The organism is Ruegeria haliotis (genome assembly GCF_013377785.1).
GTDB classification, from domain to species: domain Bacteria; phylum Pseudomonadota; class Alphaproteobacteria; order Rhodobacterales; family Rhodobacteraceae; genus Ruegeria; species Ruegeria haliotis.
On sequence record NZ_JABXWT010000007.1, the window covers coordinates 1 to 57,671 of the forward strand.

A 57,671-nucleotide genomic window follows, 5' to 3' on the forward strand; every position below is an offset into this window, starting at 1 on the left:
CTGGATCAATTGCTTAACGTCTTCACCTCGTCAGGCTCATAACCTGAAGGTCACAGGTTCAAAGCCTACTCCCACAACCAGCTTTTACCGTCAGATATCACGCACTTAGCGCCCAATAGGGCGCTTCTTGCGTTCGCCTCCTATCAGTCCGGTGCTACAGCGGTGCTATAGGCCCGGGCAGCTGCCTCAAACCAGTCATCTGACGGTTTCGGTTGGACATCGTGCCGGTTCGGACGGCATCAAGGTCGGTTGAGCGGACAAAGGGTGAATTCGCTGCACGCGCGCCAATGGCTGCAATCGGAATCTGAGTGCAATACTTCGATGGCTATTGGTGAAGCACAGCAGAAGCAAATGGGGCGAAAAAACACCATGTGGTGTTTGAGCAATAGACACGAAACCACCAATTGCCTGCAACAGATCGAAATGAGCCCTTACCTAGTGCAACGATCAAGCCCTTCCATAGGTTTTTAAAGATGGAGGCTTTCAAGCAAGAAGTGGCGCTTAAAGTTCAGCAATATCGAGAAAACCGGAAACCTGAGGCACTGATCTTTTTCTTAATTACGCAATCGCCAGTACTATGTGCTACTGTCGCCATCAAAGCCTGAGCCAGATAATAATTTGGAGGCACTTTATCCGTTGTCAGATTACCCAGTAAATCAATTTACTCTACGCCCTACGGAGAAGGCTGATCTGGAGATCATATCAAGATGGTTTCTGGATGTAGCGGATCTGGCTTGTTTTGATCGAACCTCTCGTATTCCATTGAACCAAGTACAGACTGAACGGTTATGGAATGATGCTGTTTGTGCGCGCAGCGATAATAGGAACTGCTGGTTTACGATCGAAACCGAGAACAAGGACGCCGTTGGACTGACCGGGTTGGATGCAATTTCGCATGTCAATCGCGATGCGGTCATACCACTGTTTGTCGACAGGTCAGTGCGTCGATGCGGCGTTGGTATTAGGGCAACTGCTCTTCTTTTGGATTTTGCCTTCCGACAGCTGGGGCTGAACCGCGTTACGTCATACTACCGGGCCGACAACCGGGCCAGTCAGGATCTATTTGGTCAGCTGAGTTTTCAGACCGAGGGCACCCTGCGACAAGCTTGGTTTGCAGACGGGTGCTTTTACGACATGATTGTCGTTGGCATCCTTCGGAAGGACTGGATGGATCGACGGCAAGCATTGGCCAAGGAACTAAAACCGAACACAGTGGTTGGGTTTTGTTCCAGTGAGGCATCCGGATGGTCATGGCCGCCTCGACGCCTCTCTGAGGGCTGAGGCGATCTTTTGACAGCGCATATCTAAACGTGAAATGAAATCTCGACCGAGTACCGCAAGTGAATAGCACCAGATCAGAGTCATCAATCACACAAAAGCTCGGCGCGGTGCTGTTTGCGGATGTTGTCGGTTATTCGCGGCTGATGAATGAGAACGAGCTGGATACGTACAGCGCGTTGAAATCCTTGCTTTCACAGCTCGAAGCCACCTGCACCCAATACCAAGGAGACATTGTCGAAGTCAGGGGTGACGGTATTCTGGCTTTATTCGAAACTGCCACCAGTGCGGTCGAATTCAGTATCGAATTGCATCGGATCGCAGCGCAGCACAACCAGGATCGTCCAAAAGATCAGCGGATCAAGTTTCGCGCAGGTGTACACCTTGGTGAGGTCCTGCTCGACGAGCGCGGCGTTCATGGTGACAACGTGAATATCGCCGCCCGGCTACAGGAAATAGCCGAGCCTGAAAGAGTCTACATCAGTGCATCTGTATATGACCAAATCCGCAATCGCCTGCGGTATGGTTATGAATTTCTGGGTCCCAAGCAGCTTAAGAACATCATGGCGCCAATCCCGACGTATTGTGTCCGCAGCGAGGTCGAGGGAGCGACCATGGCAGCAACATTGCGCCCTGATATGCCTTTGGACATCTTGGATCGGCCCGACACGCCGTCCGTTGCCGTCTTGCCCTTTGTGAGCACTGGAAATGACGAGGATGACAGCTGGATCGCTGATGGGCTTACCGATGACATCATCATGAACCTGTCCAAATTCCGGAACTTGTTCGTTATCGCCCGAAACTCATCGTTCTTTTTCAAAACGGAATCGATGCCTCCGAAGGAGGCCGCACGCAGATTGAATGTTCGCTACATAGCTCGTGGCAGTGTTCGTCGATCACAAAGCCGCGTCAGGATCACTGCGGAATTGATTGATGCGAACACCGAGCGAACAATCTGGGCCGAACGTTTTGATCGCAAGATCGATGACATATTCGACATTCTGGATGAGGTCACAGAATGCATCGTTGCAGCCACTGCCGTAATGATCGAATCCCAGGAACAACAACGAATGGTCCAGGCGATTCCCAAAGATCTGGAAGCTTACGGCGCGGTCTTGCAGGGCCAGCACCACATCTTCAAATACACGCGCAAAGACAACAAAAAGGCGAAGACCTGCTATGAATTTGCGCTTGAGCGGGATGACCGCTACGCCCGTGCATCCGCAGCCCTTTCGCGCACATTGAACATAAACTGGCGATATTCCTGGAGCGTAGATACGGACACCGCTCTGGATCATGCCTTGTCTTACGCACGGCGGGCAATAGATCTGGATCCGACAGACGCCCGCGGGTTCGGTGAATTGGGTTTTGTGCAGCTTTACCGCAAAGAACATGATGCGGCCATCGAATCCTACAAGCGGGCGTTGGCGTTAAACCCCAACGATGCTGATCTGCATTCGGACTACGCTGACGCGTTGGCCCATTCAGGCGACAACGAAACTGCGATCACACATCTGCAACAGGCGATGCGTCTTAACCCTTACTTCCCCGACCAATACCTGTGGCATCTGGGTGGCGCGTATTTCAATCTCAAGCGTTATGGGGATGTCATTGAAACCGTGAATAAAATGAACAACCCCACGGAAGGCCAACGCATGCTCGCCGCAAGCTATGTGCAGTTGGGAGACACGGATATGGCCCGGGTTATTGCTGACAAACACCGCGTTGCACACCCAAACTTTTCGCTTGTCCGATGGGCTGATGTTCAACCGGATCGTTGGGAAGCAGACACCCAACATTTTGTCGAAAGCTTAAAAATGGCTGGGTTTTAGGGATCGCAGCGGTCCTTGACGCGTGTGTCAAAGACCGCTGATACCGAACCACAACAGTCGCTGCGCAGTTCAACAGTATCGAGGCGACCAGATTGATCAGACCCGAATGCTCGGTGTCGACGATGGGCGGCTCGTCTTACGCCTGATTGGCGTTGGCCAAAATGCCTTCGATCTTTGCCAAAGTCGCCGAATTTACAGCGACGCCCTCCTGATGGGCCTTCAGGCGCTTTGACAAACGTCCGTCGCCCGGCAAGTGGGCCCCTTCCTGAACACGAATGGCCTCAACAAGGTCAGCCATTCCCGTCGAAAACAGTCCATTTGAAGTTGAGGCGGGATCAATCGCGATGAAAAACTGACCCGTTTTTGGCGGCCCACCGACCGTTCCTGAAAACGGCGATGCATGCAGGCCCAGGGTTGCTCCGGTCAGTGCCGCCGCCATGATTTCCGTCAACAACGCGACGCCGACACCTTTGTAGCCACCTGAGGGTGCCATGCTGCCCTTCAGTCCGACATTGGGATCGGTGGTTGGGTTGCCATCCGAATCCAGTGCCCATCCAACCGGGATTGCTTTGCCTTCCCGGGCGTGTTTCATCACTTCGCTTTTGGCAATTGTGCTGGCGCTCTGGTCGATCAGAAGGGCAGGTTGTCCATCCGCCCCGGGCGCTGCGATCGAGAACGGGTTGGTTCCGATGACAGGCTTTGAGCCTCCGGACGGTGCGATTGACGCTGGTGCATTGGTGAACCCCAAACCAACCAGACCTGCCTGAGCCAGACGATATGTATGATAGCCCAGTACGCCGCAATTGTAGCTGTTGGTGATGGCCAGCGCGGCAATACCCTGTTCGCGTGCGGCGGGGATTAGGGTATCGAACCCCAGATCAATTGCCGAATGCGCAAAACCGGTGGCCGCGTCCACCCTGACAACGCCGGGGCGTGGGGTTTCCAGCGCGGGTTTGGCCTGACCATCCACTTTGCCGCACTGCACGTGTTCACAGTAGATCGGGATGTACGCCAGACCATGGCTGGCAACACCGTCGGCCTCGGTCGCGGCTGTCGCCACAGCCAGCGGGCGCGCGTTTTCCTCGCTCGTGCCCGCAGCCACAAGGGCTCTGAAGGACAGATCTTCGATTTCAGCAAGCGAGAGCGTTCGGGTTTCCGTCATCGGATTATCCTTTAATCATTATCGGACAGCCCAGCACCGGCCCCCAATAGCCGCGATTCTTCGGTTGCGGGGGCATAGGTGCGGTGGGCGAAGCTGGTGAGAACCTGCCACGCGGCCGGATCTGGATGCGCGCGGGTATGGCAAGGTCGTGTGTTCTCCAACACGCCGCCCACGGCTATCACAACGTGATCCGCGTGGGCGTTATCGCAATCTGGACATGATAGGCGCGTGCCGTCGGTTACGGCGGTACAACCATCCATCGTCATTGTGATGCTGTTGTTCCGGGCAAAGGCCATGTTGGCCACAAACGGAAGCAGCAATAGGGGCACGGCAACATGTTGCAACTCTAGCGGGCCGGGGTGTCGAATGTCCGCATGATCGGACAATGTTGCACCAGTCATCAAAGGGCACAGTGCTTCTTCGCCGGCCCACTTGTCGTTTAACTCACTTGGGACGTGCTGCTCCAGAGTGACAGGGAATTCCCGTTGCAACAGCCGGGCTAGTTCAGTTGCACCATCCAGCCCCTGTGCGCACAGCCAACGCGTTGCCTTGCCAGCTTCCTCTGCCACGCCCCATTCGTACCCAGCACCTCGGGCCGCGCGTTTTGCTATTGCCTCGATCTCATTCAGGGACAAATTCATGGCAGGACCTCCGGATATACCCACAAATCGGCGTTTTCGCCGGTCAACTCATCGGGGTAGGGCGCGCCGGAATACATGCAGATGCGCACCCAGCGGTCCGACCGCGGATCAAAATGGGTCGCGCCAAAAAATGCCAGCTTTGCCCGCAGCATGTCGATGGGCAGCACACTTGCACTGATGGTGTTGTCGCGGATTTCACCATAGGGTGCGATGTCCGCCATTTGTGCACGGCGCACTGTGTGACGATGTTCCGGGTGGCGCATCAGGAATTCTGCGATCGGGGCTTCGTCGACCCAATCGGCAAGTGCTTTGTACGCCAGAACTGCGTCTCGGGCCGGGGCCAGAGGTTGCTCGTAGTCGGCAATCGGTTCGTCGAACCGTTCGCCCAGTCGCGGTTCCAGCTTTTCCTCCGAGACATACCAGGCGCGGGCGCAATTCTCTGGCGCGTTCCAGTCCAGATCCAGCGCCCAATCAAAACCCTGCTGGATCAGTGACCGCACGTCAGAGATCGGCATCGCGCCCTTGATCACCTGCGCCCGGGCATTGGTGTCTGCCATGCAGCTGGCCAGACCATCCACCAGATCCCCGTAAGGTTCGAGAACCAGCGAGGCGACCAGTTCCTGTCCTTCCTCGCTAAGTGCGGTTTCGGACCAGCGGATCAATCGGTCCCAGGGGTGATCTCGCATCAGGTCATCCTGCCCCAGATATCCCGAGATCAAGGCCAGATCATTGTTCAATTCCGCAAGCTTCTTGATTTGTGCCGGATGCTCTGAACGCCACCAGGACATCGAAAGCTTGCTGCGGTCGAAAATGTTCCGAAACGCATTGGCATCCTCGGCTGACGCTGTTTCGATGGACCGGACGCGCGCGATTGCCTCTTCACGCACCATGATCCAATTGTTGAACAGGATCGGGTGATTGACGATGAAGGGCGCCATGCCCAGGCCGGTGGAATTGCCGATCCCCAGACGAGTCGCCATCTCGGGGCTCAGTTCGACGGCCTCATCACCGCCGCGCACGCGTGCCATGTGATTGACGAGGTCGCGCACGAACCAGCGGGTCAGAAAGACCGACAGCATTTCGGCCTGAAACGGCACCAACATTTCCGGGCGGTCCGCGATTTTTTCCCGATCTGCCGCGCCCAGCTTGCCCGAACCGTAAACAGCGGTGGTGCGCATCAGATAGCCCACCGCATCAGCCTTTTCCGCGTCAGGTTGGTGCCCAGCGGCCAGTGATTCGACGAAGTGTTCCCACAGGCGCACCGACCGGTTGGCGCGGCTGACTGAGATCTCGCTGTCGGTGACGCGGCCTACCTCTTGAAGCGGAACGTTTTGGGACAGGCGCTCAATGTCGGCCTCGGTTGGTACCCCGTCGAACAGGGTAAATGTTGCGTCCCACGCCGTGGCAATCACCCGGTCCGAGCGCATCTCGGGCGGCAGGTCATGGGCAAATGCCACCAAAGAATAGGTCCGCTCAGGCCCTTGTGCCGTGTAAACCGCGTGCCCCACCCCTTTGTCATCAACGTCGAAAACCGGGCGTGCAAAGCTCCAGTTTTCTTCAGCCAGGCGGCGCGTCAGCACCCGCATGAAACTGAGACGGCATTGATGCAGCGAACCCAGACGTGACAGGCGCATCACTGTCGCTGGGTCCCGCCGAGGGATGGTTGTTTGCGCGGTTTTATCCATATGGTTTATCCTTGAGGGCCAAAATTCTTGGCGAAGAACCGATACCAGTTCCCGCCCATGATCCCGGCGACGTCGTTATCGCTCAGGCCGGTTGCGCGTAACCCGTTTTCTATATTGCCAAAGTGGCGGTTGTCCTGAAACCAGCCCGGCATCGGCGGAAAGCCCGGCGCCGATGCCGATCCTTCGCCATAGTCAATTTCTTTGGTCCAGCGCCCGACACGCATCCATTCGACAATGCTGTCTGGCTGGTCCTGGCACAGGTCAGTGCCGATCCCCATATGCTGCGCGCCATATTTGTCGGCAGTACGGGCGATCATCTCGCAAAAACTCTCCAACGTGCAGTCAGATTTATCTTTCAGGTGATGAGGGTAGACCGAAAAGCCCAGCATCCCACCCTTTTCCGTGACCGCGCGGATGACGTCGTCACGCTTGTTGCGCAGCGCGGGTGACCATTCATGCGGGTTTGCGTGGGTGATGGCGATAGGACGTTCAGAGATTTCGGCGGCCTCAATGGTGGACCGATCTGCCGAATGGCTCATGTCCACCACAAGACCCACGCGGTTCATTTCCTTGATGACCTGTTTTCCCATGCGGGTGATGCCGGTGTCTTCGGCCTCATAACAGCCCGTCGCCAGCAGCGACTGGTTGTTATAGGTCAGCTGCATGAACCGTGCACCCAGATCGTGCAGGATTTCGACCAGACCGATATCATCCTCGATAGGGCTGGGGTTCTGAAAGCCAAAGAATACAGCAGTCCGGCCGGTTTCGCGCGCCGTATCGATATCGCTGGCCCACCGGCCTTTCATGATCAGGTCCGGGTATTGTTCGAACCAGCGGTTCCACCTTTCAAAGTTCAGAACCGTTTCGCGAAAGTTCTCGTGATACGAGATGGTGACGTGGATCGCGTCCACGCCCCCTTCACGCAGCTGGCGGAAGATCTTCTCCGACCAGTTGGCATATTGCAGCCCATCAATCCGCATCAGACAGGGCCAGCACTGATATAGGCGGTTTTGACGGTGGTATAGAACTCAGCCGCCGCCTTACCTTGTTCACGTGGCCCATACGAGCTGTCGCCACGACCACCAAACGGCACGTGATAGTCGGTGCCAGCGGTCGGAAGGTTCACGGTCACAACACCGGTGCGGGCATTGCGACGGAAGTGAGTAGCGCGCGCCAGCGACTTGGTGACGATACCCGAGGTCAGGCCGAAATTGGTGTCGTTGACGACGCTCAGCGCTTCATCATAGCTGCCAACCTTGATGACGCTGGTCAGCGGCGCGAACATTTCTTCGCGGTTGATGCGCATGTCGTTGTTGGTGTTTAGGAACACGCCTGGGGACATGTAGAAGCCATCATGAGGCATCTCAAGCCGCTGACCGCCGCAAGCCAGTTCCGCGCCCTCAGACTTGCCCAGATCGACATAGGCGAGGTTTTCGCCCAACTGCTGCTGGCTGACAACGGGACCCAACTGGGTGCCTTCTTCCAGCGCGTGGCCGACTTTCATCGCTTGTGCACCGGCAACCAGTTTCTCGACGAAAGCGTCGTGGATGCCCGCGTGCACCACGAGGCGCGAGGACGCGGTGCATTTCTGACCGGTGCCGCCAAAGGCACCACCAAGGGCCAGTGTCACGGCCAAGTCCAGATCTGCGTCATCCATGACCGCCAGCGCGTTTTTCGACCCCATTTCCATTTGAACTTTGGTCAGGTTCTGAATGGCCGCTGCGGCGATGCCTTTGCCAACCGGAACCGACCCGGTGAAGGAAATCGCATTGACCTTGGGGCTTTCCACCAGGCGTTGACCGATCGAGCGGCCCGAGCCCATCACAAGGCTGAACAGACCCTTGGGGATGTCCTGCCGTTCGATGATCTCGGTCAGGGCCACGGCGGATGCCGGAGTGATGTTCGCGGGTTTCCAGACAACCGCGTTGCCATAGCACAGCGCTGGCGCAATCTTCCACGACGCGGTCGCGGTGGGGAAGTTCCAAGGGCTGATGATCGCCACTGTGCCAACAGCTTCGCGGCGCACGTCGATTTCGACGCCGGGGCGCACGCTATCGGCGTTCTCACCGATCTGACGCAGGCATTCGGCGGCGTAGTAGGTAAAGAACTGACCGGCGCGATAAACCTCACCCTTGCCTTCGGCCTTGGGCTTACCTTCTTCGCGGGCCAGCAACGTTCCCAACTCTTCGGCGCGTGACATCAGTTCGTTGCCGATATTCATCAGGACGGCCTGCTTGCGCTCGGGGCCATAGGCCTCCCACTCGGCCTGCGCGACGCGCGCCTGGTCCAGTGTGGCGTCCAGTTGGTCCGCGCTGGCCTGGGCAAACATGCCCACTAAATCGGTCAGGTCCGACGGGTTACGGTTTTCAATTTCGCTTTCACCAGCCAGCCATTCGCCAGCGATCAGGTTCAGTTTGGTCACGTCAGGCCCCAAATTTTTGATTTCGATTTCGGACAGGATGGATTTCAGAGGCCATATCAGTCAAACTCAAATTACTTTAACCAACTTCAGGAATTCTGAAGCATGACAATCAAAGTCGAGATGCTGCGTTGCTTTTGCACGGTTGCCCAGACAGGAAATCTGGGCGAGGCCGCTGATCGCCTGGGACGCACGCAATCCGCAGTATCGATGACATTGAAGCAGCTTGAAGATCATCTGGGCAAAAGGCTGTTCGAAGGAGAAAGGAAGAATCACCTGTCTCCGTTGGGCAAACAAGTGTTTGATCTGGCGCTCAAACAAGTGCGCGAATTCGATCAAACCGTTCAGAATATTGAGGCGGCGGCAGAGGCAGAGCATGGGTTGATCCGTATTGTGTCGGTCCCATCGGTAGGGGCGTTGGTGTTTCCACCATTGCTTGACCACATGACATCGCGATTCCCCGGGCTGAAGATCGAACTGCGCGACGCGGATACACAGCAGGTGTTGGATGCGATTGCTGGTGACAAGGCGGATATCGGGATTGCGTCCGGCCATCACCCGTTGAACGGCGTCAGAATTGTCCCATTGTTCGAAGATCGCTTTGGCCTTGTCGCTGCGTCGGACCACCCGCTGATCACCAGGGCCGAACCGCCGGAGGTTTCCGATCTGACGGCCACTCGTTTTGTGCGGAACGCTCTGTGTGACTTCATCCAGTCGCCGCAATTCACCCATGTATTGGAACACTCTGAAATCTCGATCCACAATACGCATTCGTTGATCACGATGGTCAGAACGGGCCAATGGGCCACGGTTCTGCCGCAGACAGTGGCCCGGTTTATTCCTGACTCTGCCGCCTTTCGGCTCATTTCGGATCTGCCAGACAAACGACAGGTGTACCTCTATGTCCGGGAACGATCACGTTTCAAAACTCTCACTGACGCGTGCAGCTCATTCATTTTGTCGCGCAAGTTTGACTAATGCGAGTTGTCGGATTCACCCGGGTTTTGACTTGTTTTTGACCGACCAAATTTAATCGGAACACAAAATGATCTGGATCAAAATTATTGCGTAGAAAACCTGCTACGCCCACAAAAAACCAGTTATAAAGACTTATGGGGTTTAGGTCGCAAGCGAATGAGCCAGTTGACCACCAGACGCGCGTTTCTCAGCGCCCGGATTCTCCGGGAGGATACCCATGTGGTTCGGCCTCCGGGTGCGGTGGAGTCTGGATTCCACGATCTGTGCACGGCATGCGGCGATTGTGTAAGCGCCTGTCCCGAAGGCATCCTTGCCATCGATAATGATGGCATTCCCATCGCCCGGCTAGATGCGGGTGCCTGTACCTTTTGCGGCGATTGCGCTCGGTCGTGTGAGGCCGATGCTTTGGATATCGAGCGTTTGCCTGACTGGCCGTGGCGCGCAATGATCGAAGGTGCCTCATGCCTGTCGATGACCGGCGTCAGTTGCCGTTTGTGTCAAGACACCTGTGATCAGGGCGCGATCCGGTTCAAGCTGCAGCTTGGTGGTCGCGCAAAACCCGAACTGGATATCGACAGCTGTACCGGTTGTGGCGCTTGTGCGTCTGCATGTCCGGTCGGTGCTGTCTCGTTTGAACGTCCTTTTAACCCCCAACCGGAAGTGATCCAATGAACATCTGCGGTTGCCTTGTACACGTTGCCCCGGACCGCGCTGAAGCCGCGCGGGTGGCAATAACTGAAACCCAAGGCGTCGAAGTGCATGCCGAGGCCGAGGATGGCCGTTTTGTCGTGGTTGTCGAAGACACGCCCGCACGACTGGCGTCCGAGACCATCATGGATCTGCATCAGATCCCCGGCGTAATCTCTTTGTCCCTTACCTATCACCATTTCGAAGAACTGGCGGAGACCTCTCCGCAAACCGATGCCCCAAGCCAACCGACCAGCAGGAGGCCTGTCCAATGACTGTTTCTGAATCCCGCCGCACCTTCCTCAAAGCATCAGCGGCTGCCGCAACCGCCTCGGCCGCAGGTATCCCGATGACCGCAGGTCAGGCCAACGCGCAGGTCGCTGCGCCTGATATTCGCTGGGACAAGGCGGCTTGCCGCTTTTGTGGCACCGGCTGTTCAGTTCTGGTCGGCACCAAGGATGGCCGTGTCGTCGCCACCCAGGGTGACCCAGATGCGCCCGTCAATCGCGGCCTGAACTGCATCAAGGGCTATTTCCTGTCCAAGATCATGTACGGCAAGGACCGCCTGACCACGCCGCTGCTGCGCAAAACCAATGGCGAATACGACAAGAATGGCGAGTTCGAACCGGTCAGCTGGGACGAAGCCTTTGATGTGATGGCCGCCAAGTGGAAAGAGGCCCTGGCCAAGAAGGGGCCAACCAGTGTTGGCATGTTCGGCTCGGGTCAGTGGACCGTCTGGGAAGGCTACGCCGCATCCAAGCTGATGAAGGCCGGGTTCCGGTCCAACAATATCGACCCTAACGCGCGGCACTGCATGGCCTCGGCGGTCGTCGGGTTCATGCGCACCTTCGGTATTGATGAGCCGATGGGCTGCTACGATGATCTGGAGCACGCGGATACCTTTGTGCTCTGGGGCTCGAACATGGCCGAGATGCACCCGATCCTGTGGTCGCGTCTGACCGATACGCGCCTGACCAAACCCGGGTCAGAGGTGCATGTGCTGTCGACGTTCGAACATCGCTCGTTCGAGCTGGCGGACAATGGCATCGTTTTTGCGCCGCAGACTGATCTGGCGATCCTGAATTATATCGCCAACTACATTATCCAAACTGGCGCTGTGAACGAAGAGTTCGTCAAAAAACACGTCAACATCACCAAGACCGCAACTGACATCGGCTATGGGTTGCGGGACACTAACCCGTTGCAGCAAGAGGCTGAAAACCCGAATTCCGGCAAGCTGGAAACCATCAGTTTTGAGGACTATGCCGCTTCGGTCGCGGAATACACGCTGGCGTATACAGCCGAACTGTCAGGCGTACCTGCCGACAAGCTCGAGAAGCTGGCCAAGCAATATGCCGATCCGAATCGCAAGGTGATGAGCCTATGGACCATGGGTTTCAACCAGCATACGCGTGGGTCGTGGGCGAACTCGTTGATGTACAATGTTCACCTGCTGGTCGGGAAGATTTCGGAACCGGGTAACTCACCCTTCTCGCTGACCGGTCAACCATCGGCCTGTGGTACGGCGCGTGAGGTCGGCACCTTTGCCCACCGTCTGCCTGCCGACATGGTGGTGATGAACGACGAGCACCGCGAGATCTGTGAGACCGCGTGGAATATCCCCGAAGGCACAATTCCGCCCAAGCCCGGCTTCCACGCTGTTTTGCAGCACCGCAAGCTGAAAGACGGTGAGCTGAACGCCTATTGGGTGCAGTGTAACAACAACATGCAAGCCGCGCCCAACATGAACGAAGAGGGGTATCCAGGCTATCGTAATCCGGAAAACTTCATTGCAGTTTCGGATCCTTATCCGACGGTTACTGCCGTCTCGGCTGACCTGATCCTGCCTACCGCCATGTGGGTCGAAAAAGAAGGCGCCTATGGTAACGCAGAGCGGCGCACCCAATTCTGGCGTCAGCAGGTGCAAGCGCCGGGTGACGCGAAATCGGACCTCTGGCAGTTGATGGAGTTTTCCAAGCGGTTCACCGTCGAAGAAGTCTGGGACGAAGAATTGCTGGCCAAGATGCCGGAACATCGCGGCAAGACCATGTACGACGTGCTCTACGCGAACGGTTCAGTGGATAAGTACCCACTGTCTGAAACTGCAGAAGGTTTCGGCAACGACGAATCTGAGCATTTCGGGTTCTACGTACAGAAGGGTCTGTTCGAGGAATATGCCAATTTCGGGCGTGGCCACGCGCACGACCTCGCACCATTTGAAACCTACCATCAGGCGCGCGGCCTGCGCTGGCCGGTCGTGGACGGGCAGGAAACGCTCTATCGGTTCCGCGAAGGCTATGATCCCTATGTACCCGAAGGCGCAGACGTCAAATTCTACGGTCACAAGGACGGCAAGGCCAAAATCATCTTTGCCCCCTACGAACCCGCTGCGGAAGAGCCGGATGAGGAATTCGATCTGTGGCTGTCCACCGGGCGCGTGCTTGAGCATTGGCATTCCGGTTCGATGACTCGCCGGGTGCCGGAACTGCACCGCGCGTTCCCATCGGCCGTCGTCTACATGCACCCGCAGGATGCCAAGGATCGGGGTCTGCGGCGCGGACAGGAGATCGTTCTGTCGACCCGTCGGGGCGAGGTCACCAGCCGTATCGAAACCCGCGGACGCAACAAGGTACCGCGTGGTCTGGTCTTCATGCCTTGGTTCGACGAACATCAGCTGACCAACAAGCTGACGCTGGATGCAACCTGCCCGCTGTCTAAAGAGACCGACTATAAGAAATGCGCCTGTAAGGTCGAGCGCGCGTAACTGGCAAGGTTAGGCAGAGGTAGTCCCCATGTCCCTTGTCGGTAAACCCCTTTCGCCGCAACGGCGTCGGTTCCTGCAGGACTCGGCGCGTGCGGCAGGCGGCTGCGTAGTGGCCGGGTCTCTGCTGGCCTATTTGGCCCGCGATGCCCGCGCCCTACCGGCCGAGGCATTGCGCCCGCCCGGCGCGCTGCCGGAAAAGGAGTTTCTGTCGGCCTGCATTCGCTGCGGGCTCTGCGTGCGGGACTGCCCCTACGATACCCTGAAACTGGCCGAATTAGGGTCTGATTCTGCGGCGACGGGTACGCCCTATTTCACGGCGCGTGATATCCCGTGTGAGATGTGCGACGATATTCCGTGTGTCGCCGCCTGTCCAACCGGCGCGCTGGACCCCAGGTTAGACAATATCGATGACGCGAAAATGGGCGTCGCGGTACTGGTGGATCAGGAGAACTGCCTGAACTTCCTAGGTCTGCGTTGCGACGTCTGCTATCGCGTCTGCCCCGTTATTGACGAGGCGATCACGCTGGAACTGTCCCACAACGCGCGCTCGGGCAGCCATGCACTCTTTGCCCCAACCGTGCACGCGGATCACTGTACCGGGTGCGGCATGTGCGAGAAAAGCTGCGTTCTGCCCGAAGCGGCGATCAAGGTGCTGCCCGTCCGTCTGGCGCGCGGCAGCTCGGCAGACCACTACCGCAAAGGCTGGGAAGAAAAAACTGCCAAGGGCGGGCCGCTGGTCGAGGGCTTGATTGATCTGCCCGACCGCCTGCCCGGGCCTGGCACCGACAATCTGATTGCACCCGGCGGCTTTGCTCCGGGATACGATTTGCCGGGGGTGGGACAATGAGCGCCCGCACACATCTGCCTGTGGGGCAAGAGGCTGTCGACGCCAAGGGCTGGTTCGGCGCACATCGCTATTTGCTGCTGCGCCGGTTTAGCCAGCTGTTCTTCCTGGCCCTGTTCTTGCTGGGGCCCTGGTTCGGAATCTGGATCGTCCAAGGCACGCTGGCTGGATCGTTGACGCTGGGCATACTGCCTCTGACCGATCCTCTTATCCTGTCTCAGAGTGTCATTGCCGGGCACTGGCCGGAACTGACTGCGCTGATTGGCGGGGTCATTGTTCTGGTGTCTTATGCGCTGATCGGTGGCCGCGTTTATTGTTCCTGGATGTGTCCGATCAATCCGGTGACGGATGCCGCCAAATGGCTGCATCGCCGTCTGGACCTGCCCAAGGGCTGGCAGCCTAAACGCGGCACGCGCCTGTGGATACTGGCGACAGTTCTGATTGTCTCGGGACTGACCGGCGTGATTGCCTGGGAGCTGATCAATCCGATCACCATGCTGCATCGGGGCCTGATCTTTGGCATGGGCTTTGTTTGGGCGTTGGTGGCCGCGATCTTTGTCTTTGACCTTTTTGTCGCGCGCCATGGCTGGTGTGGCCACCTTTGCCCGGTCGGAGCCTTCTATGGCCTCATCGGCGCAAAAAGCCTGTTGCGGGTCAGCGCCTCCAATCGCACAGCGTGTGACGACTGCATGGATTGCTATGCGGTCTGCCCGGAAAATCAGGTCATCTCGCCTGCGCTGAAGGGCAAGCCGGGTACTGCGCCGGTGATCCTGTCGCCCGACTGCACCAATTGCGGCCGTTGCATCGATGTGTGTGCGGTCGATGTCTTTACCTTTACTCACCGGTTCGATGACCATGTCGTCGTGCCTTCCGATCCAGTTGCCGCGCCTCAGCCGCGCGCCGCCAGACCTATTTAAGGGAGTGCCAAGATGAAAAAATCAATCGTGACAGGCGGAATTGCCCTGATCCCTGTGTTGCTCCTGAGTGGGTTTGCCCTTGCGCAATCAGCCCAGGTGGAAACACTGCGTGGTGCCGAGGTGGATGAACCCATCCCCCTTGATCAGATCCACAAAAATGTCGAAGGACGAATCCAGCGCAATTACCGCCAGCAACCGCCACTGATCCCGCATTCGGTCGAGCAGTATCAGATCGATCTACGCACCAATCAGTGTCTGTCCTGTCATGACTGGAGCAAAGCCGGGGAACGCAACGCGCCAACCCTGTCGATGACCCACTATCTGGACCGGGACGGCAACGAGTTGGACCAGATCGCCGGCACCCGGTATTTCTGCAATCAGTGTCACGTTCCACAAGCTGATGCGCCGCCGCTGGTCGACAATGTCTTTCAGCCATCCGCCAACAAATAATCCAACGCAAGACTGAAAGGAGCACCGACATGGCAGACTCCCCCGAAAAACGCGGTTGGATTCGCCGCATCTGGAACTGGTTCTGGACACCGGCTGTTGCATTCAGTTCCGGCTTCCTGATCATTGCGGGCTTTCTGGCCGGTATCCTGTTCTGGGGCGGATTTCACTGGACGCTGGAACTGACCAATACCGAGGAATTCTGCGTTTCCTGCCACACGATGGAAACCAACCTTGGTGAGTATCGCGAGACGATCCACTACAACAACCACTCTGGCGTGCGCGCGATTTGTTCCGACTGTCACGTGCCCCACGAATGGAACCACAAGATCAAAGCCAAGATCATGGCGGTCAAGGATGTCTACCACGAGCTTGCAGGCACCATCAGTACACCTGAAAAATACGAAGAACACCGCCTGAGCATGGCGTCGTCCGTGTGGAAGAAAATGAAAGCTTCGGACAGTCGCGAATGCCGCAACTGTCATAATTTCGACTATATGGACTTTACGACCCAGGAAACCCGTGCCGCGTCTGAACACCAGCGCGCGATCGACAACGATATGACCTGCATTGACTGCCATCAGGGTATCGCTCACAGCCTGCCGCCCGACTATCTGGAAGAATACCAGAACGTCACCGAGGCGCTGAATTCGGACTCCCCCGAAGCACAGCAACAACAGGCTGCGGCAGACAGGGATGAGATCCGGTCATTCCTGGCCACACGGACGGATTGAGGAAGGGCGAGAGATGCTTGATTTTCTAGGAACCATTGGTGGTAATGTTCTCGGCCTGCCGGGCATTCTGGGTCTGGCGCTGGGCATGATGACCCGCCGCCTGTGGCTGGGCGCTGTCATGGGCGGTCTCGTCGGTGTGCTTGAGACGCTGCTCTTTGCGGGGTGGCAGTTTGCGCATGTCGGAACGTTGGAACTGATGATTGCCATAGCCGTCGGTGTGTGTGCTGGCACACTGGGATCTGTAATCCGCCTGAAAGGGGCGACAGCCTGAGCGCTGTTGCCTGATGATCAGATCCACCGATTTGTCAGGATGATGCGTTTCGGGGTGTTGAAAATACCGATGCCCCGGAACGTTTTGAATCGACGATAGAGCCATCTTTTCGAGGATTCCGCGCCACTGCTGTGAACGATTGCCGCGCGAAACAGCGGGTCAATTGTATCTTAATCCGAAAAAATCTGTTCAAAATTATTAATTTGTTCAGTTTATGCAGACTCTATCCCTCTGTCTGTGATAGGTTTCTCGCTGAAGTGGGGGACTTCAGAGGGGCGACATGTCGCAAGACCTTAGGGGTTGGCTGAGCGCACTTGGACTATCTGACTACGCGCAAGCCTTTTTAGAAAACAAGATCGATTTTGCAATTCTGCCCGAATTGACGGGCGACGATCTTATCGAAATCGGGGTAACTGCAGTCGGCGACCGTCGACGGCTTTTGCGCGCCATTGCAGAACTTGACAAGGTCGAAGAGATAGCTGCTTTCGAACCCGAAACGCCTATGGAACCGGCTCGGCGTCAGGTCACCGTGATGTTCGCCGACCTGACAGGTTTCACCAAACTGTCCAGTGAACTTGACGCCGAGGATATGCACGCTCTGCTGAATGACTTTTTCAGCAAGGTCGACAGTATCGTGGAAAAATACGGCGGTCGTATCGACAAGCATATCGGCGATGCGGTCATGGCCGTGTTTGGTGCCCCGATATCGCATACAAACGATACGGAACGGGCGGCGCGTGCGGGGCTGGACATACATGAGGCGCTGCAGACGCTGACGCCTCCGCTGTCGTGCCACATCGGCATCGCTTCGGGTCAGGTCATTGCCAGTACCACAGGCAGCCAGGCCCATACCGAATACACGGTCACCGGCGATGGTGTGAATCTGGCGTCACGTTTGACGGATATTTCGACACCGGGAGAGACCTTGGTCTCGCACGACATTCAGCGCGCGTTGGGGCCGTTGTTTGTGGGCGATTCCATTGGCACCAAGGCGATCAAGGGATTGAACGACCCGGTCGAGGTTTGGCGGTTGGACCGGTTGGCTCGCAATATCCGCACGCGTCGGCACAGGTTTATCGGGCGCGAGCGTGAAATGTCTCTGTTCTCGGCCACGTTTGACCGCTGTCAGCGCCACGGCAAAGGCGAGGTTCATATTGTTCTGGGCGAACCCGGCATCGGCAAAACGCACCTGTCAGAACAGGTGGCTGAACTGGCGGCCAGCCTGTCCTATTCAATCCACAATGGCGTGGTCATGGATTTCGGCGCGCGCGAGGGGCATTCGGCTATTCAATCCGTTGCCCGCAGCATTCTGGGCCTCGAAGCGACCGATGACACAGCCACAGCTGCTGCCGTGGCGAAAGATGCCATTGGCAAGGGTTGGGTCGGCCCGCCCAACGCGGCACATCTGAGCGCTTTGCTGGAACTTGAACAAGACCCGGGACTGGCCGAAGTCTACGCCGTCATGGATAACAAGGCCCGGCTGCGTGGGCGACGGCAAGTGATTGACGAGTTGCTTTCAGCCCGCAGCAAGGACGCGCCGCTGTTGATCCAGGTTGAAGACATTCATTGGGCCTCGCCCGATATTCTGACGGCCTGTTCTCATATTGCGGCGGCAACCCGGGATCTGCCTTGCGTATTGATGATGACAAGCCGGGTCGAGGGCGATCCGATCAACCGTGATTGGCAGATGGGAACTGATGGGGCGTTGGTGTCGAAGCTCGAGCTGGCACCGATGGGCGAGGAACAGTCCCGAAAAATGGTCGAGGAATTTACCGCCATCGATCCCGGGCTGTTGGATACTTGCGTCAAGCGTGCAGGCGGCAACCCGCTGTTTCTGGAGCAGTTGCTGCGCAATATCGATGTTCTGAAGCGCGAAGGTGTTCCCGGTAGTATTCAGGGCATCGTTCAATCGCGTTTGGATTCGTTGGATCGCTCCAGCCGCACGGCAATTCAGGCGGCATCCGTTCTGGGTCAGAGGTTCTCGCCCGAGATCCTGAACTTCATTCTGGGTGAAGGGCATTTGGATACGACCAACCTGATACGGTCGGCATTGATCCGTGAGGCCGATGCCGACCTGATGTTTGCCCATGCGCTGATCCGGGACGGGTCTTACGCCACCTTGGTCAAATCTGAGCGTGCCCGGCTGCATCGTCAGGCGGCCAAGTCATACGAAGATCGCGATGCCACGCTGCGCGCGCAACATCTGGACCGCGCCGGAGCCAGCAATGCCGCGCAAGCCTATCTGGAGGCGGCGGACAAACTGATCCAGGCCTTTCAATTCAGCGATGCCAGCCCTTTGATTGAGCGCGCGCTGGAACTGCCTTCTCCGGCGGGTGTCAGGTTTGATTTGCTTTGTGCGCGTGGGGAAACGCATCGATTGCAAGGGTTCTCTGACGACGCGCTGCGGGAATTCAAAGAGGCCGCTGAGCTTGCCGAAACGGATGAGCAGGTTAGCCGCGCGCATATAGGCCTGGCGCAAGCTGCACGGCAGGCGAGCTTGTATCAGGAAGCTCTGGCAGCGCTCGATATTGCCGAAGCCGCCGCAGAACGTTGCGGGTCTGATCGGGATGTGGCCCAGATCAACTATGTGCGTGGAAATGTCTATTTCCCTCTGGGGCGGGACAAAGAGGCGCTGCAAGCGAACGAGCGTGCCTTGTCGCTTGCCCGGAAATTGGAGTCCGCGCGTTTGGAAGTAGGGGCGCTCAGCGGATTTGGCGATGCCAACTTTATGAAAGCGACCATGCAAACGGCGACCGGGTTTTACACGCAGGCCGTTGAACGGGCGCGGGAAAAAGGGCTGGTTCGTGATCTTGCGGCCAATCTGCACAATCTCAGCGTGGCGCGCAGCTACACCGGCGATGTTTGGCAGGGCATGGCAGATGCGAACGAAGCCATCGAAGTGTCGCAGAAATACTTTGCTTTCGTCCCTGAATGTGTTGCGCAGACGTGTTTAGGCGTGGCGCAGACCTTTTTGGGTGAATTGGATCAAGCGCTTGATGCGTTCACTATGTCCTCCGAAATTGCCAAACGCGTCGGTGCCAAACGGCTTGAGGCCCAGGCGCTGGAGCATTTGGCCCGCACACAGGTCTATGTTGGGCAATTGGCCGAGGCCCGGGAAACCGGGCGTCGCGCCGTCGAAATTGCGCTGGAACATGGACGCACATTTGTGGGTCCCAAAGCGCTGTCGGCATTGGCCATGGCCGAGACGGATCCCGATGAACAGGACCGCCTGCTGAAACTGGGGGCCGAGATCATTGCGGCAGGTTGCGTGGGTCACAGCCACCTGCATTTTTACCCCGATGCCAGTGCCGTCATGCTGGCACGCGGGGATTGGGACGCAGCCCTTCGCTATGCCGAAGGGTTGGCAGAGTTCACGGCCAAGGAACCCCTGCCGATGGTCGATCTGTCCATTCGTCAGGTACGCCTTCTGGCTGAATGCGGAGCGCAGAATGAGGCGCCTGATTTTCATGACGGGTTTGCAGAGCTTCGGGAGCGGTTTGATGAGATGGGGATTGCGCAATCCCTGTTGGGCCGCGTGGACTTCTTGACCAAACAGAATGGAACGTAAAGCAAGCACACCGAAGTACCGGAGGTTGAATGAGCATAGAAAAGAAAGTTTGGCTGATATCTGGCCTTCTGACTCTTGGATTGGCCGGGTTATTGCTCAAGCTTTGGATAGATCTGAACCACTTTGAAGGCGATCCTACTCAATTGCCTGATCAGGCTTCGGTCGATGCGTATTTGGACAAAATCGGCACTGCGCCAGAGTATCGGGTCAGAACCGGTATATTCATCAAATCCTTCATCTTTACCGGCGCCAGCAACGTTCAGGTCAGCGGCTATATCTGGCAGCATTTCGAAGACGGGGTTCACGACGCGATCAAACCGGTTGAGGGTGAGGTCGGCTTTATCCTGCCCGAGGCCGTAGATGTCGGAAATGGCGTGATCGAAGAGGTCTATCGTATGTCGCAACCCGATGGCGAGTTGATCGGTTGGTATTTCGAGCAAACTCTGCGGCAAAAGTTCGATTACACCAGCTATCCGTTCGACCACAAAACCGTCTGGATACGCTTCTGGCCCGGAGAATTTGACGTCAACGTTGCCCTGACCCCTGATTTCTCGGCTTATCCGGCGACGGGCCCTAGCGATGTATTTGGTATCGACAATGAGATCGTGATGGGAACGTGGGAACGCGAGAATACCTATTTCGACTATCGGCTTTCGGATCTGGATACGACGTTGGGCATTGGTCAGAACGAATTTCAGACCAACCTGCCCGAGCTGCACTATAATTTTGTGATCAAAAGAAATTTCGCCAATGCCTTCATTGTCCACATGGTTCCGTTGATCGTGGTGACGATGCTGCTGTTTGGTGCAGTGATGACCGTCACACGGCGCGAGGGTCTGGTGGAGCGCCATGACTTCAGCACTTCAAGCGTGATTGGCACCTGCTCGGTCCTGTTTTTCGTTATCCTGCTGGCACATGTGCAATTGCGCGAAGGGTTCGCCGGATCGCCGGTGATCTACATGGAGTCGTTCTTTTTTCTGATGTATTTCCTGTTGCTGGGGGTGTCGGTGAACACCTACCTGTTTGCATCCGAGGCGGTGCCCTCGCTGTGGATCATCCACTACAAGGACAACCTGTTGCCCAAGGCTGCGTTCTGGCCTTTTGTCCTGCTGTGCATGGTGACCATCACGGCCTACAATCTTTACCTGAAGGAACCGCCCAAACCCCAGCTAGAAGTGACGCACGCAGACGGCGACTAAGTCGTCGCCTCTCGCCCCTCTTTCAGGGTGCCGGTAGCCATGTCCAGCGTGTATTCATCCATCACTTGGGATGTACCATTTCGCCAGTTCTCCATGTACGTCGTGGGATCGGCAATGACATAGGCATATGCTGGCTTCATCACCCCGTTCAGGACCACGTTGATCTTTTTTCTGACGTAGACGTTCTTGGACGATCCGGGCCCGTGGTATCCTTCGAGCTTATCCAGTTCACGCAGACCCGATTCCGTCACGCGGTAGACTTCGCCACTGACCGGTTTTCCCATGCCCTGTTGATCGACCAGCGTTGCCATTCGGTGCAGGTAGTCGCAGTTCGGATTGTCGCAAAATGGCTCGTTCGGAACGATCAGAGGCATCGGCTGGCGCGTCCGCGCGGACCCGACGAAATCGTTCAGAACCTTGCTGTGTGCCTCGTGGTTCGGGAACCCACGTTTGAGTGAGCCATAGGTGAAGTACAGATAGCTCGGCTCGTTCATGGCCACAAAGGTTTCATCCCGGCCTTGTTCGGGTTCAGAAACAGCCAGATCGTGATCGCGCGCCCATGTGTCCAGCATCTGACGAATATCTTTCGAGATATCGATGTTCTGAACAAACTGGATGCACGAGGTTGCATCGATGTTCTTGGCACCCAGTAGGATTTGCACCATTTTCGGCGCGTCGTTCATTACTGCCACATGCAGCGCCGTAAATCCGTGATCATTGAGGATGTTGACGTCGATGCCTCGGTCAATCAGCGCCTGTGCGGCTTCATAGTCCGGTTTGCCCAGATCCATGCCGCCCTCGTTCAGTTCGCCCTCACCCCCGGCCGCATAGTGTAGCAGGGAATCGCCGTGGTTTTCGTCGACAATGTTGATGCCGACGACCTCTTCGTCGATTGCCCGGAAGACGCGCCGCCACTCGGCAAAATTGTCCGAGGCGGCTGCCTCTTGCGCCCATTTGCAGATGCGGTGTTTCTGGTCGTCCAGCTCTTCGAAGGCTTCGCCCAACGCATCCATGATCTGGTCCGGGGTGGCCATCATGCCAATTCCCATCCTGCCATTGGACAGGCGTCCTTCTCTGGGGCCAACAAGATCGGCGCCAAGTGTTCTCAGCTTTTCGACATTATTCTGGGTCGTGATGTTGTTCCACATGTTGGTGTTGCAGGCCGGGCAAAGGATCACGGGCTTTTTCTGATACTGCCAGGCAACAAAGACCGAGGTCAGTAGGTTGTCGGCGATGCCATTGGCGACCTTGCCCATCGTGTTGCAGGTGATCGGCGCGACAATGACGCAATCCGCCCAGTCACACAGGGCCAGATGCGACGCCCGCAGCGGCATCCCGAATTCGATGTAGCGAAAGTTCCATTCGTCATCGTCACGGTAATAGTCGTTATGCGTGATATTCGCCTCGATCCGTTCAGCCCCGAAATCCCTAAAGAACTTTTCCGCAGACACGGATGGGATCAGTTTCACATTGTGGCCGGCATTCGTGATGCGCTCGACCAGCTCTGGGATCTTGTCCGCTGCGGACGAGCCGCAGGCACACAGCAGCACATTGCGTTTGCCGCCCCCGACCTCGGTCAAACCACCCTTGGGGTATCCGAAAATATTCTTGTCCAGACTGGGGGATTCATGGCGCAGCAGAACCTTCAGGCCGGCCTCGTGAATCCGTTGTTGCAAGCGGCCTTCCAAAACCATGTCCACAATATCCTTGCGATTCCCCAGACATTTGCCCTGGAAAAACAGATATGGAACGGTCTCTTTGCCAGACAGCGTCACCAGCTGCCGCCGCATCTTCATAACGTTGGCGCCATGGCCCGCAACATCGATCAGTTTGATATCTGTCACGCCGATATTGGCCAGAATGCTCTTGAGCATATAGGACCAGGGGTCTTCGTCCTCGTAAAACAGTACAATCGGGGTGTTTTCGACGATGCGGCTGACGTCGCTTGGATCTTCGGGCACTTCGACCTCTTCCAGCACCAGCATGGCCGGGTTCTTGAGGTCGCGCAAACCGCGGAAGATATGGCCGCGTGGTGCTTGCCAGACCTGCGAAGTTGCGGGGCTCATGTCTACCACCGTCACAAGATCGGTGGCCTCGTCATAGGCGATGCACAGACACCAGAACTCCTCGAGCAGAGCCGTTTCGCGGAAGACTTTTTCGGGCGAGCGGATGACCTCGAACCCGAGAACACGGTTGAAATCGATATTGATCATCAGGTGACGACCCTCGTGATCGTTCAGGCTGTGCAGTTGCGCCCGGAACCAGTCTTCGGGGGCCTGATCGTCCTTATCCGGCCGCTCGTCAAAACTGCGGAATGCACTGCCCAGGTTCACGTCGGTCGCTCTGCTTAGATATTGCTGCGCCAACACGTGCATTTCTTTTGCCGTCGACACCCTGCTCAGAGCTTCGGTATACGAGGTCTGCGTCGCAATCAGCAGCTTGTCTTCGTCCACCTGATTGTCACCCAATATCGCCAGACTTTCGGCCAACACACCCAGAGAATTCATGTTCGGGCTTGCGCGGCGGAACAGGTTGCGCCGCTTCTTGGGGTCTTTCGCTAGGTAAAGCGTGCTGTCGACGTAATTGCAGTCCTGTTTCAGAATTTGCAGGTGGGTTTTGACCGCTTCACGGGCCGAGAACCGCAGGATGCCCCGTGACCGCATCGAGGTGCCGTCCCGGTCTGACATTCCGGCCCAGAGCCGGTCGATCGTTGTGACCCAAAGCTTGCCGTATTTCTCGGGGTGAACATCCATCATGTGCACCAGCCCGGTGCTGGGATTGCATTTGGCAATTATGGCAAAGTGACCGCCCGGCATGGTCGGCTTGCCGTGCGCAACGCCGACCTGAAAATTCGCCACCAGAATGTCGTTGTCGCCGCCCAGCCGGTTGGATTCGTCGATCGCATCCAGCAGCAGCGGAACCGAGGTCGTGGCCTCATCCATGAAATAGGCCTGAACCTGCACCCGATCCCGCAAACCCTGCGTATGGATGAAGGTACATGCCACGTCGTACAGTTCACCCAAGGAAATGCCGTCATTCACAACAAATGACGTGGGCAAGGCGCATTCGCGGAAAATGTCATTCACTTCGCAACTGAAACCCAGCGCCGACATGCTGAGCGCAGCGGCTGTCACGCTGCAGCAATTGATCGGTTGTTGAAAGTTTTGCAGGTGGACGCTGACAAGGTCCCCAAACAGCGTGGCGAAACACGGCTTTCGGATCTCACCCGGGATATCAAGCCATTGTTTGCTGGACAAATAGGCCAGCCGTGTGCCCGTCAGGGCCAGTGCCTCAAGGCTGACGGGAATATCGTGAATTTGCAGATGTTCTTCGTAGAAGTAATCTCCGACATCTGCGCTGGCCAAAGGATCGCCATTCTGGCGCAGCTGTACGACTCCGCGCAGTACGACATACATGCCGTTCGCTGGCAGAACCGTGTCTTTGATCACCTCGATGAACTCGAAATGCGGCCTGAATGCCGCTGGGTCGGCAGATACCGTTTCACCAGGCAATACGGCCAGGATCCGGCTCCAGTCTTGATCTGTTGGGATGAAGGTATTCTGATCCGTAAATTGTTCCTTAGTCACGACTGATTTCCCCCCTGAAGTACGTCGTAAATTTTATCAATCAGCCACCGCAGAGTATTGAAATAAAGGCGCGGACTTTTTTGGGTCGAACTGCAATACCGACCTGTCCGTCGTTGTGCCTTGCGTTGGCCGGGCCAGATCGGCACTGAAATTAGCGCGAACAAATAGGCCCAGTTGTCCGCACTGTATCTTACTTCGGAACAAAAATCACTGATGCTGTTGATATGCCTGAATTTGTTCGGTCCGATGGCCTGTCCTTCCAAAGCCATCGGCGTTTTTCCCATAAGGCCGTCATAATGACGGAATAATGGGCGATTTCGTCAAGATTGACCCTGCGAAATGAACGCATGCTGCGCCATTCTGAAAGAGACATTAAAATTAAGGAGGCGTGCAATGTCCTGGAATGTATGCGTTATCGGAGCGGGCAAGATCGGGCAGATGATTGCCGCTCTGCTCAGAGGGTCACCAAATTACAGCGTGACGGTGGCCGATCATGACCTCAAAGCCCTGGGCGAAATCGCCAAGATGGGTCTGGCCACGAAGCAGATTGATGCGAAAGACGCGGATGGGCTGGCGAATGGTTTGAACGGATTTGACGCAGTGATCTCGGCGGCCCCGTTCTATTTGACGCCAACCATCGCCGAGGCCGCCAAAGAGGCGGGCGCGCATTATTTTGATCTGACCGAGGATGTGGCCGCAACAAATGCCGTGCGCGATTTGGCCCAAGACAGTGACACGGCCTTCATGCCGCAATGTGGGCTTGCGCCGGGTTTTGTCGGGATTGCAGGCGCGGCACTGGCGGCGGAATTTGATGAGATCGACAGCCTGCATATGCGGGTTGGGGCGCTGCCGCTCTATCCGACGAACGCGTTGAAATACAATCTGACTTGGTCGACCGACGGGCTAATCAATGAATACTGCAATCCGTGCGATGCCATCGTGAACGGCAAACTGGTCAAGACCGCGCCGCTGGAAGATTACGAGGTTCTGGGCCATGACGGTGTGGAATACGAATGCTTCAACACCTCGGGTGGGCTGGGTACGTTACCGGAAACACTTGAAGGCAAGGCGCGTGCGGTGTCCTACCGCTCGATCCGTTATCCGGGTCATTGCGACATTCTGAAACTGCTTCTCAAAGATCTGGGGCTGGAACGCCGCCGCGATCTGCTGAAGGAGATTTTCGAGGCTGCTTTGCCCCGCACCGATCAGGATGTCGTGCTGGTCTACTGTACCGCTAAGGGCATGATCGACGGCGCCCTGCGTGAAAAATCCCTGATCAACAAGTCCTTCGCGCGCGAGATCAACGGACAGGTCTGGAGCGCCATTCAGGTCACCACCGCCGCAGGTGTACTGGGCGTCGTCGATCTGGTGCGTACCGGCGTGCTGCCCTCAAAAGGATTTGTCCGGCAAGAGCAGGTGAAGCTTGCCGATTTTCTGAGCACTGAATTTGGCCGGTTGTATCGCTCCGGTGATGTGACCCCTCAAAACAAGGCGGCCTGAGATATGAAAGACGTTGTGATGACTGCAAAAACCACACTTGCGAATCTGGACCTGACGGTGGCAGAGCTAACCGGCGGTACCTTGCATGTAACCTCGCCCATCGATGGCAGCCTGCTGGCGGAAGTACATGAAACCCCCGCCTCGGAAATGGATGCCATCTTTTCCCGTGCCAAGTCGGCCTTCAAAGCGTGGCGCGTTGTTCCGGCACCACACCGGGGAGAGTTGATCCGCCTGCTGGGTGAAGAGTTGCGCGCTGCTAAGGATGATCTGGGCGCGCTGGTCAGTTGGGAGGCCGGAAAGATCACCTCTGAGGGTCTTGGCGAAGTACAGGAGATGATCGATATCTGCGATTTCGCCGTGGGCCTGTCGCGTCAGCTGTACGGCTTGACCATCGCGTCCGAGCGTCCCGGTCACCGGATGATGGAGACATGGCACCCGGCGGGTCCGGTTGGTGTGATCTCGGCTTTCAACTTCCCGGTGGCGGTCTGGTCCTGGAACACTGCGATTGCACTGGTTTGTGGCGATCCGGTGATTTGGAAACCGTCCGAGAAAACACCGCTGACGGCGATGGCATGTCAGAAGATATTTGAACGGGCGCTGGCTCGGTTCGGCGATGCGCCTGACGGGTTGTTGCAGACCTTAATCGGTGGCGCCGCGCTGGGCGAGGCGCTTGTGGCCAGCGAAGACGTTCCGATCATTTCGGCCACTGGATCAACCCGTATGGGTCGCGCGGTCGCCCCCGTCGTGGCGCAGCGGTTCGGCAAATGCATCCTGGAACTGGGCGGCAACAATGCAATGATCGTGGGCCCCTCGGCCGATCTGGAGATGGCCGTGCGCGCCATCGTGTTCTCGGCCGTGGGCACGGCTGGTCAGCGCTGTACCACATTGCGCCGTTTGATCGTGCATAATTCGATCAAGGGCGAATTGGTGACGCGTCTGAAAAAGGCTTATGCCGGTTTGCCAATTGGTGATCCGCTGGCCGAAGGTACCCTGATTGGCCCGCTGGTCGATGAAGCGTCGGGTGCGGCGATGACAGCTGCATTGAAAGCTGCCGAAGCTGAAGGCGGAACCGTATTCGGCGGCAAACGCGTGACCGAGGGTGTTCCTGCGGGTGTTTACATGGAGCCGGCGATTGTTGAAATGCCGGGGCAGACGGCGACTGTTAAGACGGAAACCTTCGCGCCGATCCTATATGTCATGGGTTATGACGCCTTCGATCAGGCGCTGGAGATACAGAATGATGTGCCGCAAGGCCTGTCATCCTGCGTGTTCACGCTAAACATGCGCGAGGCCGAACAGTTCCTGACAGCAGCCGGATCGGATTGCGGCATTGCCAACGTCAATATCGGTCCTTCAGGTGCCGAAATCGGTGGCGCGTTTGGTGGCGAAAAGGAAACCGGTGGTGGACGTGAAAGCGGGTCGGACGCCTGGAAAGCCTATATGCGTCGTCAGACGAACACGGTGAACTACTCGGCCGAACTGCCGCTGGCGCAGGGCGTCAAATTCGATATCTGAACACATGACCCGGCAGCCCCTGAGCGGGTTGCCGGGTTCTCAATCCGAGAACAGGTAGTCCAGCCGCATCACCGCTTGGGCCTTGTCTGCATCCACCCCAAGAAATTCGGTTATTGCGGCCTCGTTCTCAGCGCGATCTGCTGCTTCCCGAATACGCTGATAGCCATCAATCCCGGCGCCGCGTATCAGTTCGGATTCGTGTGCCAGATCGTTGCGGATGGGGGGCAGCAGGCGCGCAACGGTTTCTGACGGACTGTTCTCACCCGCCAGTCCGACCCTACGTGCATGACCGATAAGATAGTCGTCTGAATACTCACATTCGATTTCCAGCACACGGGTTTTGGCCGTGTCGCCGCAGAAATCTTCAATGACATCCAGATTGGCCGGGTCCAGACACAGGACCAACCTGTCCTTTCCGAAATACTCAAACAGCATCCGCACAACCGAGCGCCTGTGACGGGACCGCTTGGTTAAGGTGGTCTCGATACCGCCCAGATCGGGTAGTGGTGTCTCCTGCTCATTGAACAGATACTCGACGCACGGAATATCGGTTTCCAAGGCGATCTGATCGACCAGCCTTTTGGCGACGTGCCATTTCTTGCAGACAATCAAAAACAGCTCACGCTCGGGGCCCAGCGTATTTCCGGCCTCCCAGAAACGCTGTGTGAACCGGCGGCCAACACGTCCACGTCCAGTTAGAAACGCATGCAGGCTGCGCCCCTCACCCGAGATCGGAAAGTCGACTCCTTCGCTGGCGTATAAGACCCCCAGCCGCTCTTTGAGGTCATGGGCGCTGGGGCTGATTTTACGGGCGAACAGATAATCCTGCCCCAACAGCATGTCGTAGTGATCATTGTAGAAGGTAACCGGCATGCCATAGTCGGAAAACATCAGGAATGTCGGCGTGCGGTTTTCGATTTCAGTCTTTGGGATCAGGTGGCGGACGAGGGTCTGAAAGAAGGTCTCGTCGGGAATCCAGGTGGTTGAAAAGAACTGGATCACATCGCGGCGCTGGCGCAAGAGATCAAGGATCATTTCGATCGTCCTACGGCGCAGACACCACCATTGGCTGCCAATCATGACCTGAAGGTCTTCGGGGATGTCCCGCGTCAGACCAAATCGCTTTTGCAGCTCATACGAGGTATAAAACCGCCTGGCTTGCGTTCGTTCGTTGAAATAGTGGCGGTAGATCAGCCGGTCCTCTTTCATGCCGGTCTTGATCCAGTTGCTTTCAAAGAAGTCGTGACACTCGATGAAATCCTTGTCGTTCTCGTCCAGAAAACGATGCGTGTATTCCGCGGTCTTGATCGCCATGCAGTCGCCCGACAACATGTAGAAATGTGTGGCTCGGGGAAAAGCAGCCACTGCAGCCTGCAGGGCGTTCAGAGTGGCCTGCACCAGCGACCATTCCCCCCAACCACATTTGATCCGTTTTGCGGCAAACGTGACATTCGGGTTGTCTTTCAGAGCGCTGCGGATACGGACGTAGTCCGGCGCATTGGCGCGGGCGTCGAAATGGATCGCCATACAATCCCCGGCAGCGGTCAGTTGCTCCGCCTGTGAGATAATCGCATCGGGGTCTTTGTGGCACAGCAATATATAGGCAATCTTTGCCATGTGGTTTTCGCAATTTCCGTTTCTGCCCGTTTCCAACCGTGATACTGGGGATGAACGATTGAATAAACAGAATATTTTTGGTTCTTTGGTTACAAAACCTGGCGCATCAATGTGAGACGTGACCAGTAGAGGAGGCACAGCAGATGGGTTTTCCCGGCACCTGGATGACCGAGAGCGAAAGCATGGTTTACCGTGTGGTGCCCAAGTGTGCGTGCTCAACCATCGGACAGATCATGTTTTATTCCGATCACGGTCGGTTTTTTGATGGCGATATTCACGATGCCAAGGACGGGATGCACAAATGGGCGTTTGATCAGAGCCAGAATCTGATTTCTTCCAACGTACGCAATCACGACTCGTTTTCCTTTACCTGCGTACGCAATCCCTACACGCGGATTCTAAGTTCGTTTTTTGACAAGATATGCGGCATCCAGCGCAACGGTAAGCGATACCGGGGCAATTTGGTGCCCTCTCTGATCTATAATTACGGCATTGAAGTCGGCGGTGACGATGGCAAAGGCGAATTCGACCAGATTGCCAGTTTCCGTCGGTTTCTGTTGTTTGCCCGCGATACGATTCGGTGGCGGCGTCCGATGGACCCGGATATTCACTGGTCTGCCATGTCGGGGCATGTGTCGACCTTCATCGTCAACGGTGGCCGCTACGACAGGATTTTCTGGACAGAAAAGTTCAACGACGGGATGCAGGATGTTCTGGATCGCACCGACACGGCGCATCCGGTGGCCCTGTCAGAAATTCCGCGATTCAATGAATCCGAAGGCCACGGACCAAAGCGTGTGCATCCGGTCGAGGACTATTTCGACGATCTGTCGATGCATCTTGTTTACGAGATCTACAAACCGGATTTCGAGCTGTTCAAATACGATTTCGAAAACCCGGCCAACAAGTTGCCTGTTGGTGAAATCGATCTGGATGAAGTCCACGCCAAACTGGGCGATTGATCAGCAGAACAAGTCCTCCCGCCCATCGTCAATGTCTCTGACGAGACATCTCCTCTGGTTGGGCCCGGCGCCGCGCTTTGCGCGGCGCCGGGCCCAAAGCTGATCGTGTTATCGGCAAAGCCGATGGCGCGTTTCGAGCACGGGAGTATCTGGTTTTGGCTGCTTGTGAAACCAGCCCATGTTGATAATGGGCTGGTCTGGTTGGATCAAAGCTGCCGTACGGCGCCTTTTGCTGCGCTGGTTGCCAGTTTGGCATAGGCTTTGAGCGCCGTGGACACTTTGCGCTTGCGGGGTGCGGCAGGTTCCCACCCCTTTTCATCTTGCGCTTTGCGGCGGGTGGCCAGTTCTTCATCGGAGACCGCCAGATGGATCGTGCGATTGGGGATGTCGATCTCGATCTTGTCACCCTTTTGCACCAATCCGATCACGCCACCTTCGGCCGCTTCGGGCGAGACATGCCCGATTGACAGACCCGAGGTGCCGCCCGAGAAGCGCCCATCGGTCAGCAATGCGCAGGCTTTGCCCAACCCTTTGGATTTCAGGTACGAGGTCGGGTAGAGCATTTCCTGCATCCCCGGCCCGCCGCGTGGACCTTCGTAGCGGATGACCACCACATCGCCTTCTTTGACCTTGCCGGTCAGGATATCGCTGACCGCCTGATCCTGGCTTTCGCAGACATAGGCCGAACCGGTGAATTTCAGAATGTTATCGTCAACACCGGCGGTTTTCACGATGCAGCCATCGCGCGCGATGTTGCCGAACAGAACTGCAAGGCCGCCATCCTGACTGAACGCATGCTCTTTCGAGCGGATCACGCCACCTTCGCGGTCAGTATCCAGTTCTTTGAACCGATTCGACTGGCTGAACGCCTGTGTCGTCCGCACACCACCCGGTGCGGCTTTGAACAGGTCCTGGGCTTTGGGATTGTTCGCGACCTTGATGTCCCAATTTGCAATCGCTTCGCCCATGGTGCCCGAGTGGACAGTGCTACAATCGGTGTGGAGCAACCCGGCCCGGCTCAGTTCCCCCAGGATCGAGAAGATACCGCCGGCGCGGTGGACGTCTTCCATATGCACGTTTTCTGTATTTGGCGCGACCTTACACAAGCAGGGCACTTGGCGGCTGAGGCGGTCCATGTCGGTCATGGTGAAATCGACCTCGCCTTCATATGCGATGGCTAGCAGGTGCAAAACCGTGTTGGTTGACCCGCCCATTGCAATATCAAGGCTCATGGCGTTTTCGAATGCGTCGAACGAGGCGATTTCCCGCGGCAGGAAACCCTTCTCGTCCAGATCATAGTGGCGCTTGGTGATTTCGACGATCCGGCGTCCGGCCTCAAGAAACAGCTCTTTGCGGTCGGCGTGCGTGGCCAGTGTCGAGCCGTTGCCCGGCAGAGCCAGACCCAGCGCCTCGGCCAGACAGTTCATCGAGTTGGCGGTAAACATACCCGAGCACGACCCACAGGTAGGACAGGCGTTTTCCTCGATGTGCTGGACCTGTTCGTCGGTGAATTTGTCGTCAGCGGCGGCCACCATGGCGTCGACCAGATCGATCTTTTTGGCATCCAGGTCGGCGATGTCGATCTTGCCGGCCTCCATCGGCCCGCCCGAGACAAAGATCGCTGGGATGTTCAGGCGCATGGCAGCCATCAGCATACCGGGCGTGATCTTGTCGCAGTTCGAGATGCAGACCATCGCATCAGCACAATGCGCGTTGACCATGTATTCAACCGAATCCGCAATCACCTCACGCGAGGGCAGCGAATACAGCATACCGTCATGGCCCATGGCGATGCCGTCATCCACCGCGATGGTGTTGAACTCTTTGGCAACGCCGCCAGCGGCCTCGACCTCGCGCGCGACCATCTGGCCCAGATCTTTCAGGTGGACATGACCCGGTACGAATTGAGTGAATGAGTTGACGATGGCGATGATCGGTTTGCCGAAATCATCGTCACCCATACCGGTGGCGCGCCACAGGCCACGAGCACCGGCCATGTTGCGGCCATGGGTGGAGGTTCTGGATCGGTACATTGGCATGATGCTGTTTCCCTTTTGCCCTACCTGCGTTATTTGGGTGCGTATGTTATAGCGCACGTACCACATGTGCGTTATAACGTACAAGAGGAATCACAGGGCGTTGGAATGGAATCGGGCGAAATCACGCTGAAACTGAGGGATGTGCGGGCGGCTTCGGGGCTGAGCCTGTCGAAAGCGGCGGACCTGACTGGCGTCAGCAAAGCTATGCTGGGCCAGATCGAGCGGGGCGAATCAAGCCCAACCATTGCGACGCTGTGGAAGATCGCCAAAGGGTTCCAGCTGCCGCTAAGCGCTTTGATCGGGACATCGGGCCTGCGTGATTCCTCGGATGCGGGTGTCTTTCGCACGGTGACGTTTCCCGGCAGCCTTGAGGTCAAGATCGTATTCCCCTTCGATCCGGTGCTGGGGGCGGAGACTTTTCATGTGGCTCTGATGGCGAGCCAATGTCATGAATCCCCCGCCCATGCCGCCGGAGTGACCGAAGAGGTCTTTGTGCTCGAGGGTAATCTGGACGTGTTGCGTGATGATGAATGGGTGCCGTTGCAGGCGGGGCAGGGCCTGCGTTTTGCCGCTGATCTGCCGCATGGGTATCGTGCAGGGGAAGTCGGGGCAGTCTTTCTCAACATGCACCATTACGCGCAGCAAGCTGCGTTGCTGCCGGTGGATTGAACCGGATTATTCACCACTGAATTTGGACGAGGTCGATTTATGGCAGCCTTTCTTGAAACTCTGACTCTGGCGGACGCCATCGGATCTTTTGGCGCGTTGATAGTGGTTTCGGCCTATTTTGCCACGCAGGTGCGTATGATGAATTCCGAGGATCTGGCCTTTCCATTGATCAACCTGCTGGGGTCGGTTCTGATCGTCTATTCGCTGCTGCAGAATTTCAATCTGGCATCGATGCTGATCGAAAGCTTCTGGATCGCGATCAGCTTTGTTGGGATTATTCAGCATTTCAGGCTGCGCCGTACCGATTGAGAACGTTAACATTGCTATCCAGCCTTGAATACGCATCCGGCCAAGTATAGGGAATTTCCTGCGCATAAAGGGGAGGCATTGATGCTGGACGATCCGAAAACCCTGGTGTCTACCGAGTGGCTGGCCGATCATATGAAAGATCCGGATTTGCGGATTCTTGACGGGTCATGGTATCTGCCGCAGCAGCAGCGTGATGCCCGGGCCGAGTACGACGCGGGCCACATTCCGGGCGCGCGGTTCTTCGATATCGACGACATCTCTGATCACCGTTCCGAATTGCCACATATGGCGCCACCCGTCGAAAAGTTCATGTCACGTCTGCGGGCCATGGGCGTGGGCGACGGGCATCAGGTTGTGGTCTACGACGGTGCCGGGTTGATGTCGGCCGCCCGCGTCTGGTGGATGTTCCGCCTGATGGGGCAGGAAAACATCGCGGTTCTGGATGGCGGCTTGCCCAAATGGCAGGCCGAAGGGCGCGAGATCGAGGATCTGCCCCCGGTCATCCGTGACCGTCACATGACCGTTTGCGTCCAAAACCATCTGGTTCGAGATGTTACGCAAGTTTCCGCTGCGGCCAAACTTGCAGATCATGAGATCATCGACGCCCGGGCTGCTGGCCGGTTTGCCGGTAAAGAAACAGAACCGCGTGCGGGGCTGCGCTCGGGTCATATCCCGGGATCGCGCAATGTGCCCTTTGGTACGTTGCTGAACAAGAACAACACGATGAAGTCGCCCGAAGACTGTCGCGCTGTGTTTGAGGCTGCTGGCGTCGATCTGTCGAAACCGGCGATCACCTCGTGTGGCTCGGGCGTGACCGCTGCGATCCTCAGCCTTGCGTTGGAGCGCATCGGCAAGAAAGACCACTCGCTTTATGACGGCTCCTGGGCTGAATGGGGTGCCTTCCCGACCCTGCCCGTCGCAACCGGAGAGAACTGATGTTCGAACACCTGAAACCGCAGCCCGCTGACAAGATTCTGGCGCTGATGCAAATGTATCGCGAAGACCCTCGCGATCAGAAGATCGATCTGGGCGTTGGCGTGTACAAAAACGCAGAAGGCATTACGCCGGTCATGCGCGCAGTCAAGGCCGCCGAGCAGCGTATCTGGGAAGACCAGGAAACCAAGGCTTATACCGGTCTGGCGGGTGATCCGGCCTATGCGGATGCGATGATCGGCCTGATCCTCGGCGCGTCGGTTCCGCGCGGTAACATCGCCGCCGTGGCCACTCCGGGTGGCACAGGTGCCTGCCGTCAGGCATTCGAAATGGTTCGCATGGCCAACCCGTCGGCGCGTGTGTTCGTTTCGAACCCGACATGGCCAAACCACCTGTCAATCTTGAATTATTTGGGGATCGAAACAGTCCAATACCGCTATTTTGATGGCGAAACGCGCGGTGTCGATTTTGACGGGATGATCGAAGATCTCAAGACCGCGAAAGCAGGCGACGTGGTGCTGCTGCATGGCTGCTGTCACAACCCGACCGGTGCCAACCTGAACATGGTGCAGTGGCAGGAAGTCGTAAATCTGATCAACGAGCGCGGCCTGGTGGCCATGATCGACATTGCTTATCAGGGCTTTGGCGAGGGGCTGGAGGAAGACGCGCAGGCCGCGCGTCTGGTGGCTTCGTCCGTCAAACGATGCCTGATCGCGGGGTCGTGCTCGAAGAACTTTGGTGTCTATCGTGAGCGCACGGGCCTGTTGATGGCCATCAGCGATGACGCTGCGCAAACGGCTCTGAACCAATCGACTTTGGCCTTTCTGAACCGCCAGAATTATTCCTTTCCGCCAGATCATGGCGCACGCGTGGTGACGACGATCCTTCAGGACGAGGCTCTGCGCGCCGACTGGGCCGCCGAGCTGGAAGAGGTGCGCCTGTCCATGTTGGGCCTGCGTCAGCAACTGGCTGACGATCTGCAACGCCTGAGTGGATCCGACCGATTCGGTTTCGTCGCGCAGCATCGCGGTATGTTCTCACGTTTGGGGGCAGCCCCAGAGCTGGTCGAGAAACTGCGGGTCGATCACGGCATCTACATGGTTGGCGACAGCCGCCTGAATATCGCGGGTCTGAACGCGACCACCGTGCCGATTTTGGCGCAGGCGATTGTGGACGCCGGCGTCTAGGCGCATCTTCAAAACAAAGAACGAATACCCGGGCGCGACCGCCCGGGCTTTCTTGTTTCTGAACCCGGTTTTTAGCCTTTGGAGAATTCCGGATAGGCTTCCATACCGAGCTCGCCCATATCAAGGCCGTTGATCTCTTCTTCTTCGCCAACCCGCAGGCCCACGGTGGCCTTGAGGAGCGAGAAGAGAATAAAGCTGACCACGAAGACGAAGATACCGATGGCTGCGAACCCGATGATCTGGGTCACGAAAGACGCGCCATCATTGGTCCATGCAACGATGAATGTGCCCCAGAAACCCGCGATCAGGTGAACCGGGATGGCACCGACGACGTCGTCGATCCTCATGCGATCCAGCATCGGCACGGCGAAGACCACGATCACACCACCGATGGCGCCGATGATCAGAGCTTCAAACAAGGAGGGGGCCAGCGGTTCTGCCGTAATCGACACCAGACCGGCCAAGGCGCCGTTCAGAACCATGGTCAGGTCGACTTTGCCATACATCAGCTGCGTCAGGATCAGCACGGCAACAGCACCGGCTGCAGCGGCCATGTTGGTGTTGGCAAAGATGCGGCTGATGTCGGCCATGTCACCAATGGTGCCCATGGCCAGTTGCGAGCCGCCGTTGAAGCCGAACCAACCCAGCCACAGGATGAACGTACCCAAAGTGGCCAGTGCCAGGTTCGAACCAGGGATCGGAATAACCTTGCCGTCCTTGTTGTACTTGCCGATACGTGGGCCCAGTACAATGGCACCTGCCAGCGCTGCAAACCCACCGGCCGCATGCACCAGCGTCGAGCCTGCGAAGTCGCTAAAGCCGATCTGGGACAACCAGCCGCCGCCCCACTGCCAGGAGGCCTCGATCGGGTAGATGATCCCGGTCAGGACAATCACGAAGGCGAAGAAGGGCCATAGTTTGACGCGCTCGGCCATGGTGCCTGAAACAATCGAGGCGGTGGTGGCGCAGAACATCAGTTGGAAGAAGAAGTCAGACCCGACCGAGGCGTAACCCAGCGCCGTTTCGGTGTCCGCTAGGCCAACCGGCTCAAGCGATGTGGGCGAGAAGGCGCCAAGGATGCCAGTGATGGTCCAGCCGTCGCCTGGGTACATCAGGTTGAAGCCAACCAGCCAATACATAATGGCTGCAAAGGAAAACAGGCCCATGTTCTTGACCAGTTGCATGGCGACGTTCTTGGAGCGCACCAGACCGGCCTCGAGCATGGCAAAGCCTGCAGCCATCCAGAACACCAGAAAGCCGCCCATCAGGAACAGCAGCGAAGTCAGGATGTATTGGGTGTGCTGCGCGGTCTCGCCGGTGGCGGCCTCTTGCGCGAGGCCCATCTGCGGCAGCGCGGCAATCGCGGCGGCAGGGATGAGAGATTTCATGAATTGCATTGTCAGTCCTCGAATGTGTTGGAGTTCGGCGCTTACAGCGCCTCTTCGTTCGTTTCCCCGGTCCGCACGCGCAGCGCCTGCTCGACATCGAGGACGAAAATCTTGCCGTCACCGATCTTGCCGGTTTTGGCGGTTTTGGTGATGGTCTCGACGATCTGATCGGCCATGGTGGCGGGCACCACGATTTCCAGTTTGATCTTGGGCACAAAATTCACGGCGTATTCGGCCCCGCGATAGATTTCGGTGTGGCCGGATTGCGAGCCGAAGCCCTTGATTTCAGTCACCATCATGCCGCGCACACCGGCCTCGGTCAGTGCTTCGCGCACCTCTTCGAGTTTGAACGGCTTGATTGTCGCAATGATCAGTTTCACGTCTTTCCCCTCTGCTTCCCGGCAGGACCGGGTTGTTTGCACCTGCAGAAAAAGAACGTGACAAAGCGCGGTATGAAACGCCTTTAGGGTCAGGGTGTCGGGGAAAACCGCGCAATGTTGCACATTTTTTGCACAAACTGCGTGAGATGGTTAAAAAGCAGGCGAGAATGAGAGGGGAAATACCGGAAATTCACACCTCTACATACCCCGGCCATCGGGGTAAGGTGACGCAAAAGTATAATCGGGCAGAGTTTGAGCATGACTGAGTCCAAGCGCCGTAAGACACCTCTTGTCGCGGATAAAAGGTACCCGTCGAAGGGGCGCAAGCCCACGGCGACCAAACGCGTGGCCAAACCGGCGGGCAAGAAGTCGACCGCGCGAAAAACGACTGCGCGCAAGACCGCCAAGACGACGCGGAAAAAGAGGCGCAAGACGTCCGGCGGTAATGGAGGTGGTTTTTTCCGCCGTCTGTTCCGTTGGATTTGGCGGCTTGTCTGGGGCCTGACTTGGCGCGTGGGTGCCGTTGCCGCGATGTTGGTCGCGTTGGCGGTTGGCATTGTTTATACAACGCTGCCCGATGTGGACGCCCTGCTGGATGGGCGCGCGCGCGGGTCGGTGACGATGCTGGATCGTGACGGCAAGGTGTTTGCCTGGCGCGGTGATCAGTTCGGCGGCGTGATAACGGCGGATACCGTATCTCCACACTTGAAAAACGCGGTGATTGCGACCGAAGATAAGCGGTTCTACCGTCATTTCGGCGTTAGCCCGAGAGGCGTCGCCAGTGCTGTTAGCATCAACCTGCGCGAAGGGCGCGGGCCGTTATCGGGGCATGGGGGCTCGACCCTGACGCAGCAGACGGCGAAATTGCTGTGTCTGGGCGTGCCCTTTGATCCGGAACAATGGGAATCCGAGGCCGCATATGAGGCGGATTGTCGTCAGGGCTCGCTGTGGCGCAAAGGCAAAGAGGCCATCTATGCAATGGCGATGGAGGTCAAGTATTCTAAAGACGAGATCCTGACTATCTATCTGAACCGCGCATTCCTGGGTGCGGGTGCGCGTGGATTTGAGGCTGCGAGTCAGCGGTACTTTGGAAAATCGGCAGCCGAAGTGTCACCGGCCGAGGCCGCGATGCTGGCGGGTCTGTTGGTTGCGCCCACGCGATATGCCCCCACGAACAGCTTGCAACGGTCGCAAGACCGGGCGCGGCTGGTGGTCGGTTTGATGGGCGATCAGGGGTATCTGACCGACGCTCAGGTCAGCGAAGCCCGTAGCCAACCGGCGCAATTGTCCGAGGCCGCCGCTGCGCGTGCCGGTGGCTATTTCGCGGACTGGGTCATGGCCAGTGGGCCCGAGTTCTTTACCCGCAACACGACCGAGGACGTGGTGATCCGCACAACGCTGGACCCGCGTCTGCAGCAATCAGCGGAAAAGGCGTTGAAATTCATCTTTCAGGAGAAGGTCCGCGAAGGGTCCAAAGCGCAGGCTGCCATCGTTGTGATGTCGGCGGATGGCGCGGTGCGCGCCATGGTGGGCGGGCGCAAGACGCGGGTATCCGGGGCGTTCAACCGCGCCACCCAAGCGCTGCGCCAGACCGGATCGTCTTTCAAACCCTTTGTCTATGCCACTGCGCTGGAACTTGGGTATTCGCCGCTGGATACGGTGATGGACGAGCCTTATTGCATCAATGTTCCCGGTTCGGGGCAGTGGTGTCCCAAGAACTACACCAAGAAGCACTATGGTCGGGTCTCTTTGGCGGATGCATTGATGAATTCGCTTAACGTTCCCGCTGTGAAGGTGGCCGAGATTTCGGGGCTTGAGAATGTACGTACGGTGGCCAGCGGGTTCGGCATTGCCAGCGATCTGGCGCAAGGTCCCGCCCTGGCGCTGGGCGCGTCTGAAAGTACGCTGATCGAGATGACAGGAGCTTATGCCGGAATCCTGAATGGCGGCTCGGCGGTGGAGCCGTATGGCCTGACCGAGCTGAAACTGCTGGGTGAGACCCAGCCGCTGATGGTCACGACGACAGGCATCGGTGAGCGGGTGATCAACGACGCAGCCGCCAAGCAGCTGACATGGATGATGGAGCGTGTTGTGTCCCAAGGGACCGGCGGGCGCGCCAAACTGCCCGGCTGGCAGGTTGCTGGTAAAACCGGGACGACTCAGGCCGCGCGTGATGCCTGGTTTATTGGCTTTACCGCTGATTATGTCACCGGTGTATGGATGGGATATGACGACAACACGCCACTGTCAGGTGTGACGGGTGGTGGTTTGCCTGCAGAGATCTGGAGGGAAACCATGCTGCGCGTGACCGAGGGCATGACCCCGACACCGCTGCCCATGCTGGCGCCCGCACCGCCTGTACAGGTGGCACAGCCAAGCCAGCCACGGCGCAAACAGGGCGGTGGGTTTGCCAAAGCGGTCGATAATCTTTTGAAGGATATTTTCGGCGGGAACTAAGGGTCCGCGTAGGGTCGGGAGGTGCCAAGCACCTCCCGCCGTTATTCTTACAGGCTTTCGTCCAGCGCAGCGATGATCGCGTCGCCCATTTCCGACGTTGACACCGGCTGTACGCCTGCATCAGCCAGCAGGTCACCGGTGCGGACACCATCGGCCAAAACTTTCTCGACTGCGGCTTCCAGACGATCAGCTTCAGCGCCCTGGTCAAAGCTGTAGCGCAGCGCCATGGCAAAGCTGAGGATACAGGCGATCGGGTTTGCTTTGCCCTGTCCGGCGATATCCGGGGCCGAGCCGTGGACGGGCTCGTACATCGCCTTGGGGCGACCATTGGCCATCGGCGCACCCAGACTGGCCGAAGGCAGCATGCCCAGTGATCCGGTCAGCATCGCGGCACAGTCGGACAGGATGTCGCCGAACAGGTTGTCAGTCACGATCACATCGAACTGTTTGGGCGCGCGGACCAGCTGCATGGCGCCATTGTCTGCATACATATGGCTCAGCTCGACCTCGGGGTAATCTTTGGACACGCGTTCAACGACCTCGCGCCACAGGATGCCCGATTCCATCACGTTGGCCTTCTCCATCGAGCAGACCTTTTTGTTCCGGCGCATCGCCAGTTCAAAGGCGGAACGCGCGGCGCGTTCGATCTCGGATTCGGTGTAACGCTGAGTATTGATGCCCACACGCTCGTTGCCTTCCTCGAAGATACCGCGCGGCTCGCCGAAGTATACGCCCGAGGTCAACTCGCGCACGATCATGATGTCCAGACCGGCGACGATGTCTTTCTTCAGGGACGAGAAATCGGCCAATGCGTCAAAGCACTGTGCCGGGCGCAGGTTGGAATACAGGTCCATCTCTTTGCGCAGGCGCAGCAACCCGCGTTCGGGTTTCAGGCTGAAGTCCAGATCGTCATACTGCGGACCACCCACAGCGCCCAGTAGAACCGCGTCTGCCTCATGCGCCTTGGCCATGGTCTCGTCCGACAGCGGCGTGCCATGGGCGTCATAGGCCGCACCGCCAACCAGATCCTCGCTCACGTCAAAGTGAAGACCGCGATTGGCGCCGAACCAGTCGATGGTTTTGCGCACTTCGGCCATAACTTCCGGGCCAATTCCATCTCCGGGCAGGATGAGGAGCGAGGGGTTGGACATGAAGGGTCTCCTTGCGTTTTGTCGCCAAGGGCCTAGCGTCTGCGCGGCATCGGGTCAATGAGACGATCCGGCCAAATCACGAGGAAAGCACATGTTGATACCGGGAAATCCCGTCCCAGGCCTGAAAATCGAAACTGTAGGGCACGGAACCTTTGATCTGGATGCCGATAAAGGGGAAAACGGCACGCTGTTGATTCAGTACCGCGGCCTGCATTGCCCAATCTGCATCCGCCAGATGGCAGAGGTCGAAGCCGCACTGGACGATTTCGCCGAGCTGGGCATTGAGGTGATCATGCTGAGCACCGACAGTACCGACCGCGCGGCGGAAACCGTGGAAAAGGCCGGAACCTCGCGCCTGCGGGTGGGTCACAGCCTGCCGTTGGCGGCTGCGCGCGAAGATTGGGGCCTGTACCTGTCGCAAGGGCGTGAGGGCACAGCCGAGGCTCCGTTCTTTGCCGAACCGGGGCATTTCTATATTGCACCGGATCGGACGTTGTATTTTGCGTGGCAGCAATCGACACCGTTTGGTCGTCCGTCCGTGGCCGATTTGAAGGGGGGCATCAAATACGCGCTCGATAATAGCTACCCGCCACGTGGCACCTACAACGGGGCACTCTAACCCCTACAGGCTGGCCTTTAATCCTTCGGCCAGCAGATCCCAGACCCGGCGAATGCGCGGGGTCTGGCGCATAGCCTGAGGTGCGGCCAGCCAGACCGGCAAAATCGGGATGTCCACATCCAGCGGCAGAATTTCGACGTCCGGGTCGGCTTCAACGACTTGAATCTGGCTGAAACCGATACCGCACCCCGCGCGGATCAGTTCCCAATATGCGCTTTGCAGATCACAGCGCGTCGTGAAACTGTTGCGGCTTGCCGGCCAGCCCTTTTCCTGCATTTTTTTGATGATCTCCTCGTTGGCATCAAAGCCAACCAGATCATGATGGAACATATCCTCGGGCGTTTCAGGCCGCCCGGCGCGATCCAGGTAGGATTTGGCGGCGCAGAAACACAACGGCACATCCCCAAGGTACCGAGATACGATATCCATTTGCTCGGGGCGGTACATGCGCACTGCGATGTCGGCCTCTCGGTACAAGAGATTTTCACTGGTGTCCGTGGCAACAAGCTCCAGCTGAATGGCGGGCTCTTGCTGACGTATGTTGGCCAGGATCGATGGCAGTAGATGGTGCGCGGCAAAGACCGAGGCGGTAATCCGCACTGATCCTTCCAGCTGTTGCGATTGACCCGCGGCGGCTAGGTTGAAGGCGTTCATGGCGCTGTGCATCTGTTGCGCCATGGGCAATAATTGCACGCCCACCTCACTGAGTTTCAGGCCCCGGGCATGGCGCTCAAACAGGGACACGCTCAATTCGACCTCAAGCGCTTGAATCTGCCGACCCAGAGTAGGCTGGCTGCGGTCCAACTGTCGCGCAGCAGCAGATAGCGAGCCGGTTTCCGCCACCGCCAGAAAGCTTTGAATCAACGACCAGTCAGCATGGGTTAGGGATTTGTCCATTCACAACTGAATACACGATCTGCGTTTATCGACAATTCCCTGAGTGCATTGAATGGATAAATTGCATCCAAACCGGAGGGATTCATGACACAGACCGTTCTTACATTGGGTTCTACGGGTCGCTTTGGTCGCAACGCCGAACGGGCCTTTCGAAACGCGGGTTGGACCGTCCGCAGTTTTGACCGCAAAACCGAACAGTTGGAGTTGGCGGCACAAGGTGTGGATGTGATCGTGAACGCCTGGAACCCGCCCTACCCGGACTGGGCGCGGCTGGTGCCAAAGTTGCACCAGCAAGTGATCGACGTTGCTTCACGCACGGGGGCGACCGTGATTGTTCCAAGCAACGTCTACGTATTCGGTGCTGACACACCCAGCCCGTGGTCAGGTGAAACGCCGCATTTGGCTCAAAACCCTCTCGGTCGGGTCCGGATTGAGATGGAAGAGGCCTATCGTGCCTCAACCGTGCGTACGATCATCCTGCGCGCGGGGGATTTCATTGATACCTGCGTCTCGGGCAATTGGTTTGATCAGGTCATGATCAGGCATTTGTCGCGGGGCCGATTAGTCTATCCCGGTAATCCGGGTATCCGGCACGCGTGGGCCTATCTGCCCGATCTGGCGCGTACAGCCGTTGCGCTGGCCGAAATACGGGACAACCTGCCCCGATTCAGCGATGTACCCTTTGCTGGTTACACCCTGACCGGAACCGAGATTGCCCAATGTCTGTCGCGCGTCACCGGTCGGGACGTGTCGGTCAAGCCAATGAACTGGTGGCCGCTTCACCTCGCGCGTCCATTCTGGCGCATGGCGCCGCACCTGTTGGAGATGCGGTACCTGTGGCACGTGCCCCACCGTCTGGATGGGACACATCTGGCCGATCTGCTCAAAGAGGTGGAGCAAACCGGTCTGGACGACGCGCTGCGCGCAGCGATTCCCAAGGAGTTGGTGTTGCGCCGGGAACCCATCAATGCCGCAATAGCGGTTCGGTAAGGCGCTAAGGCACGGACACGTCGACCCAGACCAACCGGTGGCGGCTGGCGCGTTGGGCACTGTCCCGCAGAGCGGCGTCTTGGTCGGGCCAAAAGACGCCCGCATTCTGAATTCGCAGATCCGCCGACGGCAAAACATAGTCGACACGTAAATCTCCGACCGCCTTCCACTGAACGGTTGTCGTGTCACCGGTCGAGTCTTTGGGCTGGGGGTCTTGCAAGCGCGGGTCGGCGAGAAGGCCCCGGATGGCATCCTTGTGGCCCTCACCTTGGTTCGGGTCCTGATTGGCGTCTGCTGCAATCACGAATTGGCCTTTGGGCGATGGACCCAAATCGCCATCCAGCAGGAGGGACCAAAACCGGATTTCATCCCGGTTGCGCAACCCGTTACGATCCTCGAGTCCGTCAAATACCGGCGGGCTGGCGTGGAACGTCATCAGGTTGAGGCGGCCAATCGGAGTTGCGACCGGAACCACCCAATGCGCGGTCGAAGACAGGCGTTGGATCTCTTGCGCCTGCTCAGAAGGGTAGGGATCGTCGTTTGCGGTTGGCAACTCAGCCCCCGGCAGATCCCGCCAAATCAGGGTGGAATAATCGCGAATGTCTGATCGGTGGATTTTGTACCGGGACAGCACGGCCAGACCTCCCTGGCCAGTAAATTGACCCCAGCCTTGCGCGTCGCCGGGACCTTGGGTCCGACCGTCTCCATCCAGATCGAGGCCGGTTTCCATGCCAGAATTGGGTTGTGCAGAAAAGCGATGGGGATAGTTCAGACCAGCCAGGCGCAGCTTTTCGGATAAGGCGATCATAGCCAGACTATCCATATCCCAGTCAATTCCTTGCAGGGCTACGATGTCAGGCTGGGTGGCCACCAGAACGTCCACAACGGCTTGCACTTGCGGATCATCGCGGCGGATGTCTCGCAACAGCAGTCCGGGGCCTTTACGGCTGAGCTCGGTGTTATAGCTGGCAATGCGCACCACCTCTGCCTGCGCTGCAAAGGGAAGCAGCAGCAGAATCAAGGCTCGGATCATGCGGTTTGGGTTGCCTCTGTCGTGGCATAGGCGCGGCGCTTTTCGACGATCAGACCTGCAATGCGCAGGGTCGCCATACCGCGCATGATCATGCTGGCGGGCAAAAAGGCCCAGGCGCTCATGGTCCAGATCAGGGTCTGAGGATTGTTCAAAGAGATCGGGATGGCAAAATTGGTCAACAGCTTGATCACAGCCGGGATCAGGAACGGCAGCAGGACACCAATGCAGATGTTCAGGCGCCCGTCACGCTGTAGTCGGGTCACCACGTCGCCACCCTTGGTGGGATCAAACAGTGGCAAGTTGGTCCAGACGTTGAAAGCACCGTTGCCGGTCGGCCAGCCACGCAGTTTCACTGCGTAGGCAAAGCTGGCGATGGTCACCAGGGCGGCGACATAAGCCACGCTGGCGGTCATGCGGACCAGTTCAACCAATGGCTGACTTGCGTCACCGGGCAGCATCAACACGATCAGCCGGACAGGGGAGTAGGGAAAGTCAACGACATTCGCGACGGCCAGTCCAACCGAGTAGAACAAGGTGGTCAGGTCCGTGGGTGCATAGGCGTTTTTGCAGATCAGCGTCAGAAACGTGACCATCGACATCAGGCCAACAAACCGCAATCGGTTTACCGGAGGCGCGTCGCGAAATTCGATAAAGCTGGGAAAGGCAGAGTTGTATTCGGCAAACGTCAGGATGAACGCCAAGATTGCGAGAAAGACAACAATCTCGGTTCCATTCGTCGAAGATACCGGCAGGTATAACGCGGGTGTCAGCACCATGAGTGCCACCAATATTCCGCGTATCGCCGCCCCAGTTGTGCGTGCAATCACTATTCCGAACCCTTTCAAACTGGATCAGCCGATCTTCGCCGACTTAATTCCAACTTGTGCCCGTCGAATTGTTCTTTCTGACGGATGCCTATTAGCGCCAACATGGACGATAAGCGGCATTTCGCTCAAGCTAGGGTGCAGAAAACATGTTATTTCGGGCAAAATGATGGCAAAACTGGTGCGCCTTTGCATCATTGCTGTCGCAAATTCGACGTGTATTAGGAAGTGGACGCTACATGTTGTGGTTGCTTTAGGTTTAACCCCAAGAATGCGAATGAGGCCGCCATGGCGACCCCATAAGGTTGAATGCCCACAGATTCATCCACAGAATCACACCCAGGGGCGGGCCTGGCTTGCGTGATTCTCGAATTTGTCAATGTGATGATCTTTCTCCATCGTCAGGCCGATATCGTCCAAACCATTCAGCAGGCAATGCTTGCGATGCGGGTCGACGCTGAACTCGATCACAACGCCATCCGAGGTGGTGATCTGCTGATCCTCCAGATGCACGGTCATGCGGGCGTTTTCGCCTTTATGCGCATCTTCCATCAGGATCGCATGGTGTTCTTCTTCGACCACGATGGGCAGGATGCCGTTCTTGAAGCAGTTGTTGAAGAAAATGTCGGCAAAGCTGGTCGAGATCACAACCCTGATGCCGAAATCCTTGATTGCCCACGGCGCGTGTTCGCGGGATGAGCCGCAGCCAAAATTGTCGCCTGCCACCAGAATCTCAGTCTTGCGATAGGCGGGCTTGTTCAAAACGAACTCTTCGTTTTCACCACCGTGATCGTGATAGCGCATCTCGTCAAACAGCACGACGCCAAGGCCGGATCGTTTGATGGTTTTCAGGTGCACTTTGGGAATGATCATATCGGTGTCGATATTAATCAGCGGCATTGGGGCGGCCACCCCGTGGACTTTGTCAAACTTTTCCATGTTCACACTCCTGCGGGAGAGGGCCGCGCCCAAGTCCCGCGTTTAAGCTTCTTTAGTTTCTTTGGGTGCGCTCTTGACGAAGAACGCCATGAAGACCAATCCGATCCCGTTGAACAGCATCTCAACACCCAGGAGGATGCCCAACAGTTTCAACAGCACTGCAGGTTCCGCGTTGGCATAGGACCAGATGTAACCTGCCAACAGGATCGACAGGACGCCCGAGATCAGCGTTGGCCAGAAAAACTGCGTTCCCTTCATCTGGAACGACAGGATGATCCGCGCAATGCCGCCTGCCATGAACAGGATCAGTACAACAGTGGCCAGCGTCAGCGTGCCCTGCAGTGGGTGATCAAGGAAAGACCATCCCAGAAACAGCATGACCGCACCCATGATAAGCGACAGGATCTTGTTGCCGGCTCCCTCAACGGTGAATCCGCCAACAACCTGCAATGCGCCGGAAATCAGCAGCAACACACCCGTCACCACTGTCACGGCAACCGACGCCACAACAGGCGCGCCCAGCACAAAGATGCCAAACGCTATAGATAAAAGCCCCAACAAGAGCCATTTTACCCAGTCACTCATTTCGTTGTCTCCCTCAAAAATTCAACTATGAGGATAGGTTACAACAGTTCACGCACGTCTGTAAGTCTTCCCGTGATCGCCGCTGCGGCAGCCATTGCAGGGCTCAGCAGGTGGGTGCGACCACCGCGGCCCTGACGGCCTTCAAAGTTGCGGTTCGAGGTCGCGGCACAGCGCTCGCCCGGTTCCAACTGGTCGGGATTCATTGCCAGACACATCGAACATCCCGCAAGACGCCATTCAAATCCGGCCTCTTTGAAAATCTCGGCAAGACCTTCTTCCTCGGCTTGTGCCCGAACGAGGCCCGAGCCGGGGACGATCATGGCGCGAAGGCCATCTTTGATCTTCTTGCCTTTCAGAATCTCGGCCGCGGCGCGCAGATCTTCGATCCGACCGTTGGTGCAGGATCCGATAAACACGGTATCGATCTCCACATCGCTGAGTTTCTGACCGGCTTTCAGACCCATGTATTCGATCGAACGGCGGGCCGCTTCGACCTTGCCGCCTTCGAAATCTTCGGGGTTTGGCACGGTTGCGGTGATCGGCAGAACATCCTCGGGGCTGGTGCCCCAGGTGACGACTGGCGCGATATCTTCGCCGCGCAAAGTGATGACCTTGTCGAAATGCGCGTCTTCGTCAGTATAAAGCGTTTTCCACCAGTTCACCGCGGCTTCCCATTGTGCGCCCTTTGGGGCGTGAGGGCGGCCTTTGACATATTCGAACGTGGTCTCATCCGGTGCGATCAGGCCGGCACGAGCGCCGCCTTCGATGGCCATGTTGCAGACGGTCATGCGACCTTCCATCGACAGATCGCGGATCGCTTCGCCGCAATATTCGATGACATAGCCGGTGCCGCCGGCGGTGCCGGTCTCACCGATCACGGCCAGAGTGATGTCCTTGGCGGTCACGCCCGGCTGCAATTTACCGGTGATCTCGACTTTCATGTTCTTGGATTTCTTCTGGATCAGCGTCTGGGTTGCCAGAACGTGTTCGACCTCAGAGGTGCCAATACCATGCGCCAGCGCTCCGAAGGCGCCATGAGTCGCGGTGTGGCTGTCGCCGCAGACAACGGTCATGCCGGGAAGGGTCCAGCCCTGTTCAGGGCCGACGATGTGCACGATGCCCTGACGCACGTCATGCACAGGATAATAATGAATGCCGAAATCCTTGGCGTTCTTATCCAACGCCTCGACCTGAATGCGCGATTCGGGGTTTTCGATTCCGTTCACGCGATCTGCTGTGGTGGGCACGTTGTGATCCGGTACGGCGATGGTTTTTTCCGGCGCGCGCACCGGGCGGCCTGCCATGCGCAGCCCTTCAAAGGCCTGCGGGCTGGTCACTTCGTGTACCAGATGGCGGTCGATATACAGCAAACAGGTGCCATCGTCGGCTTCGTGCGCGACATGGGCATCCCAGACCTTGTCATAGAGTGTTTTGGGGGACATTTGTCCTCTCCCGTATGTAAATGAGAATTAGCTGGCGAGTGGCTGAGCGCCGCTTATAGGCGGGCCAGAACCGTGCGGGCGGCCCCAAAGAACCGTTCACGCAGGCGCGTGCGGTCTTGTAACGTCGGTGCTGGGGCCAAAAAGACTCTCATACGCACCAGATATATCGTGCCTTCGCGTCAATCAAGGTTCAATCCGGGCGCGGGCAGGTTGCGCTTGCATCGGGCCGTCACGCTGTCCAAGCTGACCGTCAGGAGACGTGCATGAACCAGGACCTGCTACCTGAGACGATTTCAGAGTTGTACGCCAATATGACGGCGGCATTCTCCCTGCAATTCCAGAATCTGGTCGAGTTGATCGTCACTCCTGGCTGGCGACAGTATCAGCTGGCCATCATCCTGTTTCTTTGGGCGGCGGCGTTCCTGTTGCGGCTACTGACGCAGGGCCGGTGGGAGGCATGGGCCCGGTCCCGAACGGGATGGCCGAAATGGCGTCTGCGCATTCTGATTCAAGTCATGCGACGGCTGACACTGGTTTACTTTGTGATCCTGTCATGGGGTCTGTACCTGATAATGCTGCAGATCACATGGCCGTCGCGTAGCTATCTGATCGGGATATTTGCAACCCTCGCGGCAGCTTGGCTGGTCATCGCGCTGCTGTCGCGGTTGGTGAGAAACCGAACGCTGCGGCAGATCTTCAAGTGGTCGATGTGGATCTATGCAACGCTGATTGCGTTGGGTTTGACCGATGATGTCGCCGGATTTCTGGATGGCGTAGCCATTGCCATCGGCGATCTGAATATCTCGGCGCTGGGCATTCTAAAAGCCGTCTTGTTGATCGGTGTCTTGCTGACACTGGCGCGGCTGGGCACGGGCGCCGCCGAGCGGGGCCTGAAGAACAATGACGACATTTCCCCATCGATGCAGGTGCTGTTGACCAAGGGCATTCAGGTTCTGCTGTATGGCGCTGTTTTCATGACGGCGATCCGCACCCTTGGCTTCGATTTGACCGGTATTGCGCTGCTGTCGGGGGCAATTGGCGTCGGTATTGGTTTTGGTCTGCAAAAAGTGGTCTCGAACCTGATTTCGGGCATCATCATCCTGATGGACCGGTCGATCAAGCCGGGCGACGTGATATCGCTGGGCGACACGTTTGGATGGATCAATGCGCTGGGCGCGCGTTATGTGTCGGTCGTCACGCGGGATGGGCGCGAATACCTGATTCCGAACGAAGATCTGATCACCAATCAGGTGGTGAACTGGTCGCATTCGGATCGATTCGTGCGGTTGGATCTGGATTTCGGCACCAGCTATGATGATGACCCGCATCAGGTGCGCGCAACAGCTGTGAGATCCGTCAAGACAGTTGGCCGCGTGCTAAGCGGCGGCCAGCACGAACCTGTCTGTCACATCACCGGGTTTGGTGACAGCAGCGTGGACTACGTGCTGCGGTTTTGGATCAGTGACCCGAACAAAGGTCTGACTAATATCCGGGGCAACGTCTTTCTGGCTTTGTGGGATGCGTTCAAGGCCGAAGGTATCTCAATACCCTTTCCTCAGCGTGAGGTTCGCGTCTTGGGTCCTTCTGAAGGCGACACAGAGGTGCAACATCTCGCCAAAGATTGAAGGGGTGTGGGGCATTGACTCTGCCCTTTCATTGAAATGTTGCATTCTCCTTGTTACCTTTATAGTACCCCAGCGCCGGGGATTTGGCGGCGCGCAGCAAAGGAGGACTATGTCCTGTCTCTACATACCCAGGCGGGTTTGCCCGCCGATGATCGGGCCGGTGTAATGGCCCACTCTCAGTCAATCAGCGACAAGCTGCTTGAGCGTATCCTTTCCTCACTTTCCGATGACAAGGCCGAAGACGTTGTGCAGATCAACCTGCAGGGCAAATCGTCTGTCGCGGATCACATGGTGATTGCCTCGGGTCGGTCGACCCGTCAGGTCTCGGCCATGGCGGAAAAGCTGACGGATCGCATCAAGCAGGAATTCGGTTTCACCTCGAAGGTCGAAGGCAAGGATGCCGGCGACTGGGTGCTGATCGATACGGGCGACGTGATCGTCCATATCTTCCGCCCCGAAGTGCGTGAATTCTATCAGCTGGAAAAGATGTGGTTGCCTCAGGGCGGCAGCGCCTCAGCCAACTGAGGCGCCATCCCGGCCTGTATTAAAGGGCCGGAGGCGAGAGAGACATGCGTATCAGCATAGTTGCGGTCGGGCGATTGCGCGCCGGACCGGAGAAATCCCTGCTTGATGACTACCTGACCCGTTTCGACCGGACCGGCCGCAGCTTAGGCCTTGGTCCTGCGCGGGTGATCGAGGTTGAGGACAAGAAAAACGCAGGTATGGGGGCCGAGGCGGCGCTGCTGCGCAAGGCATTGCCCAAAGGTGCTGTGATCTGCACGCTGGATGAACGCGGCCGGGTGATGTCGTCGCCTGATTTCGCGAATAAGCTGGGCGGATGGCGCGATGCCGGTCGGCAGGATCTGGCGCTGATCATCGGCGGCGCCGACGGGATTGATCCCAGCTTGCGGGCCGAGGCCGATTTTTCCATTTCCTTCGGATCGATGGTCTGGCCTCACATGCTGGTCCGCGTCATGCTGGCCGAGCAACTGTATCGGGCTGCGACCATTCTGTCGGGCGGCCCCTATCACCGGGTCTGACATGACGCAGCTTCTGATCGTTTACCACTCACGCACCGGTGGCAGCCGACAAATGGCCGAGGCGGCTGCCGATGCTGCGCGGGGTGAAGCAGACACTGTTCTGAAACCTGCGGATCAGGCTGGACCAGAGGACTTACTGGCTGCAGACGGTTACATCTTCTGTGCGCCCGAGAATCTGGCTGCGATTTCAGGGGTGATGAAGGATTTCTTTGATCGCAGTTACTATCCGGTTTTGGGGCAAATCGAAGGGCGCCCCTACGCACAGATGGTCTGTGCGGGGTCGGACGGTGAAAACGCCGCGCGGCAGACGGCGCGCATCGCAACCGGTTGGCGGCTGAAAGAGGTGCAGCCGCCTCTGATCATCTGCACTCACGCGCAGTCTCCTGAGGCGATTTTGGCTCAAAAGACCATTCCGCAGGATCAGCTGAACAAATGCCGAGAGATAGGCGCAGCACTGGCTGCGGGCCTTAGTCTTGGTGTGTTCTGAACGTCAGTTCAGCGTGACCAGCGTGGTCTCGGTATTCCAGCCATCCACGCTGCACCGGGCCTGAATCTGCACCTGCGTAACGCCATTCGGGACCGCGACACCGCTAAGAGAGCGAGTGAATGGCTGCTCATTCTCATGCGGGTGGTGAAGGACACGCATACCTAGCTCTGTACCATTCATGTCCAGAACCCGCCATCCGTCCGCATAATGATCCCAGCCCGTGTCCGGGTGTCGAACAGTTACATCGAATCGCCATGTACCTCCGGTTTGGCTGGCTTTGACGTCTTCACTGACCGAGGGATCGGCAAAGGCGGGGGCTGCCAGAAAGGTGCTGAGAATCAGATAACGCATGGGCAGACCATATGATGTGATGCGGGGTATGGGAATCACGACTCTGTGTTGGGCGGCAGAGTCAGCAGGACCGAGCGGGAATGTGACGCAAATTCACGCCGGTAAAGGACACCAAAAGTGATGGCAGTGCCCAATATCAGGGCAACGGGTCCTAAAATCCAGGCCAACGAGGCCAGCGCGAAATAGGTGGCGCGTAGCGCTCGATTGAAGCTGCGCGCGGCGGTGACGCAGATTTCGGCGGCTTGGGCGGCGCGGGGATAGGCTTGTGGGTCTTCGGGGTCATTGGGGACTGCGGCCATTAGTACGGCACAATACCCGAACAGACGATGTGCCCAGACATACTTCAGGAACGCGTTGGCCAGAAACAGGATGACGGCCAGTATCTTGATTTCCCACACCAGAGCCGGGGCGCTGCCGATGGCGAGATCGCTGGCAACACCGGCCAGACGTTCGGTGTTGCCCAGCAAGGCAAGGCCACCACCAATGGCAATCATTGTCGTCGAAGCGAAAAAGGTGCTGCCTTGCCGCATCGCTGCCACAACCTGCGCGTCAAACATCCTCGGTTGCCGTGTGACCATCTCACGCATCCAGTTGCGACGAAAGTTATCCATCATCATCGACACGGATTGCTTGTTCAGAGAGGAGTGCTCGATCCTCCAGCCGATCCATTGCCACGTGCCCAAAAGCAGCAGAATGGCGGCATAATCCAGTGTCGAAAACATCAGGGCGCGGTCGATCCATGTCATGTCCGCGACAGTACGATCAGATATGGGAACTTGCCAGATCAAGAAATTGGTAATATTATTTTACCAAATGGAGGATCAGCGATGGACATGCCCCGGCCAAATCCCGACGTGCTTGCGCGAAAGCAAACTGTGCTGTCGCGCTTGCTGCAGGTCTTGCCAGAGGATGCCGTCATTCATGATCCGATGGAAACACGGGCTTATGAGTGCGATGCGCTGACGGCCTACAGGTGCCCGCCGATGCTGGTCGTTCTACCGTCGACAACGCAGGAAGTCTCGGACATTTTGCGCATTTGCCACGCCGAGGGCGTGCCGGTTGTTCCGCGCGGCTCGGGTACATCGCTGGCGGGTGGGGCGCTGCCGACCGCCGACTGCGTCATTCTGGGTGTTGCGCGCATGAATGAGGTTCTGGAAACCGATTATGACAACCGGTTCATTCGGGTTCAGACCGGTCGTACCAATCTGAGCGTGACCGGTGCAGTCGAAGAAGAGGACTTCTTTTACGCCCCCGATCCTTCATCGCAATTGGCCTGTGCAATCGCGGGCAATATCGCAATGAATTCGGGGGGTGCGCATTGCCTGAAATACGGTGTGACCACAAACAACCTGATGGGCGTCACCATGGTGATGATGGATGGCAGTGCCGTCGAGATCGGTGGCGCGCATCTGGATGCGGGTGGGCTGGACCTGTTGGGCGTGATCTGCGGTTCAGAGGGGCAGTTGGGTGTCGTGACCGAGGCGACGCTTCGGATTCTGCGTAAGCCCGAGGGCGCACGGCCTGTTCTGATGGGCTTTGATGACAACGAAGTGGCCGGGCATTGTGTCTCGGACATTATCAAATCGGGCATCCTGCCCGTGGCGATCGAATTCATGGATACGTTGTGTATCAGGGCGTGCGAGAATTTTGCTCATGCGGGTTACCCGGATTGTGCGGCGCTTCTGATCGTGGAAGTCGAAGGGTCAGACGCGGAAATAGACTATCAATTGTCAAAAATCATCGAGATCGCCAAACGCCACAATCCGGTAGAGTTGCGGGAAAGCCAGTCAGCTGAGGAAAGCGCGAAAATCTGGTTGGGGCGGAAATCGGCTTTTGGCGCTATGGGTCAGATGAATGATTACATGTGTTTGGACGGAACAATCCCTGTCTCATCTTTGCCCGAAGTTTTGCGCCGCATCGGTGAGATGAGCCAGGAATACGGCCTGCCTGTGGGTAACGTGTTCCATGCGGGCGATGGCAACATGCACCCGCTGATCCTGTTCGATGCCAACAAGCCCGGTGATCTGGAGAAATGTGAGGCATTTGGGGCAGAAATCCTGAAGCTTTGCGTTGATGTAGGGGGCTGTTTGACCGGTGAACATGGCGTTGGGATCGAGAAACGGGATCTGATGTCGCATCAATACGCACCGCAGGATCTTGAGGCGCAAATGGCAGTCAAGGATGTGTTCGATCCCTGTTGGTTGCTGAACCCCGCCAAAGTGTTTCCATTGGATGTGTCGGCGGCGCGTCGGACCGCAGCCGCGTAGGGGCGCTGCCCCCGTCGCGCACAGCGCGCCTCCCCCGGAGTATTTTCGAAAAGATGAAGCGTATGAAACCTGAGACTGAAGGCGAATTGGCGGAGGTTGTTGCCGGGCTGAGCGGGCCGGTGCGGATTGTCGGCGGTGGCACACGTGATGTGACCGGTTCTGAGCCGATTTTGAACACGGCAGGTTTAAGCGGCATCACGCTGTATGAACCCGGGGCACTTACGTTGGTGGCGCAGGCCGGAACGCCAGTGGCCGAGATAGAGGCCGCGCTGGAGGCCGAAGGCCAGCAACTGGCGTTCGAGCCAATGGATCATCGCGGATTGATGGGAACCAGCGGAGAGCCAACTATAGGAGGTGTTGTTGCCGCGAATATCTCGGGTCCGCGACGGATTCAGGCAGGGGCCTGCCGCGATTTTCTTTTGGGCGTGAGGTATGTCGACGGTTGCGGGCAGATTGTCAAGAATGGTGGTCGGGTGATGAAGAATGTTACCGGCTATGATCTGGTCAAGCTGATGGCGGGGTCGTGGGGCACGCTGGGGGTGTTGTCCCAGGTTTCCTTGAAGGTTCTACCCAAACCCGAAGCAACCCTGACGCTGGCAGTTCACGTGCAGAACGCAAAGACGGCGATTCAGGCCCTGTCTGTCGCGTTGAGTTCCCCGTTTGAAGTTAGTGCTGCAGCGTATGACCCTCAATACAGCAGCGCCCTTTTACGATTGGAAGGGTTTGCGGATTCGGTGACTTACAGAGAAACACGGTTGAGATCCGAATTGGCGAACTTCGGTGAGTTTACCGAGGTCCAGGACCCGGTTTCCCAGTGGCGTTCCATTCGCGATGTCAGTGCATTTCAAGGCTCGGACGGAGATGTCTGGCGTATTTCCGTCAAGCCAAGTGATGCGTCCGAAATTGCTACGCGTGCCGAGGCTGAAAAAACCATTTTTGATTGGGGTGGTGGTTTGGTTTGGGCGCTGGTGCCCAAAGGTACGGATTTGCGTAAACGACTGCGTGCGTTCCAAGGGCACGCGACCCTTGTGAGGGCTGACACCGACACCGTGCGAACTCTGGGCCGGTTTCAGCCCGAATCCGTAGGTGTGGCGGCGCTCACGCGTGGTCTGCGGCAGAAGTTCGATCCACGAGGCATCTTCAATCCGGACCTGATGGGATAGGGTAATGCAGACGACATTTACCGAGACGCAGCTGCAAGACCCTGCAATCCGGCGATCAAACGAAATCCTGCGCAGTTGCGTACATTGCGGGTTTTGTACGGCGACTTGTCCGACCTATCAGGTTCTGGGAGACGAGCTGGACAGCCCGCGCGGGCGTATCTATCTGATCAAAGATATGCTGGAAAACGAGCGGGTGCCGGATGAAAAGACGGTCAAACACATCGACCGTTGCCTGTCCTGTCTGGCGTGTATGACCACCTGTCCGTCGGGTGTGCATTACATGCATCTGGTCGATCACGCGCGTGAGTACATTGAAAACACCTACAGACGTCCATTCTCGGACCGTGCGCTGCGCTGGGTTCTGGCGCAAATCCTGCCCTATCCGACGCGATTCCGATGGGCCTTGGTCGGGGCAAAGCTGGGCCGTCCGCTTCGGTTTCTGATGCCTGACGCGCGGTTACGCGCAATGCTCGATATGGCGCCGAAACATATTCCGCCGGTCAGTCGAAATGACGACCCGCAGAGCTTTGCTCCCAAGGGTCCGCGTGTCAAACGCGTGGCGCTGATGACGGGGTGTGCACAAAAAGCGCTGAACACGGATATCAATGATGCCACCATCCGAATCCTGACCAGGTTGGGATGCGAAGTTGTTGTGGCCGACGGCGCCGGGTGCTGTGGAGCGCTGACCCATCATATGGGCAAGTCCCGCGAGAGCCATACAGCAGCGGCCGCCAACATTCATGCGTGGGTACGCGAGATGGATGGCGATGGATTGGACGCGATTGTCATCAACACTTCGGGGTGTGGCACAACGGTCAAGGATTACGGGCATATGTTCCGCAATGATGCATTGGCCGCAGATGCCGAGAGAGTGTCGGCCATTGCAATGGATATCAGCGAATTGCTGATGCAGTTGGATCTGCCAGACAGTGAAGATCAGGATTTGACGGTCGCCTATCACGCAGCCTGTTCGCTGCAGCATGGTCAAAAGATCAAGACCTTTCCCAAGGATTTGCTGAAACGCGCCGGGTTTGAGGTCGTTGAACCCGCCGACAGCCATTTGTGCTGCGGCAGTGCGGGCACCTACAACCTGATGCAGCCCGAGATTTCCGCTAAGCTGAAACAGCGTAAAATCAAAACCCTAGAAGTTAAAAAGCCGGATGTCATCGCGGCCGGGAATATCGGCTGTATGATGCAGATCGGGTCCGGAACGAACATCCCAGTTCTGCATACGGTCGAGTTGCTGGACTGGGCCACAGGCGGTCCGGAACCACGAGCACTGCAGCGAAAAGACAACTCTTCTGCAGGGGTTCCAATTCTGCGCTAACCATGATGGTGCAGACTGGCATCACTTGCACCCGAAAACCGGGTGAAACATCTCCGCCCTATTTTCGCCTAACGTACCGCATATGACAGTTGGCTGGGAGTGAAGGCCGGAGAACCGCGTGCACAACTGGATCAAGGTTATCGCGCTAAGTGTGCTGCCAATGGCAGCCATGGCGCAGGATACCGGGCTGAAAAGTCTGGACACCTCGGATTCCGGGCGCGAGTGGATGGCAGTTGGACGGTTGGATATTGAAGGTGCCGGTTTTTGTACCGGAACCCTTGTTTCGCCCAACCTCGTCCTGACTGCGGCGCATTGCCTGTTCGACAAGTCGACCGGTCAACGGGTTGATCCGGCCGAAATTGAGTTTCTGGCCGGATGGCGTCTGGGGCGCGCCTTGGCTTACCGAACTGCGCGCCGGGCTGTTGTCCATCCGGACTATCAATTCAGCTCCGAGGCATCGACTGACCGGGTCCGGGCAGATGTCGCGCTGATCGAGCTGTGGCAACCGATCAGGAATTCATCGGTTATTCCCTTTGAAACGGGAAATCAGCCTGCACTGGGTGAAGAGGTTGGCGTCGTCTCCTATGCGCAGGATCGGGCTGAGGCGCCATCGCTGCAGCAGGTATGCTCGGTGATGAACCGGCACTTGGGTGTTCTGGTGATGTCTTGCGACGTGGACTTTGGATCTTCGGGTGCGCCCGTTTTTTCGTTTTCCGGCGCGCGCCCGCGCATTGTGTCTGTCGTGTCGGCCAAGGCCAGTATGGACGGGCAAGGTGTCGCGATCGGAACTGCAGTCGAGCACTCGTTGCAATTGCTGCAGGCCGAGCTTTCCGCCGGGCGCGGATTTGGTTTGTCTACGCCCGGTACTGGTGCTGGTAAGAATGTAGGTGCGAGGTTTATCAAACCATGACCAAATACCTTATGGGCCTTCTGTTGGGCCTGTCTGTTTTTGCGGCTGCGGC

51 protein-coding genes (1 of these 51 running past the window's edge) are annotated in these 57,671 nt (G+C 57.4%); 32 read left to right on the forward strand and 19 right to left on the reverse strand.

Going from position 1 to position 57,671, the window contains the following annotated elements:
* The first annotated feature begins 579 nt into the window (after positions 1-579).
* Together HW561_RS13200 and HW561_RS13205 are read left to right on the forward strand one after the other, a co-directional pair.
* Positions 580-1,281, forward strand: coding sequence for a GNAT family N-acetyltransferase (locus HW561_RS13200; protein ID WP_328803283.1), 702 nt, complete (start codon positions 580-582; stop codon positions 1,279-1,281).
* A 59-nt stretch (positions 1,282-1,340) separates the two neighbouring features.
* Positions 1,341-3,110, forward strand: a complete 1,770-nt coding sequence (locus HW561_RS13205) for a tetratricopeptide repeat protein (RefSeq protein WP_176865494.1) — start codon at positions 1,341-1,343, stop codon at positions 3,108-3,110.
* A 136-nt stretch (positions 3,111-3,246) separates the two neighbouring features.
* On the opposite strand, the gene HW561_RS13210 is transcribed toward HW561_RS13205, so the two are convergent.
* Genes HW561_RS13210 through HW561_RS13230 form a run of 5 tightly spaced genes read right to left on the reverse strand, consistent with a single transcriptional unit; the run spans position 3,247 to position 9,020 of the window.
* Positions 3,247-4,272, reverse strand: a complete 1,026-nt coding sequence (locus HW561_RS13210; protein ID WP_176865495.1) for an Ldh family oxidoreductase — start codon at positions 4,270-4,272, stop codon at positions 3,247-3,249.
* Positions 4,273-4,283: 11 nt separating this feature from the next.
* Positions 4,284-4,913, reverse strand: coding sequence for a DUF3726 domain-containing protein (locus HW561_RS13215; protein WP_176865497.1), 630 nt, complete (start codon positions 4,911-4,913; stop codon positions 4,284-4,286).
* The gene (locus HW561_RS13220) at positions 4,910-6,598 is read right to left on the reverse strand and encodes a hypothetical protein (RefSeq protein WP_176865499.1); all 1,689 of its coding nucleotides are present in this window, start codon (positions 6,596-6,598) and stop codon (positions 4,910-4,912) included. Before HW561_RS13220 ends, HW561_RS13215 begins: the two co-directional genes overlap by 4 nt.
* Positions 6,599-6,603: 5 nt before the next feature.
* Entirely contained in the window at positions 6,604-7,578 is a 975-nt protein-coding gene (locus HW561_RS13225; RefSeq protein ID WP_176865501.1) for a membrane dipeptidase, read from the reverse strand.
* Positions 7,578-9,020 carry an aldehyde dehydrogenase family protein gene (locus tag HW561_RS13230; protein WP_176865503.1) on the reverse strand — a complete coding sequence of 481 codons (1,443 nt, stop codon included), beginning with the start codon at positions 9,018-9,020 and terminating at the stop codon, positions 7,578-7,580. Before HW561_RS13230 ends, HW561_RS13225 begins: the two co-directional genes overlap by 1 nt.
* Before the next feature lie 102 nt (positions 9,021-9,122).
* Here HW561_RS13230 and HW561_RS13235 point away from each other — a divergent pair, with 102 nt between their 5' ends.
* From HW561_RS13235 to HW561_RS13285, 11 genes are all read left to right on the forward strand, one after another.
* Positions 9,123-9,995: a LysR family transcriptional regulator gene (locus HW561_RS13235; protein WP_176865504.1), complete on the forward strand. Its 873-nt coding sequence runs from the start codon at positions 9,123-9,125 to the stop codon at positions 9,993-9,995.
* A gap of 156 nt (positions 9,996-10,151) precedes the next feature.
* Complete coding sequence (gene napF, locus HW561_RS13240; protein ID WP_176865506.1) at positions 10,152-10,667, forward strand: ferredoxin-type protein NapF; 516 nt, start codon at positions 10,152-10,154, stop codon at positions 10,665-10,667.
* Complete coding sequence (locus tag HW561_RS13245; protein ID WP_176865508.1) at positions 10,664-10,957, forward strand: chaperone NapD; 294 nt, start codon at positions 10,664-10,666, stop codon at positions 10,955-10,957. The genes napF and HW561_RS13245 overlap by 4 nt, the downstream gene beginning before the upstream one ends.
* Entirely contained in the window at positions 10,954-13,446 is a 2,493-nt protein-coding gene (gene napA / locus HW561_RS13250) for a nitrate reductase catalytic subunit NapA (RefSeq protein WP_176865510.1), read from the forward strand. Before HW561_RS13245 ends, napA begins: the two co-directional genes overlap by 4 nt.
* 28 nt (positions 13,447-13,474) lie before the next feature.
* Positions 13,475-14,293 (forward strand): ferredoxin-type protein NapG, encoded by an 819-nt coding sequence (gene napG / locus HW561_RS13255; RefSeq protein WP_176865511.1) that lies wholly within the window; start codon positions 13,475-13,477, stop codon positions 14,291-14,293.
* Positions 14,290-15,207: a quinol dehydrogenase ferredoxin subunit NapH gene (gene napH, locus HW561_RS13260; protein WP_176865513.1), complete on the forward strand. Its 918-nt coding sequence runs from the start codon at positions 14,290-14,292 to the stop codon at positions 15,205-15,207. Before napG ends, napH begins: the two co-directional genes overlap by 4 nt.
* A gap of 12 nt (positions 15,208-15,219) precedes the next feature.
* Entirely contained in the window at positions 15,220-15,657 is a 438-nt protein-coding gene (locus HW561_RS13265; RefSeq protein ID WP_176865515.1) for a nitrate reductase cytochrome c-type subunit, read from the forward strand.
* Between the two features lie 29 nt (positions 15,658-15,686).
* Positions 15,687-16,388, forward strand: coding sequence for a NapC/NirT family cytochrome c (locus tag HW561_RS13270; protein ID WP_176865517.1), 702 nt, complete (start codon positions 15,687-15,689; stop codon positions 16,386-16,388).
* 13 nt (positions 16,389-16,401) lie between these two features.
* Positions 16,402-16,659 (forward strand): hypothetical protein, encoded by a 258-nt coding sequence (locus HW561_RS13275; protein ID WP_176865519.1) that lies wholly within the window; start codon positions 16,402-16,404, stop codon positions 16,657-16,659.
* Between the two features lie 280 nt (positions 16,660-16,939).
* Positions 16,940-20,227, forward strand: coding sequence for an adenylate/guanylate cyclase domain-containing protein (locus tag HW561_RS13280; RefSeq protein WP_176865521.1), 3,288 nt, complete (start codon positions 16,940-16,942; stop codon positions 20,225-20,227).
* Between the two features lie 29 nt (positions 20,228-20,256).
* Complete coding sequence (locus HW561_RS13285; RefSeq protein ID WP_176865523.1) at positions 20,257-21,426, forward strand: hypothetical protein; 1,170 nt, start codon at positions 20,257-20,259, stop codon at positions 21,424-21,426.
* On the opposite strand, the gene HW561_RS13290 is transcribed toward HW561_RS13285, so the two are convergent.
* On the reverse strand, positions 21,423-25,013 hold the full coding sequence (locus HW561_RS13290; RefSeq protein WP_176865525.1) for a flavoprotein: 3,591 nt from the start codon (positions 25,011-25,013) through the stop codon (positions 21,423-21,425). The genes HW561_RS13285 and HW561_RS13290 overlap by 4 nt on opposite strands.
* Before the next feature lie 393 nt (positions 25,014-25,406).
* Here HW561_RS13290 and HW561_RS13295 point away from each other — a divergent pair, with 393 nt between their 5' ends.
* The gene (locus tag HW561_RS13295) at positions 25,407-26,513 is read left to right on the forward strand and encodes a saccharopine dehydrogenase family protein (RefSeq protein ID WP_176865527.1); all 1,107 of its coding nucleotides are present in this window, start codon (positions 25,407-25,409) and stop codon (positions 26,511-26,513) included.
* 18 nt (positions 26,514-26,531) lie between these two features.
* A complete protein-coding gene (amaB, locus tag HW561_RS13300) occupies positions 26,532-28,028 on the forward strand; it encodes an L-piperidine-6-carboxylate dehydrogenase (RefSeq protein WP_408015388.1) in 1,497 nt (498 codons plus the stop codon).
* 39 nt (positions 28,029-28,067) lie between these two features.
* On the opposite strand, the gene HW561_RS13305 is transcribed toward amaB, so the two are convergent.
* A complete protein-coding gene (locus HW561_RS13305; protein ID WP_176865531.1) occupies positions 28,068-29,645 on the reverse strand; it encodes a DUF5928 domain-containing protein in 1,578 nt (525 codons plus the stop codon).
* Between the two features lie 143 nt (positions 29,646-29,788).
* Here HW561_RS13305 and HW561_RS13310 point away from each other — a divergent pair, with 143 nt between their 5' ends.
* A complete protein-coding gene (locus HW561_RS13310; RefSeq protein WP_176865533.1) occupies positions 29,789-30,607 on the forward strand; it encodes a sulfotransferase family protein in 819 nt (272 codons plus the stop codon).
* Positions 30,608-30,813: 206 nt separating this feature from the next.
* Here the strand turns inward: HW561_RS13310 and ilvD are convergent, their stop codons facing one another.
* Positions 30,814-32,646 (reverse strand): dihydroxy-acid dehydratase, encoded by a 1,833-nt coding sequence (ilvD, locus tag HW561_RS13315; protein ID WP_176865535.1) that lies wholly within the window; start codon positions 32,644-32,646, stop codon positions 30,814-30,816.
* Between the two features lie 105 nt (positions 32,647-32,751).
* Between ilvD and HW561_RS13320 the strand changes: the two genes are divergently transcribed.
* The 4 genes from HW561_RS13320 (at position 32,752) to HW561_RS13335 (ending at position 35,744) form a co-directional block, all read left to right on the forward strand.
* Positions 32,752-33,315 (forward strand): helix-turn-helix domain-containing protein, encoded by a 564-nt coding sequence (locus HW561_RS13320; protein WP_176865537.1) that lies wholly within the window; start codon positions 32,752-32,754, stop codon positions 33,313-33,315.
* A gap of 39 nt (positions 33,316-33,354) precedes the next feature.
* Positions 33,355-33,624, forward strand: a complete 270-nt coding sequence (locus tag HW561_RS13325) for a CBU_0592 family membrane protein (protein ID WP_176865539.1) — start codon at positions 33,355-33,357, stop codon at positions 33,622-33,624.
* An 81-nt stretch (positions 33,625-33,705) separates the two neighbouring features.
* Positions 33,706-34,560: a 3-mercaptopyruvate sulfurtransferase gene (gene sseA, locus HW561_RS13330; protein ID WP_176865541.1), complete on the forward strand. Its 855-nt coding sequence runs from the start codon at positions 33,706-33,708 to the stop codon at positions 34,558-34,560.
* Complete coding sequence (locus HW561_RS13335) at positions 34,560-35,744, forward strand: amino acid aminotransferase (RefSeq protein ID WP_176865543.1); 1,185 nt, start codon at positions 34,560-34,562, stop codon at positions 35,742-35,744. The genes sseA and HW561_RS13335 overlap by 1 nt, the downstream gene beginning before the upstream one ends.
* 71 nt (positions 35,745-35,815) lie before the next feature.
* Here HW561_RS13335 and HW561_RS13340 read toward each other — a convergent pair whose 3' ends face one another.
* Both HW561_RS13340 and HW561_RS13345 read right to left on the reverse strand, forming a co-directional pair.
* On the reverse strand, positions 35,816-37,141 hold the full coding sequence (locus HW561_RS13340) for an ammonium transporter (protein WP_176865545.1): 1,326 nt from the start codon (positions 37,139-37,141) through the stop codon (positions 35,816-35,818).
* Between the two features lie 32 nt (positions 37,142-37,173).
* On the reverse strand, positions 37,174-37,512 hold the full coding sequence (locus tag HW561_RS13345; RefSeq protein ID WP_058273036.1) for a P-II family nitrogen regulator: 339 nt from the start codon (positions 37,510-37,512) through the stop codon (positions 37,174-37,176).
* A gap of 258 nt (positions 37,513-37,770) precedes the next feature.
* Between HW561_RS13345 and HW561_RS13350 the strand changes: the two genes are divergently transcribed.
* On the forward strand, positions 37,771-39,969 hold the full coding sequence (locus tag HW561_RS13350) for a transglycosylase domain-containing protein (protein ID WP_176865547.1): 2,199 nt from the start codon (positions 37,771-37,773) through the stop codon (positions 39,967-39,969).
* Positions 39,970-40,016: 47 nt separating this feature from the next.
* Here the strand turns inward: HW561_RS13350 and leuB are convergent, their stop codons facing one another.
* A complete protein-coding gene (gene leuB, locus HW561_RS13355) occupies positions 40,017-41,120 on the reverse strand; it encodes a 3-isopropylmalate dehydrogenase (RefSeq protein WP_176865549.1) in 1,104 nt (367 codons plus the stop codon).
* A gap of 91 nt (positions 41,121-41,211) precedes the next feature.
* Here leuB and HW561_RS13360 point away from each other — a divergent pair, with 91 nt between their 5' ends.
* Entirely contained in the window at positions 41,212-41,739 is a 528-nt protein-coding gene (locus tag HW561_RS13360; protein ID WP_176865551.1) for a redoxin domain-containing protein, read from the forward strand.
* A gap of 3 nt (positions 41,740-41,742) precedes the next feature.
* Here HW561_RS13360 and HW561_RS13365 read toward each other — a convergent pair whose 3' ends face one another.
* A complete protein-coding gene (locus HW561_RS13365) occupies positions 41,743-42,636 on the reverse strand; it encodes a LysR family transcriptional regulator (RefSeq protein ID WP_176865553.1) in 894 nt (297 codons plus the stop codon).
* A gap of 84 nt (positions 42,637-42,720) precedes the next feature.
* Between HW561_RS13365 and HW561_RS13370 the strand changes: the two genes are divergently transcribed.
* Positions 42,721-43,626: a sugar nucleotide-binding protein gene (locus tag HW561_RS13370; RefSeq protein ID WP_176865555.1), complete on the forward strand. Its 906-nt coding sequence runs from the start codon at positions 42,721-42,723 to the stop codon at positions 43,624-43,626.
* A gap of 4 nt (positions 43,627-43,630) precedes the next feature.
* Here HW561_RS13370 and HW561_RS13375 read toward each other — a convergent pair whose 3' ends face one another.
* The 5 genes from HW561_RS13375 to leuC all read right to left on the reverse strand — a co-directional run bounded on the left by HW561_RS13375 (position 43,631) and on the right by leuC (position 48,449).
* Positions 43,631-44,659, reverse strand: coding sequence for an endonuclease/exonuclease/phosphatase family protein (locus HW561_RS13375; protein WP_176865557.1), 1,029 nt, complete (start codon positions 44,657-44,659; stop codon positions 43,631-43,633).
* The gene (locus HW561_RS13380) at positions 44,656-45,486 is read right to left on the reverse strand and encodes a hypothetical protein (protein WP_176865559.1); all 831 of its coding nucleotides are present in this window, start codon (positions 45,484-45,486) and stop codon (positions 44,656-44,658) included. Before HW561_RS13380 ends, HW561_RS13375 begins: the two co-directional genes overlap by 4 nt.
* Before the next feature lie 330 nt (positions 45,487-45,816).
* Positions 45,817-46,422, reverse strand: coding sequence for a 3-isopropylmalate dehydratase small subunit (gene leuD, locus HW561_RS13385; protein ID WP_176865561.1), 606 nt, complete (start codon positions 46,420-46,422; stop codon positions 45,817-45,819).
* Between the two features lie 42 nt (positions 46,423-46,464).
* Positions 46,465-47,007 carry an HdeD family acid-resistance protein gene (locus HW561_RS13390; protein ID WP_176865563.1) on the reverse strand — a complete coding sequence of 181 codons (543 nt, stop codon included), beginning with the start codon at positions 47,005-47,007 and terminating at the stop codon, positions 46,465-46,467.
* A 38-nt stretch (positions 47,008-47,045) separates the two neighbouring features.
* The gene (gene leuC / locus HW561_RS13395; RefSeq protein WP_176865565.1) at positions 47,046-48,449 is read right to left on the reverse strand and encodes a 3-isopropylmalate dehydratase large subunit; all 1,404 of its coding nucleotides are present in this window, start codon (positions 48,447-48,449) and stop codon (positions 47,046-47,048) included.
* A 263-nt stretch (positions 48,450-48,712) separates the two neighbouring features.
* On the opposite strand from leuC, the gene HW561_RS13400 reads away from it, so the two are divergent.
* The 4 genes from HW561_RS13400 (at position 48,713) to HW561_RS13415 (ending at position 51,601) form a co-directional block, all read left to right on the forward strand.
* Positions 48,713-50,074, forward strand: a complete 1,362-nt coding sequence (locus HW561_RS13400) for a mechanosensitive ion channel family protein (protein ID WP_176865567.1) — start codon at positions 48,713-48,715, stop codon at positions 50,072-50,074.
* 165 nt (positions 50,075-50,239) lie between these two features.
* The gene (rsfS, locus tag HW561_RS13405) at positions 50,240-50,599 is read left to right on the forward strand and encodes a ribosome silencing factor (RefSeq protein WP_058276550.1); all 360 of its coding nucleotides are present in this window, start codon (positions 50,240-50,242) and stop codon (positions 50,597-50,599) included.
* A gap of 44 nt (positions 50,600-50,643) precedes the next feature.
* The gene (gene rlmH / locus HW561_RS13410; RefSeq protein ID WP_176865569.1) at positions 50,644-51,114 is read left to right on the forward strand and encodes a 23S rRNA (pseudouridine(1915)-N(3))-methyltransferase RlmH; all 471 of its coding nucleotides are present in this window, start codon (positions 50,644-50,646) and stop codon (positions 51,112-51,114) included.
* A gap of 1 nt (position 51,115) precedes the next feature.
* A complete protein-coding gene (locus tag HW561_RS13415) occupies positions 51,116-51,601 on the forward strand; it encodes a flavodoxin family protein (RefSeq protein ID WP_176865571.1) in 486 nt (161 codons plus the stop codon).
* 3 nt (positions 51,602-51,604) lie between these two features.
* Here HW561_RS13415 and HW561_RS13420 read toward each other — a convergent pair whose 3' ends face one another.
* The gene (locus tag HW561_RS13420; protein WP_176865573.1) at positions 51,605-51,952 is read right to left on the reverse strand and encodes a hypothetical protein; all 348 of its coding nucleotides are present in this window, start codon (positions 51,950-51,952) and stop codon (positions 51,605-51,607) included.
* 35 nt (positions 51,953-51,987) lie between these two features.
* Positions 51,988-52,698, reverse strand: coding sequence for a DUF599 domain-containing protein (locus HW561_RS13425; RefSeq protein ID WP_176865575.1), 711 nt, complete (start codon positions 52,696-52,698; stop codon positions 51,988-51,990).
* Between the two features lie 81 nt (positions 52,699-52,779).
* Between HW561_RS13425 and HW561_RS13430 the strand changes: the two genes are divergently transcribed.
* From HW561_RS13430 to HW561_RS13450, 5 genes are all read left to right on the forward strand, one after another.
* Positions 52,780-54,219 carry an FAD-linked oxidase C-terminal domain-containing protein gene (locus HW561_RS13430; RefSeq protein WP_176865578.1) on the forward strand — a complete coding sequence of 480 codons (1,440 nt, stop codon included), beginning with the start codon at positions 52,780-52,782 and terminating at the stop codon, positions 54,217-54,219.
* A 62-nt stretch (positions 54,220-54,281) separates the two neighbouring features.
* On the forward strand, positions 54,282-55,382 hold the full coding sequence (gene glcE / locus HW561_RS13435; protein WP_176865580.1) for a glycolate oxidase subunit GlcE: 1,101 nt from the start codon (positions 54,282-54,284) through the stop codon (positions 55,380-55,382).
* A gap of 4 nt (positions 55,383-55,386) precedes the next feature.
* Positions 55,387-56,709 (forward strand): glycolate oxidase subunit GlcF, encoded by a 1,323-nt coding sequence (gene glcF / locus HW561_RS13440; protein WP_176865582.1) that lies wholly within the window; start codon positions 55,387-55,389, stop codon positions 56,707-56,709.
* Positions 56,710-56,827: 118 nt separating this feature from the next.
* Entirely contained in the window at positions 56,828-57,619 is a 792-nt protein-coding gene (locus tag HW561_RS13445) for a trypsin-like serine peptidase (protein WP_328803285.1), read from the forward strand.
* Positions 57,616-57,671 carry the beginning of a trypsin-like serine peptidase gene (locus tag HW561_RS13450; protein ID WP_176865584.1) on the forward strand. It continues 760 nt past the right edge of the window, so 56 of the gene's 816 nt are visible here — the first part of the coding sequence; its start codon is at positions 57,616-57,618; its stop codon lies beyond the right edge, outside the window. Before HW561_RS13445 ends, HW561_RS13450 begins: the two co-directional genes overlap by 4 nt.

Excerpts from the sequence above, each read along its gene's own strand:
- HW561_RS13210 (WP_176865495.1), bottom strand. The coding sequence starts at position 4,272 with ATGACGGAAACCCGAACGCTCTCGCTTGCTGAAATCGAAGATCTGTCC.
- HW561_RS13215 (WP_176865497.1), bottom strand. The coding sequence starts at position 4,913 with ATGAATTTGTCCCTGAATGAGATCGAGGCAATAGCAAAACGCGCGGCC.
- HW561_RS13220 (WP_176865499.1), bottom strand. The coding sequence starts at position 6,598 with ATGGATAAAACCGCGCAAACAACCATCCCTCGGCGGGACCCAGCGACA.
- HW561_RS13225 (WP_176865501.1), bottom strand. The coding sequence starts at position 7,578 with ATGCGGATTGATGGGCTGCAATATGCCAACTGGTCGGAGAAGATCTTC.
- HW561_RS13235 (WP_176865504.1), top strand. The coding sequence starts at position 9,123 with ATGACAATCAAAGTCGAGATGCTGCGTTGCTTTTGCACGGTTGCCCAG.
- napF (WP_176865506.1), top strand. The coding sequence starts at position 10,152 with ATGAGCCAGTTGACCACCAGACGCGCGTTTCTCAGCGCCCGGATTCTC.
- HW561_RS13245 (WP_176865508.1), top strand. The coding sequence starts at position 10,664 with ATGAACATCTGCGGTTGCCTTGTACACGTTGCCCCGGACCGCGCTGAA.
- napA (WP_176865510.1), top strand. The coding sequence starts at position 10,954 with ATGACTGTTTCTGAATCCCGCCGCACCTTCCTCAAAGCATCAGCGGCT.
- napG (WP_176865511.1), top strand. The coding sequence starts at position 13,475 with ATGTCCCTTGTCGGTAAACCCCTTTCGCCGCAACGGCGTCGGTTCCTG.
- napH (WP_176865513.1), top strand. The coding sequence starts at position 14,290 with ATGAGCGCCCGCACACATCTGCCTGTGGGGCAAGAGGCTGTCGACGCC.
- HW561_RS13265 (WP_176865515.1), top strand. The coding sequence starts at position 15,220 with ATGAAAAAATCAATCGTGACAGGCGGAATTGCCCTGATCCCTGTGTTG.
- HW561_RS13270 (WP_176865517.1), top strand. The coding sequence starts at position 15,687 with ATGGCAGACTCCCCCGAAAAACGCGGTTGGATTCGCCGCATCTGGAAC.
- HW561_RS13275 (WP_176865519.1), top strand. The coding sequence starts at position 16,402 with ATGCTTGATTTTCTAGGAACCATTGGTGGTAATGTTCTCGGCCTGCCG.
- HW561_RS13280 (WP_176865521.1), top strand. The coding sequence starts at position 16,940 with ATGTCGCAAGACCTTAGGGGTTGGCTGAGCGCACTTGGACTATCTGAC.
- HW561_RS13285 (WP_176865523.1), top strand. The coding sequence starts at position 20,257 with ATGAGCATAGAAAAGAAAGTTTGGCTGATATCTGGCCTTCTGACTCTT.
- HW561_RS13295 (WP_176865527.1), top strand. The coding sequence starts at position 25,407 with ATGTCCTGGAATGTATGCGTTATCGGAGCGGGCAAGATCGGGCAGATG.
- amaB (WP_408015388.1), top strand. The coding sequence starts at position 26,532 with ATGACTGCAAAAACCACACTTGCGAATCTGGACCTGACGGTGGCAGAG.
- HW561_RS13305 (WP_176865531.1), bottom strand. The coding sequence starts at position 29,645 with ATGGCAAAGATTGCCTATATATTGCTGTGCCACAAAGACCCCGATGCG.
- HW561_RS13310 (WP_176865533.1), top strand. The coding sequence starts at position 29,789 with ATGGGTTTTCCCGGCACCTGGATGACCGAGAGCGAAAGCATGGTTTAC.
- ilvD (WP_176865535.1), bottom strand. The coding sequence starts at position 32,646 with ATGCCAATGTACCGATCCAGAACCTCCACCCATGGCCGCAACATGGCC.
- HW561_RS13320 (WP_176865537.1), top strand. The coding sequence starts at position 32,752 with ATGGAATCGGGCGAAATCACGCTGAAACTGAGGGATGTGCGGGCGGCT.
- HW561_RS13325 (WP_176865539.1), top strand. The coding sequence starts at position 33,355 with ATGGCAGCCTTTCTTGAAACTCTGACTCTGGCGGACGCCATCGGATCT.
- sseA (WP_176865541.1), top strand. The coding sequence starts at position 33,706 with ATGCTGGACGATCCGAAAACCCTGGTGTCTACCGAGTGGCTGGCCGAT.
- HW561_RS13335 (WP_176865543.1), top strand. The coding sequence starts at position 34,560 with ATGTTCGAACACCTGAAACCGCAGCCCGCTGACAAGATTCTGGCGCTG.
- HW561_RS13340 (WP_176865545.1), bottom strand. The coding sequence starts at position 37,141 with ATGCAATTCATGAAATCTCTCATCCCTGCCGCCGCGATTGCCGCGCTG.
- HW561_RS13350 (WP_176865547.1), top strand. The coding sequence starts at position 37,771 with ATGACTGAGTCCAAGCGCCGTAAGACACCTCTTGTCGCGGATAAAAGG.
- leuB (WP_176865549.1), bottom strand. The coding sequence starts at position 41,120 with ATGTCCAACCCCTCGCTCCTCATCCTGCCCGGAGATGGAATTGGCCCG.
- HW561_RS13360 (WP_176865551.1), top strand. The coding sequence starts at position 41,212 with ATGTTGATACCGGGAAATCCCGTCCCAGGCCTGAAAATCGAAACTGTA.
- HW561_RS13365 (WP_176865553.1), bottom strand. The coding sequence starts at position 42,636 with ATGGACAAATCCCTAACCCATGCTGACTGGTCGTTGATTCAAAGCTTT.
- HW561_RS13370 (WP_176865555.1), top strand. The coding sequence starts at position 42,721 with ATGACACAGACCGTTCTTACATTGGGTTCTACGGGTCGCTTTGGTCGC.
- HW561_RS13375 (WP_176865557.1), bottom strand. The coding sequence starts at position 44,659 with ATGATCCGAGCCTTGATTCTGCTGCTGCTTCCCTTTGCAGCGCAGGCA.
- leuD (WP_176865561.1), bottom strand. The coding sequence starts at position 46,422 with ATGGAAAAGTTTGACAAAGTCCACGGGGTGGCCGCCCCAATGCCGCTG.
- HW561_RS13390 (WP_176865563.1), bottom strand. The coding sequence starts at position 47,007 with ATGAGTGACTGGGTAAAATGGCTCTTGTTGGGGCTTTTATCTATAGCG.
- leuC (WP_176865565.1), bottom strand. The coding sequence starts at position 48,449 with ATGTCCCCCAAAACACTCTATGACAAGGTCTGGGATGCCCATGTCGCG.
- HW561_RS13400 (WP_176865567.1), top strand. The coding sequence starts at position 48,713 with ATGAACCAGGACCTGCTACCTGAGACGATTTCAGAGTTGTACGCCAAT.
- rsfS (WP_058276550.1), top strand. The coding sequence starts at position 50,240 with ATGGCCCACTCTCAGTCAATCAGCGACAAGCTGCTTGAGCGTATCCTT.
- rlmH (WP_176865569.1), top strand. The coding sequence starts at position 50,644 with ATGCGTATCAGCATAGTTGCGGTCGGGCGATTGCGCGCCGGACCGGAG.
- HW561_RS13415 (WP_176865571.1), top strand. The coding sequence starts at position 51,116 with ATGACGCAGCTTCTGATCGTTTACCACTCACGCACCGGTGGCAGCCGA.
- HW561_RS13420 (WP_176865573.1), bottom strand. The coding sequence starts at position 51,952 with ATGCGTTATCTGATTCTCAGCACCTTTCTGGCAGCCCCCGCCTTTGCC.
- HW561_RS13425 (WP_176865575.1), bottom strand. The coding sequence starts at position 52,698 with ATGACATGGATCGACCGCGCCCTGATGTTTTCGACACTGGATTATGCC.
- HW561_RS13430 (WP_176865578.1), top strand. The coding sequence starts at position 52,780 with ATGGACATGCCCCGGCCAAATCCCGACGTGCTTGCGCGAAAGCAAACT.
- glcE (WP_176865580.1), top strand. The coding sequence starts at position 54,282 with ATGAAACCTGAGACTGAAGGCGAATTGGCGGAGGTTGTTGCCGGGCTG.
- glcF (WP_176865582.1), top strand. The coding sequence starts at position 55,387 with ATGCAGACGACATTTACCGAGACGCAGCTGCAAGACCCTGCAATCCGG.